Source organism: Mycolicibacterium helvum (assembly GCF_010731895.1).
GTDB classification, from domain to species: domain Bacteria; phylum Actinomycetota; class Actinomycetes; order Mycobacteriales; family Mycobacteriaceae; genus Mycobacterium; species Mycobacterium helvum.
Genome location: NZ_AP022596.1, coordinates 4,762,352 through 4,818,100 on the forward strand (window position 1 = coordinate 4,762,352; position 55,749 = coordinate 4,818,100).

Consider the following 55,749-nt stretch of genomic DNA (forward strand, 5'->3'; position numbering starts at 1 on the left):
GGTTCTTATCCGCTCTGCGGCAAACACTTTCGCGCACAGAACGGGCGTCGGTGGTTTCGTCTAGCCCCGGCGACGATATTCCCCTTTCTGTCGATGTTCTGATTATCGGAGCCGGTCCCACAGGTCTCACAGCGGCAGATTCCCTTGTCACATCCGGCGTGTCGGTTGCCGTCGTGGAGCACACCGGACGGGTGGGCGGGCTGGCGCGCTCGGCGAACGTGGCCGGCAACGACATCGACCTCGGCGGTCACCGCCTGCTGTCGGCGACGCCCAATCAGCGCCGGGCGTGGCTCGACTTCGCACGTCGGCTCGGGAGTATCCCGATGTCCGATATCGGCCGGCGCAGCGGCATCCTGCGCGACGGTTACGTCGTCGCCTATCCCTTCGACACACAGCAGTTCCGTGAGTCGGTTCCCTGGCCTGTGCGCGCTCGCGGAGCCGCGTCGCTGGCCGCCTGGAAGTTGAGGGCGCCGACCGGTCGTGAGGATCACAACCTCGACGAGTGGGTGAAGAACCGGTACGGCCCGTTTCTCGCCGAGACGTTCATGGCACCCCATGCGCGGAAAGTCTTCGGAGTTGACCCCAGGGACATCCCGGCGGGGTGGGCGGCACAGCGGATACTGTCGCCCCGCGTCGGTTCGGTACTGGCTACCGCGATCCCCAAGCCGGGTCGCTCGCCGCGGCCGGCTGACGTGGTCGATCGCTTCTTCTACCCGCGGGGCGGGGTGGGAGTGTTGTGGTCGGGTCTGGCCGAATTGCTTGGCGATCAAGTGAAGTGGCTCTTCGATTCTCGGGTGACCGCGATAGCTCGATCGGTCGGTGGCCGCTTTTCGGTCACTGTGTCGGGTGCTGGCGGGGACGTTGCCGTGTCGTGCAACCGGATCATCTCCACCGGCCGTCCTGAAAACCTCGCCGTAAGCCTGGGCCTCGATGACCTCGGCGACGCCATTGCGCAGAAATCGGGGCGGCGAGATCTCATCGTCGGCGTGGTGCACGTCCGTGACTGCCCGGCCAGCTGGCGCGGCTATCAGTGGCTGTACACCCACGACGCCGGCATCCGGGCGCACCGGTTCAACAACTACGGCGAGTGGCAGAGCCTGCACTGCCCGTTGGGTGTCATCGGGTTGGAGTACACCGTGCCGACCGGGCAATCGTTCGACGTCGCCGCGACGGCATTGAAGGACATGTCGATCCTGCTTCCGGGTGGCGCGGTCGACTTTCTCGGGTCCGACGTGGCCACCGACGCGTACGCGAATTTCGACGCTTCGGCCGACCAACTCGACCTGCTTGACACGGCGCTGCGCGGATTCGGTGAGGGAATCGTCAGCACCGGACGGCAGGGGGCCGGGATCTACATCAACCTGGATCAGGCGAGGCGGCTGGGCGTGCAGGTCGCAACGATGTCGGCCCAGCACTCCGGTGTCGTCGGACGCGACAAATACTCGCCGTATCAGGAGAAAGCGGGCTGATCACCCGGGTCGGCCGACCCGGAACCCAGCCGGGATTGGGCCAGCCAAGGGTGGTTCTTAGCTGTGGCGCGATGACGGTAGACTATCCCGTGATCCAGCGCGAGACTCCTGCTCCCGAGAGACCGCATCGCCGTACCGAAGGACCGGTGCGGACATGTGTCGGGTGCCGGAAGCGAGAGTTGGCCGTCGATCTCCTCCGAGTGGTGGCGGTGCGGCACGGGAACGGTGAATGCTCCGTAACCGTTGACCAAGCCGGTAACCTCCCGGGTCGGGGTGCGTGGCTGCATCCCACTGAGCGGTGCCTTGAGGCAGCGATTCGGCGGCGAGCTTTCGGGCGAGCGTTGCGCATCACCGGTTCACCGGACACCTCCGCGGTGGTCGAGGAGGTCAGAGCCCAACAGGCACTGACCCGCTCGACCAGCCCGGCAAGAGAACAGGCAGCGAAGAACATGAGCACACCGTGAAGTCCCGACGATGACCATGCGTCAAAGCTAAACCCGAGGCGCGGCCTACCACCGCTGTCGCCTCTCTGAGTAGGAGATGTAGTGGCAGCACCAGGTAAGGCCCGCGTACACGAGTTAGCCAAGGAACTCGGTGTCAGTAGTAAAGAAGTTCTCGCCCGGCTGAGCGATCAGGGCGAATTCGTTAAATCCGCGTCGTCGACGGTGGAAGCCCCGGTTGCGCGCCGCTTGCGCGAATCATTCGGCGGCGGCAAGCCCGACAAAGCCCCAGCTAAACCCGCACCGGCCAGTGCCGCCGGAAACGGAGCGCCCAAGCCGGCGCCCGTGTCCGACGGCGCTGTTGCGACCGCGCCCCCGGCGCCCGCGGCCCCCAAGCCGGCGGCCCCCGCTCCGGCGGCGCCTCCGCCGCCCCCGCCAGCGCCGGCGGCCCCGCCTGCTCCTGCGGCCTCCGCGGCAGCACCGGCCCCGGCACCGGCCCCGGCCCCTGCCGGTCCCTCGCCGACGCCGGGTCCCCGTCCGGGACCCGCCGCGCCCAAGCCTGGTATGCCCCGCCCGCCGCGCGTCGGCAACAATCCGTTCTCCTCGGCCCAGCCGGTCGAGCGCCCGGCGCCACGGCCCCAGGGCCCGCGGCCCGGCCCCGGCGGCCCCGGCGGTCCCGGTGGCCCACGCCCCGGCCCGGGTGGCCCGCGTCCCGGCGGTGCCACTCCCGGCAACATGCCGCCGCGTCCGCCCGGCGCGCGTCCCGGTGCGCCCGGTCGTCCAGGTGCTCCGCGTCCCGGCGGCGGGCCTCGGCCCGGTGGCGGCCCCGGTGGCGGTGGTCGTCCCGGTGGTGGTGGCGGTGGTAACTACCGCCCCGGCGGCGCCGGTGGCGCCGGTGGTGCCGGTGGAGCTGCCGCTGGAGGTTTCCGTGGTCGCCCCGGTGGTGGCGGTCCCGGTGGTGGCGGCGGTGGCCGTCCCGGTCAGCGCGGTGGCGCGGCCGGTGCGTTCGGCCGTCCTGGCGGTGCCCCGCGTCGTGGCCGCAAGTCGAAGCGCGCAAAACGCGCCGAGTACGAGAGCATGCAGGCGCCGGTCGTCGGCGGGGTTCGGTTGCCGCACGGCAACGGCGAGACCATCCGGCTGGCCCGAGGTGCGTCGCTGTCCGATTTCGCCGAGAAGATCGACGCCAACCCGGCCGCACTGGTCCAGGCGCTGTTCAACCTCGGCGAGATGGTGACCGCGACTCAATCGGTGGGTGACGAGACGCTCGAGCTGCTGGGCAGCGAGATGAACTACGTCGTGCAGGTCGTGTCGCCGGAGGACGAGGACCGCGAGCTGCTGCAGTCGTTCGACCTCACCTATGGCGAGGACGAGGGCGGCGAGGAGGATCTCGAGTTCCGTCCACCGGTGGTCACCGTCATGGGTCACGTCGACCACGGCAAGACCCGACTGCTGGACACGATCCGCAACGCCACGGTCCGCGAGGGCGAGGCCGGCGGCATCACCCAGCACATCGGTGCCTACCAGGTCACCGTCGAGCATGACGGCGTCGAGCGCCTCATCACCTTCATCGACACCCCCGGTCACGAGGCGTTCACCGCCATGCGTGCCCGTGGTGCGAAGGCCACCGATATCGCGATCCTGGTGGTCGCCGCCGACGACGGTGTGATGCCGCAGACGGTGGAGGCGATCAACCACGCACAGGCGGCCGATGTGCCGATCGTGGTGGCGGTCAACAAGATCGACAAGGAGGGCGCCGACCCGGCCAAGATCCGGGCGCAGCTCACCGAGTACAACCTGGTGGCCGAGGAATACGGCGGCGACACCATGTTCGTCGACATCTCGGCCAAGAACGGCACCAACATCCAGGCGCTCGAAGAGGCGGTGCTGTTGACCGCCGACGCCTCGCTGGATCTGCGGGCCAACCCCGATATGGAAGCCCAGGGTGTGGCCATCGAAGCGCACCTGGACCGCGGTCGCGGTCCGGTGGCGACCGTGCTCATCCAGCGCGGCACGCTGCGGGTCGGCGACTCGATCGTGGCCGGCGACGCCTATGGACGTGTGCGCCGCATGGTCGACGAGCACGGCGAGGACATCCACGAGGCACTGCCTTCGCGGCCTGTCCAGGTCATCGGCTTCACGTCGGTGCCCGGCGCTGGTGACAACCTGCTCGTCGTCGACGAGGACCGCATCGCCCGGCAGATCGCCGACCGCCGCAGTGCGCGCAAGCGCAATGCGCTGGCCGCACGCAGTCGTAAGCGCATCAGCCTCGACGATCTGGATGCTGCGCTGAAGGAGACGTCGCAGCTGAACCTGATCCTCAAGGGCGACAACTCCGGCACCGTGGAGGCGCTGGAAGAGGCCCTGCTGGGTATCGAGATCGGCGACGAGGTCGAACTGCGCGTCATCGACCGTGGCGTCGGTGGTGTCACCGAGACCAACGTCAACCTGGCGTCGGCGTCGAATGCCATCATCATCGGCTTCAACGTGCGCTCCGAGGGCAAGGCCACCGAGCTGGCCAACCGTGAGGGCGTGGACATCCGGTACTACTCGGTGATCTACCAGGCCATCGATGAGATCCAGAGCGCGCTCAAGGGCATGCTCAAGCCGGTCTACGAGGAGAAGGAACTCGGCCGTGCCGAGATCCGGGCGATCTTCCGGTCGTCGAAGGTCGGCAACATCGCCGGCTGCCTCGTCACCTCCGGTCTCATGCGCCGCAACGCGAAGGCGCGTCTGCTCCGCGACAACATCGTCGTCGCGGAGACGGTCACGATCTCGTCGCTCAAGCGGGAGAAGGACGATGCCACCGAGGTGCGCGAGGGTTACGAATGCGGTCTGACGCTGACGTACTCCGACATCAAGGAAGGCGATGTCATCGAGACGTACGAGCTTGTTGAAAAAGAACGCGTCTGATGAGCGCAGCGAAGAAGACCGACAGGCGGAGTTGATGAGCGGAGCGAAGAAGACCGATGGCGGAGCGGGGCGGCCGTAAATGGTTGATGTAGGTAGGGCTCGCAGGCTCTCCAAGCGCATCGCCACGATCGTCGCGTCGGCGATCGAGTTCGAGATCAAGGATCCGCCGTTGGCGTTCGTGACGGTCACCGACACCAAGGTGACCGGTGACCTTCACGACGCCACCGTGTACTACACGGTGCGCGGCAACACCCTCGACGACGAGCCGGACTATGCGGGTGCGGCCGCGGCGCTTGAACGCGCCAAAGGCACGCTGCGCTCCAAGGTCGGTGCTGGCACCGGTGTGCGGTTCACGCCGACGTTGGCGTTCGTTCTGGACAAGGTGCCCGACACCGCCCAGAAGATGGAGGAGCTGCTCGCCAAAGCTCGCGCCGCCGACGCCGATGTGGCGCGGATTCGGGCCGGTGCCACTCCTGCGGGAGACGCGCAGCCGTACCGTGTGGTAGGAGAAGAGGGGGCCGGTGGGCACGAGCGCAGCGACCCGGGAAATGATGGAGCCTTAGCGCAGGACGACCAGGACACCGGTGACCGCGATCGATTCGACGACTGAGATCACCCGCCTCGGCAGGCGGGTGGATGCGGTCGGCGCCGTCGAGGTCCTGAGTGGCGCCGGTTCGGTCAGCGTGATCTGCCACGTCCACCCCGACGCCGACAGCATCGGTGCCGGTCTGGCCCTGGCGCTGATCTTCGAGCGCGACGGCATCGACGTTCAGGTCAGTTTCGCCACACCGTCGAACCTGCCGGAGTCGTTGCACATGCTGCCGGGCGGCCACCTGCTGGTCGCGCCGGCGGAGATGCGCCGCGACGCCGATCTGGTGGTCACTGTCGACGCGCCGAGTATCAACCGCCTGGGTGCGCTGGCCGAACTGACCCCGCCAGGGCGTGAGGTCTTGGTCATCGACCACCACAAGTCGAACACTCTGTTCGGCAGCGTGAATCTTGTTGATGCGCGGGCGGATTCGACGACCATGGTGGTCGCCGAACTGCTGGACGCGTGGGAGAAGACGATTGACCGTGACGTCGCCACCTGCCTGTATGCCGGGTTGACGATTGACACCGGGTCGTTCCGGTGGGCGTCGTCGCGGGCACTGCGGCTGGCGGCGCGGCTGGTGGACCTGGGTGTGGACAACGCCGCGATCAGTCGGGAGCTGTTCGACACCCATCCGTTCGTCTGGCTGCCGCTGCTCGCCCGAGTGTTGTCCAGCGCTCAGCTGGTGCCCGAGGCGGCCGATGGGCGCGGGCTGGTCTATGCGGTGGTGGCTCACGAGGACTGGATGACGAACCGGTCCGAAGAGGTCGAGAGCATCGTCGACATCGTGCGCACCACCCATGAGGCCGAGGTCGCGGCGGTCTTCAAGGAGATCGAGCCGCAGCACTGGTCGGTGTCGATGCGGGCCAAGAGCTACGACCTGGCCAAGGTCGCCAGCGGATTCGGCGGCGGCGGGCACACGCTGGCCGCCGGGTATTCCGCAGCCGGACCGATCGACGACGTCGTGAAGCAGCTGTCCGCCGCCCTTGACTGATTCGGTCGACGAAGCTGTCACCGGCCGGCGCATCGCGGCGCTGGCCTTTCCTGCCCTGGGTGTGCTGGCCGCCGAGCCGATCTACCTGTTGTTCGACCTCGCGATCGTCGGGCGCCTCGGTGCGCTGAGCCTGGCGGGCCTGGCGATCGGCGGGTTGATTCTGTCGGTGGTCAGCGCGCAACTCACGTTCCTGTCCTACGGCACGACGGCGCGATCGGCGCGCTTCTACGGCGCGGGCAATCGGGTCGCGGCGATCGGCGAAGGGGTGCAGGCCACCTGGCTGGCGCTGGGAATGGGCGCGGTGATCGTGACTGCCGTGCAGGTATGCGCTGTCCCACTGGTATCGGCGATTGCGGGAAGCAAATCCGGCGGCGGGGACATCGCCGCCACCTCGATGCCGTGGGTGCGCATCGCGATCTTCGGGGTGCCGGCGATCCTGATCTCGGCGGCCGGCAACGGCTGGATGCGCGGTGTGCAGGACACCATGCGGCCGCTTCGCTATGTGCTGGTGGGGTTCGGGGTCTCGGCGGTGCTGTGTCCGCTGCTGGTGTACGGCTGGCTGGGCCTGCCCCGGTTGGAGCTGGCCGGCTCGGCGATCGCCAACCTGGTGGGCCAGTGGCTGGCCGCTGTGCTGTTTTGTCGCGCACTGCTGGTCGAGAAGGTACCGCTGCGCCCGGACACCTCGGTGCTACGGGCGCAGGTGGTGATGGGTCGCGATCTGATGGTGCGGACCCTGGCGTTTCAGGCTTGCTTCGTCTCGGCGGCCGCGGTCGCCGCGCGCTTCGGTGCGGCCGCGCTGGCCGCGCATCAGGTGGTGCTGCAGTTGTGGAATTTCCTTGCCCTGGTGCTGGATTCGCTTGCGATCGCCGCGCAGTCGCTGGTCGGTGCTGCGCTCGGCGCGGGCCGGACCGCCCATGCGAAGTCGGTGGCGTGGCGGGTGACGGTGTTCTCGACGATCGCTGCCGGGGTGCTGGCGTTCGTGTTCGCGGTCGGTGCGTCGGTGCTGCCGTCGTGGTTCACCGACGATCGTTCGGTTCTCGCCGCGATCGGGGTGCCGTGGTGGTTCATGGTGGCGCAGTTGCCGATCGCCGGCATCGTGTTCGCCCTGGACGGTGTGCTGCTGGGCGCGGGTGACGCCGCGTTCATGCGCACTGCGACGTTGGCCAGCGCGCTGATCGGCTTCCTGCCGCTGATTTGGTTATCGCTGGTGTTCGGCTGGGGCCTGCTCGGTATCTGGTCGGGCCTGAGCACGTTCATGGTGCTGCGGCTGGTCTTTGTTGGTTGGCGGGCATTCTCGGGCCGCTGGCTGGTGCCGGGTACTGCCTAGCGGCGGCCGATGGCCGCCCAGCCGAAGTCGTTGGTGCGCACGTCGACGTCGACACATCCGGCGCGGTGAGCCGGTCCGCGAGCCCGGCCGGGTCGACGGGGTTGTATGTGACGTCCTGTGCGACACAAACTGAAATTTAGCTGAGTAGCTTCCCCGCGCCCCGACCATGCGCTAATACTGAACGTTGCTGACCGAGCGTCCAGGTACGGGGGAGTCGTGATTTCAACAGCATTTGGGCTACGTGTCGGCTCGGCTGCGTTTGCGATGGGCATGGGTTTGGCGGCCATCGCCAGCCCCGGTATCGCGGTAGCTGACACCCCCGACGGCGGCTCGGCGTCGCAGCCGTCGAAGCCGTCGAAGTCGTCGGTGGGCGTCTCGCGCCGGGCGGCGCAGGACCCGTCCGGCGGCAAGGCCGACGTACCCAGGAAGTCCACCCGTACGCCATCGCCGGCTCGGCCCGCTTCGGTGAGCCGCCCCGGCACGCAGGTTTCCGCCACTGCCGACTCCCGGCCCGTCACAGCACCGGATTCGGGTAAGCCGGTCAGCTCCGACGCGAAGAGTGCGGCGGCAGAATCGGCTGCCGCGGAACAGGTGTCGGGCACATCCGAGCGGGCAGTCGGGTCGGTGCCAAAGGCGCTGGCAGCCCCGGCCCGCCTGACCGCGACTGCCGCGCTCAGCCCGGCCGACATCGTCTCGGGCTTCTTCTCGCTGTTCGGGATCAAGGGCCTGCCGCCGTCACCGGTGCAACTGCTGACCGGCATGCTGGCGCTGATCCGGCGTGAGATCGAGTCCTTCCTGCGTCCGCCGACGGCCGTTCCCAGCGTCTCGATCACCGACACCAGCCTGGTCGAGGGCAACAGTGGGGCCAACGATGCCGCGTTCACCGTGACCCTGTCCAAGTCGAGCACCAAGCCGGTGACGGTGAGCTACACGACAGCGGACGGATCGGCGACGGCCGGCCAGGATTACCGGGCCAGCGCGGGCACGGTGACATTCGCCCCCGGTTCGGTGTCGCAGGTGATCACCATCAACGTCCTCGGTGACGCCACCGTCGAGCTGGACGAAACCTTCACCGTTGTGCTGTCCAATCCCAGCGGCGCCACCATCGGCCGGGCCACCGCCACGGGCACGATCACCAACGATGACGCCACCGCCACAACGCCCGGCGGAACCGCGCAGTGGGGCAAGAGTTTCTTCGCGCCCTACATCGATATGGGCGCATACCCCGTACCGAACCTGCTGGCGCTGTCCAAGACCTACGGCACCTCGCTGGTGACGCTGGGCTTTATGCAGGCGGACGCCAACGGCAACCTGGCCTGGGCAGGATTGGCTGCGCTGGAGCCGAATTCGACCAACGAACAGGCGATAGCGATCAACTCCTCGATCGCCACCTTCAAGGCGGCCGGCGGCGACGTGATGATCTCGTTCGGCGGTGCGGCCGGCACCAGTATCGCGCAGTACTACGCCGGAAACGGCCGCAGCGCCCAGGAATTGGCCGACGCCTACGCTGCCGTCGTCGATACCTACGGCGTCACCCACCTCGATTTCGATATCGAGGGCGCCGCGGTGGCCGACCCAGCATCGGTCACCCTCAATGCCCAAGCCCTCGCGCTGCTGCAGAAGGCCAAGCCCGAGGTGCAGATCTGGTACACGCTGCCGGTGTTACCCACCGGGCTCACCGCCGACGGTCTCAACGTTGTGGATTCGGCCCTGGCGGCCGGGGTGAATCTTGCCGGCGTCAACGTGATGGCGATGGACTACGGCGAATCCGCCGCGCCTACCAGCGGACCGAACGCGAAGACGATGGGCGCCTACGCGATCGAGGCCGCCGAATCGACCTACACCCAGGTCTCGGCGCTGTACACCGCACGCTCAAAGACGTTCAGCTGGAGCCAGATCGGCGTGACCCCGATGCTCGGCGTCAACGACGTGCTCACCGAGGTGTTCACCGTCGCCGACGCGCAGGCGCTGGAGGACTTCGCCCGTACCAAGGGTATCGGCATGCTGTCGATGTGGCAGGTCCTTCGCGACACTCCGGGCACGCTGGGGCAGTCCACGACCGGCGCATCGGGGTTGAGTGATCCGGTTGGCTCCTTCAGTAATGTCTTCAACGACTACGGCACGATCAACGTCGTCGACTACACCAACGCCGGCGGAAGCGGCGGTGCTGGTGGAACTCCGGTGACCGGTGGCACGACCACCACCATCGGCTGGGCCTGGGGCGCCAACCCGGTGCTGACCTTCGATCCCGCCAAAGACACCCTGGACTTCGTCTGGATGCAGGCGGCCGAGTTCGACGTATCGGACACGTCCGGCTCGACCGTGATCAGCATCGTCGGCAACAACAGCAGCTACACCTTGGCGGGGGTGACGCTTCGTCAGCTGCAGATCGGCAACATCATCGCCAAGGACGCCGGCACACTGGCGAAGTGGAAGAGTCTCATCGACAGCGCGAAAGCTGTCTGAGGCGAGGCTAGTTCACCTGAGTGCGGCCGCGCTCGATCACCGAGGCGCGGCTGGCGGCGATATCGTCCCCAGAGGTCTGCGCCATCCAGGCGCGGGCCGACATCGCTTCGATCCACAGCCCGGAATCGGTCTGGTCGGAGTCAATGCGGTGGTAGGAGGCCAGCAGCGCGCGCACGGCCTTCTGGTTGTTCCCGACGATCGAGGCGGCCACCGCCCGGGCGGCCGGCAGCAGCTCGTCGTGCGCGACGACCTGGGTGACCAGGCCGGCCCGCAGGGCCTCGTCGGCGGACAGGTAGTCACCGGTCAGGCTCATCCGCCGGGCCATGCCGACGCCGACCTTCTGCGGCAGCCGCACGCTCAGGCCCCAGGTCGGCAGCAGCCCGACCCGGGCGTGGGTATCGGCGAAGCGGGCGTGTTCGGAGGCGATGAGGATGTCGCAGTACAGCGCCAACTCCAGCCCGCCGGTGACCGCGGCGCCGTTGATCGCCCCGATGACGGGCTTGGTCATCGGCGGCCACTTCGGTGAGATATCGGGAAGTTCGGTGGTGTCGCCGAGCTCCTTGAGGTCAAGCCCCGCGCAGAACACCGGGTCGGCACCGGTGACGATGATGACGTCAACGTTCTCGTCGGCGTCGGCCTCGCGCAGCGCACTGAAGAATCGGCTGCGCAGCGCGCTCGACAGCGCGTTGCGGGCGCCGGGCCGATTCAGCGTCACCGTGCGGACGCGGTCGGTGGTGTCGATGAGGAGAATGTCGTCGCCGGTCATAGGGACACCGTAACGGCACCGCTAACGGGTCGAGCGTGCCGTCCGGCTCGTCGAGCGGTGTGGCGCAGCCGGGGGCTGGGGCGGACCGTTGGGGCCGGCTGCCTGAGCGGATCCAGGCGGCGGCCCGAACGGATCCAGGCCGGCGGCCGGGCTGGGGACCATCCCCGGGGATCGAGCTGGCAACGGCAGGCGAACTGGGCTGACGGCGGGGGTGCTGCGTGTCGCGTTGCCCGTCGATACCGGTGTCAGGCGCTCGACAGTGGTGGCGGTACCGGTAGTCGGCACGCCGTCCGTGGCGCGGCTCTGGTCCAAAGTGGTTGTGGGAGAGGTGGAGAGCGGGAGAGGTGGAGCTGGGGTCCACTCGGTGTGCGTGGCCTCGGGCGTGGTGCAGTTATCGAGCGTGGACTGCAGGCGCGCCTGCAGTGTGGAGATGTTGTTGTGACCTGTCTGGAGTGCTGCCTGCCGAATCTGCGCTGCGGGGGCCGAACAATCACCGATCTTCACGACACCGCCGAACATGGGTACGCCACCGACCGCACTCGGGGTGTACCAGGCCAACCACATCGGGCTCGTTGCGACGGGCTTACTCGCCTCGATGACAGTGGACAATTCCTGCTCGGCCGCGGCGGGATCGGCGGGGACCAGGGCTTGCAGGGCGCTCACGCCGTCGTCAGCGATTCGCAGCCCGAACACATCGACACCGACGCTGTCGAGGAACTGCTCGACCGAGGTCTGGCTTTGGGCGCGCAGCGGGAAGGAGACGCTCATCCGTGGGGTTCGGGGCGAGGGCGACGCCGGTGACACGGACATGGTGAGCCCGGTGGCGCCGGCTGTTCGCCCTACAGCGTCGAGGAGAGCGGCTCCCGGCGTGTGGCTCTCGGTGACCGACAGTTGATTGGCGGCGCCGTCGTCACCGCGGAACCAGTCGATCCGGCCATCGGTGCCCTCGGCGATCACCCGGAGCCGTTCGGCGTCGTCGGCCATCTGCGCGGAGTCGAGGTGTGAGTTGCGCCTGATTGTCACGGGCTTGTCGGGCGTCACCCACAGCTCGACATTTTGGGTGTAGTTCGCGATCAGGCTGATCCGCACGTCGGCAATCCGGTCGGCGATCGCGATCAGCTCGGATCGCGTTGCGGTTGGCGCGTCGACCGCGACGTTGAAGGTGAAACCCTCGGCGTAGGTCTCGTCGTGGAAGACCCACGCGTCGGCGACCCCGGGCATTGACATCAGAGCGGTCTGAAGATCATTGGCCACCTGGGTCAGATTGGTAGGACCGCCGCAGCCCGGCACGACGGTGGCACCGATCAGCAGGGCCAGGGCCGAGCAGGTTCGTCCCAGTCGTTGCATTCGCAACCCGGACCTCCAACCTCTTGCCGCATGGATCCCAACACATGCGTGACCCGCCCACACGTGAGCCGCAATAAATCTACCCCCGCGACACATCCATCTGATGGCACCGTGCCGATTGGGAGGCTGGGATTGTGCTCAGAGCGGATCTAAACCCGTCTCGATGTCCAACCACGTGAGGTCGCACGCGGTCATGACCCATCGTCCGACGATCACCGCGACCAGAAGCTCGGCCCGCTGTTCGTCCTGCGCGCCTATCGCTTCCCCGCACAGGTGACGCAGATCGGCTGAGACACTGGTGATCCGGGGCGCGATTTCGGCGATCCGATGCGATTGCGCCAGTGAGGTACCCAATAACGCACACGCCAAGCGCGACTCGCCATGCGCAGGCGCGGTGAACCTCTCCAGTGGGTGCGCCGCTGTCGGGGTCATGACGGTGTCGTGGGCGCGATCCAGCGCCGCTCGAAAGAGCGGCGCCTTGCCAGGAAAGTAGTGGTGGACCGCGGGCCGGGTGATACCAACGAGATCCGCGACTTCCTGCAAGGTGGCGGCGTCGTACCCACGGTAGGCGAACACGCGCACTGCTGCGCAGATGATCATCTCGCGCCGTGCGTCGGTGTTCGAACCGCGCGGCCGGCCAGGAGTCCGTTTACTCGGTCGGGCCGGTGCGAGTCCCGCAGCCATTTCGCACCCTTCTCGTCCCGTCTTGTCACGCGAATTCGACGGCTTGGTGGCCAACGCTAGGCGGGGAACTTGTGAGTCAGATGGGTGCCGGATATCAATCCGATCAACGATCCCGCGGTGAACTCGGCCCCAACGGCGGGCATGCTGGAGCTCATGTGCCGAAACATCACCGAGTTGCGCGGCCTGGAACCGGCGGCCACCGCCGATGAGATCGCCGCAGCCGCCCGCCAGTACGTCCGCAAGGTCAGCGGGATCACCCGGCCCTCCGATGCCGTCGCCGAGGCGTTCGAGATCGCGGTCGCCGAGGTCGCGGCCACCACCGCACGCCTGTTGTCCGAGCTGCCCGCCCGGCGCCAGCCGCCGAAGACCATTCCGCCGCTGCGCCGGCCTGAGGTCATTGCCCGGCTTGGGGCGAATTGACCACCACGGCCCTCAAGGAGTGGAGCGCGGCGGTTCACGCCCTGCTCGACGGCCGGCAGACCGTACTGCTGCGCAAGGGCGGTATCCACGAGAAGCGGTTCGCCGTCGCTGCACAGGAGTTCCTGTTGTTCCCGACGGTCGCGCACAGCCACGCCGATCGGGTGCGTCCAGAGCATCGTGACCTGCTCGCCGTTTCCGCGGCCGACAGTGCAGAGGACCGCCTCGTGATCCGGGGTGCAGCGAAAGTCGTTGCCGCCGTGGCGGTATCGAACCCCGATGGGTTGTCTGGCATCGAAGATCTGCACATCTGGACCGCTGAGTCGGTGCGGGCCGACCGGCTGGACTTTCGGCCCCGCCACCTGCTCACCGTGCTGGTGGTGCAGGCCGCCCCGCTGGTCGCGCCGATCACGCTGACGCGCGATCCGCGGTACGGCGGCTGCACCAGTTGGGTGCAGTTACCGGCGACGGCCGAACTGGGGCAATCGGTGCACGACCCTGGAGCCTTGGCAGCGATCGCCGACCGGGTCAGCGCCGCCGTCGCGTGATGGCAGGCCGGTCGACGCCGGCAGGATCAGCGCGGACACCCCGCCGGCCCCGTGGTGCACGGTGTGCACCGCCGGAACCATCCGCTGCCCGGTGAGGACGGGCTCACCGGTACCGAGATTGCGGGCATACCGGGGATGCGATCCGCCGGCGATCAGCACCCGAACGTGGGTCCCGGCGCGGAAGCGGTGGGCGATGGCGTCGAGCTCGATGCGGATCGGGCCCTGCTCAGGCGCACTCAGCCGGCGGTAGCCGTCGCTGACATTGCGGGAGTGCCCGCGGGCATCTACCTCGCTGACGCGCACGAACAGGTCGACGTGGTCGATATCGGCCTCATGGGCCAGTTCGACGACCGGGTTGCCGAACACGTACAGGTCGGCGTCCAACGGGCCGCTGGTGAAGCTCAGCACGTCCGCGCGCCGGGCCAATGTGGAGTCGTCCTGGTAGCCGGCGTCTCGGGTCAACAGCCGGCCGCCCAGCGTCGGGGTCGGATCGGCGGGGTCGTAGCGAAAGGTGGACGGCGCGGCATTCGGCGGTGGCGCGGCCGCGGTCAGCCGGCCCGTCGGCTGCAGGTACAGCACGCCGTCGCCGGTGGCCGGTGGCCAATCCGGCAGATCGATCCAGCCGTGATGGGCGACGTAGACCCGCACCGGCCTGCGTCTGGCCTCGGTGGGAATGCCGGCCATGTGGGTGCCGAGCCAGTCCAGGGTCTGTGCGGCAGCGGTGCCGCCGGCCTTCTTGATCATGTCGCTGTGCGCCCACGGCCCGACTGTCAGCGCGACGTCGACACCACGGTCGCGCAGGTGGCGGTATTGCACGAGGGTTTGATCGAGGAACAGGTCTTGCCAGCCGCTGATCAGCAGCACCGGGACGTCGCAGCGGTCTAGTGCGGCCGTCATCCGCATGGTCTCCCAGAACGGGTCGTCGCCGCTCGGATGCTCGATCCACGACTCGTACCACGGTGAATGTGAGCCCAGCAGATCACGACCCGCCCGACCTAGCGGCAGCCCGAGCATGGCGCTTTCCAGTCGGCGCGCTGCGCGGTTCTGGAACGCCAGCCGCCGCGTTATCGCCTCGTCCCGGTGGGCTATCGAGTCCGACCAGCTCAGGAAGTCGTTCAGCGAGAACGAGCCGGTGCCCCACGACGAGGCGTGGAAGTCGTGCGGGCCGACGGTAACTACCGCGGCGGCCAGCTCGGGCGGCGGATCGGACAGCAAGGCCCACTGGGTGAAGCCCAGGTAGGACAGCCCGATGGTGGCGAACTTGCCGGTGAACCACGGCTGTTCGCGTAGCCACACCACCGTGTCGGCGGCATCGTCGGCCTCGTGGACCATCGGAACGAAGTCGCCGCCCGACCCGAATGTGCCGCGCACGCTCTGCAGCAGCACGTGATAGCCGCGCGCCGCGTAGAGCCGGGCGTAGATCAGTGAGAACGGGACGGAGCGGCCGTAGGGGCAGCGGACCAGGATGGTGCCGAGTGGGGCGTCGACGATGGGCGCGTAGTGGGTGGCGCGCAGGACGGCGCCGTCGCGCATCGGGATGCCCACGCCGCGGTGGACGGCGTAATCGGTGGTCGGTGCCGCTATCCGCAGGTAGCCCGAAAGAGTGCGGTCGATGAATCGCTGGGTCCGACGGTTGTGCACGCCACTCAGAACTTGTCGTACGGCGTGGTGGAGCGCAGCTGTACCGCGGCGGCCATGTCTGTCCCTCTCTGCGGTCAGCCCCGACCGCTGGCAGTCTAACCGGCCACACGCAAGTAGTCTGGCGTGTTGTGGCACCTACGCTTTGGGCGATCAGTGACCTGCACACGGGTCACGCCGGCAATAAGCCGGTCACCGAATCGCTCTACCCATCGTCGCCGGAGGACTGGCTGATCGTTGCCGGCGACGTCGCCGAGCGCACCGACGACATCCGCTGGTCGCTGGATCTGCTGCGTCGCCGTTTCGCCAAGGTGATCTGGGTGCCTGGCAACCACGAGCTGTGGACCACCGGTAAGGACCCGGCCCAGGTGTTCGGCCGCGCCCGCTACGACTACCTGGTCGACATGTGCGACGAGATGGGCATCGTCACCCCCGAGCATCCCTTCCCGCTGTGGACCGGGCAGGGCGGGCCGGCGACCATCGTGCCGATGTTCCTGCTCTACGACTACACGTTCCTGCCGGCCGGTGCGACCACCAAGGCCGAGGGTCTGGCGATCGCCAGGGAACGCAATATTGTGGCGACTGACGAGTTCCTGCTGTCCAGTGAGCCGTACGCCACCCGCGATGCGTGGTGCCGGGATCGGCTGTCGCACACCAGGGCCCGGCTCGAGGAACTCGACTGGATGACGCCGACGGTGCTGGTGAACCATTTTCCGTTGCGCCGTGAACCCTGCGATGTGCTGTTCTTCCCGGAGTTCTCGCTGTGGTGCGGGACGACTGCGACCGCCGACTGGCACACCCGCTACAACGCGCTCTGCTCGGTCTACGGGCACCTGCATATTCCCCGGACCACCTGGTATGACGGGGTGCGCTTCGAGGAGGTGTCCGTTGGCTATCCGCGAGAGTGGCGGCGCCGCAAGCCTTATCGGTGGTTGCGCCAGATCCTGCCGGACCCGCAGTACGCGCCGGGCTATCTCAACGATTTCGGCGGGCACTTTGTCATCACCCAAGAGATGAAAGAGCAGTCGGAGAAGTTGCGCGAGCGACTGCGCAGTCGACGCGAATGAGCGAGCTCATGGCCGCGGTGCTGCCGAAAATCGCCGACCTGGTCTACGCCGAGGCATTCGAGGATCCGCCGGGTCTGACTCCGCTGCCGGAGGAAGAGCCGCTGATCGCGAAATCGGTGGACAAGCGACGCAACGAGTTCATCACCGTCCGGCACTGCGCACGCCTGGCACTGCAGCAACTGGGTTTGCCGCCGGTGCCGATCCTCAAGGGCGAGACGGGCGAACCGTGCTGGCCCGACGGGGTGGTGGGCAGCCTCACCCACACGCAGGGATATCGCGGCGCGGTGGTCGGCCGCAGCGCGAGCGTCCGTTCGGTGGGCATCGACGCCGAGCCGCACGGCGTGTTGCCGGACGGGGTGCTGAACGCGATCAGCCTGCCCGCCGAGCGGTATGAGATCTCCGGCCTGCCCGGTGGGCTGCACTGGGACCGGATCCTGTTCTGCGCCAAGGAAGCAACCTACAAGGCGTGGTTCCCGCTGGCGCAGCGCTGGTTGGGTTTCGAAGACGCCCACATCACCTTCGATGTCGACGCGTCCGGGGTCGCCGGAACGTTCGTGTCGCGGATCCTGATCGACCCGGCCGCCCGTTTCGGCCCGCCGCTGAATGAGCTGGCTGGCCGCTGGTCGGTGGGCGCTGGGCTGGCGCTGACGGCGATTGTGCTGTGAGCGCGCCACCACTGCCGGGCATCGTCGTCGTGGACAAACCGGCGGGTATGACGAGCCATGATGTGGTCGGCCGCTGCCGGCGGATCTTCGGCACCCGCAAGGTCGGCCACGCGGGCACGCTGGATCCGATGGCTACCGGCGTATTGGTCGTCGGCATCGAGCGGGCTACCAAGATCCTCGGCCTGCTGACGGCCACGTCGAAGTCGTACGCGGCGACCATCCGGCTGGGTCGATCTACCTCCACCGAGGACGCTGAAGGCGAAGTGCTGCAGGATATTTCCGCTGAACAGGTGGCTGACGAGCAGATTCAGGCAGGGATCGCGAAGCTGCGCGGTGAGATCGCGCAGCGGCCGTCGTCGGTCAGCGCAGTCAAAATCGACGGCAAGCGGGCCTACCAGTTGGTGCGCGAAGGCCAGGATGTGCAGTTGGCCGCGCGCTCGGTTCGCATCGACCGATTCGATGTGTGCGCTATCCGGCGCGACGGGCCCTTCATCGATGTGGATGTCGAGGTGGACTGCTCGTCGGGCACCTATATCCGGGCGCTGGCGCGCGATCTCGGTGACGGACTCGGCGTCGGGGGGCACCTGACCGCATTGCGCCGTACCCGGGTCGGCGGCTACGGGCTCGACCATGCCCGGTCGTTGGACGAACTCGCCGAACATCCGCGACTCAGTTACTCCCTCGACGAGGCATGCCTGCTGGCGTTCTCGCGCCGCGACATCACCTGCGCTGAAGCCGAGGACGCCAGCCACGGCCGGCCCCTGACCGCGGCAGGGATCGACGGTCTCTATGCCGCGACCGATCCCGACGGACGGGTCATCGCGCTCCTGGAGGACAAGGGCGGCCGGACCAAATCCGTGGTGGTGATCCGCCCCGCGACTCTCGGCTCCTAGCCGACGACCCAGATCGCCTGGGCCGCAGGGCTGCCCAGTTCGACGGTGTTTGCTGCGCCATCGGATGACTCGACCGACACGGAGATCACACCGGCGAAGTCGCGCCGGGCGAGCACTCGAAGGCGGGAGTCCAGGCTGATGCCAACGGTGTCGAAATACCGCAGCATCTCGGGGTCGGCGTCGGAAATCCGTGCCACCGTGCCGAGTTCACCGTCGACACAGGCTGATAGCTGGCGGGCGGGGGGAGTGGGGACCAGCCCGTCGGCGGACGGGATGGGATCGCCATGGGGGTCGCGCGTCGGATGGCCAAGCTTGGCGTCGATGCGATCGAGCATCATGTCGCTGATCGCGTGCTCGAGGATCTCGGCCTCGTCGTGTACTTCGTCCCAGCTGTAGCCGAGTTCGCGCATCAGGAAGGTCTCCAGCAGGCGGTGCCGGCGGACCACCGCAAGCGCGGCGTGGCGGCCCCGTTCGGTCAGCGTCACCGCGCCGTACTTCTCGTGGTCCACTAGGCCCTGATCGGCGAGCCTGCGGATTGATTCCGAGGCGGTGCTGGCCGATACCCCGATGCGCTCGGCCAGCAGCTTGGTGCTCACCTTCTCCTGCGACCACTCCTGGGCGCTCCAGATGGTTTTGAGGTAGTCCTGGGCGACCGTCGTCAGGTCGTGGACCCCTTGGTTGGGGCTGCCGTCAGGACTCACATCCAAAAGTTTAGGCATTCATCACCTGATCTGGAGATCTAGCGTGTCTCGCCGCGCCAGCGCGCCGTAGGCTTGCCGACGTGGAGCGGTGGCGCGGACAGGACGAGATCCCCTCGGACTGGGGCCGATGTGTGGTGACCATCGGCGTATTCGACGGTGTGCATCGAGGGCACGCCGAACTGATCGCTCGCGCCGTGAAGGCGGGCCGGACGCGTGGTGTGCCGGTGGTGCTGATGACGTTCGACCCACATCCGATGGAAGTGGTGTTCCCGGGGAGCCACCCGGCGCAGCTGACGACGCTGGCTCGGCGTGCTGAACTGGCCGAGGAGCTGGGTATCGACGTCTTTCTGGTCGTGCCCTTCACCACCGATTTCATGAAGCTCACGCCGGACCGCTACATCCACGAACTGCTGGTGGAGCGGCTGCACGTGGTTGAGGTGATCGTCGGCGACAACTTCACCTTCGGCAAAAAGGCGGCCGGCAACGTCGGCACGCTGCGGAAGGCCGGTGACCGGTTCGGCTTCGCCGTCGAGAGCATGTCGCTGGTCGCCGAACACCATCAGAGCGAGACGGTCACCTTCTCGTCGACTTACATCCGCTCCTGTGTCGATGCCGGGGACGTGGTGACCGCGGCCGAGGCGCTGGGTCGGCCGCACCGTGTCGAAGGCGTCGTGGTGCGGGGCGACGGACGTGGACGAGGGCTGGGCTTCCCGACCGCCAACGTCGCTCCGCCGATGTACTCCGCGATCCCGGCCGACGGCGTCTACGCCGCGTGGTTCACCGTGCTGGGCCACGGGCCGGTTACCGGCTCGGTGGTCCCGGGGGAGCGGTATCAGGCTGCGGTCTCGGTCGGCACCAATCCGACGTTCTCCGGGCGCACTCGCACGGTGGAGGCTTTCGTCCTGGACACCGCCGCCGACCTCTATGGCCAACACGTCGCGGTGGACTTCGTCGCCCGGCTGCGCGGCCAGCTCAGATTCGATTCGGTGCACGACCTGGTCGAGGCGATGGGCAAGGACACCGAGAAGGCCCGCGCGATCCTGTCCGCGCAGGACTGAGGCGAGAGTCAGGACGCGATCAGGTCGTCGATCTGGTTGATCGCCGACGTGGAGCCCTCCACCACACCCATGTCCAGCACCTGCTGAAGGCCTTCGGCGGTGGCGAACTTGGCGACGTAAACCGCGCGGGTGCCGCCGCCCAGCTCGGTGAAGGTGTAGGTGTTCTCCGAGACCGGCATGTCGGGGTTCGGGTTCAAATCGGCGTCGGCGAAGCCGTCGAGGAAGGCAAAGCTCGTCGGCTCGTCGACGGCCGTGATGTCCCAATATCCGGCGTGCTTGTCGCCCTCGGGGCCGGTCATGAAATACGTGGTGCGACTCCCGGGCGTGAGGCTGTGATCGACCACGGTGGCCGGGTACGTCGGCGGTCCCCACACCTTCTCCAGTTGCCGCGGGTCGGCGTAGATCTGCCAGATGCGCTGCACCGGAGCGGCGAACTCGGCGGTGATGGTCAGGGTCAGGTTCTCGATGTCGTGCGCGACGTCGGTCACGGGCATTGTTCAGTACTCCTTAGATTTCCGACTTCTTCTCGGTTGCGATGAGTGCGTCGATACGGGCGATGCGACTCCGCCAAAGGAGTTCCAGCTCGCTGAGCATGGCGGCCACCGACCGCACGGCCGTCACCTCGCCGCAGGCCAACTGCTCGCGACCATTGCGTCGCTTGGTGATCAGGCCGGCTTTTTCCAGCACGGCCACATGCTTCTGCACGGCGGCGAAGCTCATGTCGTAGTTGGTCGCCAGGGCGGAAACCGAGTGCTCGCCGGTCAGTGCCCGGCGCATGATGTCGCGCCTGGTCCGGTCGGCGAGCGCATGGAACAGGGCGTCCGTTCGATCCTCCTGGTCTACGGTCACCGATTCAACATACAACCATTCGGTTGTATGTTGTCAAGGGGTTGACCTGTCGCGATTTCGATTCACGGCCTACCCGCTGCTAAAGTGGCCACCCTGGCGTGCGCTGCAGTCCGCGGTGGCCACGTGCGTGATTTTGTACGCGGTACCGATGTGATGGAGATGTTTTCGTGGCGCTGACCGCCGAGCAGAAAAAAGAAATCCTGGGCCAGTACGGTCTGCACGAGACCGACACCGGTTCTCCCGAGGCGCAGGTGGCGATGCTGACCAAGCGCATCTCCGACCTCACCGAGCACCTCAAGCAGCATAAGCACGATCACCACTCGCGGCGTGGGTTGCTGTTGCTGGTCGGCCGTCGCCGCCGGCTGCTCAAGTACGTCGCTGACCTCGATGTCGCGCGCTACCGCTCGCTGATCGAGCGGCTGGGTCTGCGCCGCTGAGCGGCCCAACCCGCCGTGTAACATAGGGGCCGTTGTGAGCCGTTTTCCGGCTCGAACATCGGGTGCGGTTCATGCATATCCGCGTGTCCCGTTCCTGCGTGTCATAGCGAAGCTTCCCTGCGCGGGCGGTCTTCGGTAGTGGCTGCCGGGCCCCAAAGAACTGGGGAGAGCCCGGCCGCTTCGATCGACGGCCGTAGCCGCATCCAGGCCCAAGCCTCGTAGTGCTCAGGGCTACCTGAGTTCACCTGTGACGACGCGAAACAGTTGAACAGTGAACTCAGAAAGGCTGAACGGGCATCTATGTCTGTAGCTGAAATCGACGAAGGCGTCTTCGAATCGACCGCCGTCATTGACAACGGGAGCTTCGGCACCCGCACCATCCGTTTCGAGACCGGCCGGCTCGCCCAGCAAGCCGCTGGAGCCGTCGTCGCCTACCTCGACGACGAGACCATGCTGCTGAGCGCGACGACCGCCAGCAAGTCCCCCAAAGATCATTTCGACTTCTTCCCGTTGACCATCGACGTCGAGGAGCGGATGTACGCCGCCGGGCGCATCCCCGGATCGTTCTTCCGCAGGGAAGGCCGTCCCTCCACGGATGCGATCCTGACCTGTCGTCTGATCGACCGTCCGCTGCGCCCGACCTTCATCTCGGGTCTGCGCAACGAGATCCAGGTCGTTGTGACGATCCTGAGCCTGGATCCCAAGGATCTGTACGACGTGCTGGCGATCAACGCCGCGTCGGCCTCCACCCAGATTTCCGGTCTGCCGTTCTCCGGCCCGGTCGGCGGCGTGCGCGTCGCCCTGATCGATGGCCAGTGGGTTGCCTTCCCGACCGTCGAGCAGCTTGAGCGCGCGGTGTTCGACATGGTCGTCGCGGGTCGTAAGGCCGGTGACGACGTTGCGATCATGATGGTCGAGGCCGAGGCCACCGACAATGTCATCGAGCTCATCGCCGGCGGTGCCGGTGCACCGACCGAGGCCGTGGTGGCCGAGGGACTCGAGGCGGCCAAGCCGTTCATCGCCGCGCTGTGCGATGCGCAGAAGGCATTGGCGGACAAGGCGGCCAAGCCGGTCGCCGACTACCCGCTGTTCCCCGATTACCAGGACGACGTGTATGCGGCCGTCGCTCACACGGCCGGCGATTCGCTGGCGCAGGCGCTCACCATCGCCGGTAAGCACGAGCGCGACGAGCGCACCGATGAGATCAAGAACGAGGTCCTCGGAGAGCTCGGCGAGACGTTCGCCGGGCGCGAGAAGGAGATCGGCGCAGCCTACCGCTCGCTGACCAAGAAGCTTGTGCGCCAGCGCATCCTGACCGATCACTTCCGCATCGACGGCCGCGGCGTCACCGACATCCGTGCCCTCTCGGCCGAGGTCGCGATCATCCCGCGGGCACACGGCAGCGCACTGTTCGAGCGGGGCGAAACCCAGATCATGGGTGTCACCACGTTGGACATGGTCAAGATGGCCCAGCAGATCGACTCGCTGGGACCGGAAACCTCCAAGCGCTACATGCACCACTACAACTTCCCGCCGTATTCGACCGGTGAAACCGGTCGCGTCGGCTCGCCCAAGCGCCGCGAGATCGGCCACGGTGCACTCGCCGAGCGTGCGCTGATGCCGGTGCTGCCGAGTGTCGAGGAATTCCCGTACGCGATCCGTCAGGTGTCGGAAGCGTTGAGCTCCAACGGTTCCACCTCGATGGGCTCGGTGTGCGCGTCCACCCTGTCGCTGCTGAACGCCGGTGTGCCGCTGAAGGCCCCGGTCGCCGGTATCGCGATGGGCCTGGTGTCCGACGATGTCGATGGCGAGCGTCGCTTCGTCACGCTGACCGATATCCTCGGCGCCGAGGATGCCTTCGGCGACATGGACTTCAAGTGCGCCGGCACCAAGGAATTCGTCACCGCACTCCAGCTGGACACCAAGCTGGACGGGATTCCCTCCCAGGTCCTGGCAGGCGCTCTTGCTCAAGCCAAGGATGCGCGCCTGACCATCCTCGAGGTGATGGCCGAAGCCATCGACGCTCCGGACGAGATGAGCCCGTACGCCCCGCGCGTCACCGCCATCAAGATCCCGATCGACAAGATCGGCGAGGTCATCGGGCCCAAGGGCAAGATGATCAATGCGATCACGGAGGAGACCGGCGCATCGATCTCGATCGAGGACGACGGCACGGTGTTCGTCGGTGCCACCGACGGCCCGTCGGCTCAGGCGGCGATCGACCGGATCAACGCGATCGCCAACCCGCAGCTGCCCAAGGTCGGCGAGCGGTTCCTCGGAACAGTGGTGAAAACCACTGACTTTGGAGCTTTCGTTTCCCTATTGCCCGGTCGTGACGGCCTGGTGCACATCTCGAAGCTGGGCCGCGGCAAGCGGATCAACAAGGTCGAGGATGTCGTGAAGGTCGGCGACAAGCTCCGGGTGGAGATCGCAGACATCGACAACCGCGGCAAGATCTCGCTGGTGCTGGTGGACGAAGATGGGGCAGGCGCGTCCGAAGAAGCACCGGCTCCTGTTGATGCCGATGCCGCGACCGCCGACGCCTAAGTCCGGCGGCCAGGAGCGCAGCGACTCGGGGTTGGGTTCTGCACTTCGCCGCGGCCGGCGCCTCGACACTGAGGCGCCGGTTGCGGTGCGGCGCACCGTACTTCCCGGCGGCCTGCGCGTCGTTACCGAGTTCGTGCCGTCGGTACGCTCGGCCTCGGTCGGTGTCTGGGTCGATGTCGGTTCGCGCGACGAAGGTCCGACAGTCGCCGGCGCCGCGCACTTCCTGGAACACCTGCTGTTCAAGGCGACTCCGACCCGTACGGCTGTGGAGATCGCGCAGTCGGTCGATGCCGTCGGTGGTGAGCTGAACGCGTTCACCGCCAAGGAACACACCTGCTACTACGCCCACGTTTTGGACGACGACCTGGAGTTGGCCGTCGATCTGGTCGCCGACGTGGTGCTGAACGGTGTGTGCGCGTCGCGCGATGTTGAGCTCGAGCGTGACGTCGTCCTCGAAGAGATCGCGATGCGCGACGACGACCCCGAAGATGCGCTCGGAGACGTCTTTCTGACAGCCATGTTCGGCGACCACCCCGTCGGACGGCCGGTGATCGGCAGCGTCGACTCGGTGTCCGGGATGACCCGCTCGCAGCTGCATTCCTTCCACGTCCGCCGCTATACCCCGGAGCGGATGGTGGTGGCGGTGGCCGGCAACATCGACCACAACGAAGTGCTTCGGCTGGTGCGCAAGCACTTCGCCGGCCGCCTGGTGAAGGGCCGCACGCCGCAGCCGCCGCGCAAAGGTACCGGCCGGCTGGCCGGCCAGCCCAGTCTGGCGCTGATCAACCGGGACGCCGAGCAAACCCACCTATCGCTGGGCGTGCGGGTGCCTGGTCGGCACTGGCCGCATCGTTGGGCCCTGTCAGTGCTCAACACCGCATTGGGCGGTGGCCTGAGTTCGCGCCTTTTCCAACAGATTCGGGAAAGCCGAGGCCTGGCCTACTCGGTGTTCTCGTCGGTTGACACGTTCTCCGACACCGGGGCATTGTCGGTGTATGCGGCCTGCCTGCCGGAGCGCTTCGACGAGGTGGTGCGGTTGACCACCCAAGTTCTCGACGATGTCGCGCGCGACGGCATCACCGAATCGGAATGCCGGATCGCCAAGGGATCGATCCGCGGCGGTTTGGTGCTCGGACTGGAGGATTCCGCGTCGCGGATGCATCGGCTGGGCCGCAGCGAGCTCAACTACGGCGAATACCGCAGCATCTCCACCACACTGCAGCGCATCGACGATGTGACCCTGGACGAGGTCAACGCCATCGCCCGTCAGGTGCTGACCAAGCCCTTCGGTGCCGCCATCCTCGGTCCGTACAAGTCAAAACGCGCACTGCCACAGCCACTTCGGACAATCAGGAGCTAGCCGTGAGGATCAGCCTGCAGGATTTGGCCGTACCTATTCTGGGTGCACCAATGGCAGGCGGTCCGAGTACGCCCGCCCTCGCGGCGGCGGTGTCGAACGCCGGCGGTCTGGGATTTGTGGCGGCCGGCTATCTGAGTGCGGATCAATTCGCCGATGCGATCGTCGGTGCCCGGTCGTTGACCTCGGCGCCGATCGGTGTGAATATCTTTGTGCCACAGCCGTCTGCGGCAACCCCCGGCGAGCTCGACCGCTACCGCGACCTGCTGGCCCCGCTGGCCGAACACTATGGCGCCGAGGTCGGGCACCCCAAGCCCGACGACGACGCGTGGCAGGCCAAACTCGATGTGGTCGCCGATATTGCGCCCGAGGTGGCATCGTTCACCTTCGGGTGCCCGGCCGCGGAAGTTCTTGGCCGCCTGCGTGACCGCGGCGTGCTGACTGCAGTGACCGTGACGAACCTGGACGAAGCGGCGGTTGCGGTGGCCTCCGGTGTGGACGCTCTGGTGGTGCAGGGGCCCGAAGCCGGCGGGCACCGCGGCACATTCGATCCCGTCGCTCGGCCCGGTGACGAACCTCTTGACGGGTTGCTGGCCGCTATTCTCGCGGCCTATGACCTGCCGGTGATTGCGGCGGGTGGGCTGGCCGGCGGGGCGGATGTGCGACGGGTGCTGGACGGGGGAGCCGTCGCGGCGCAGGCCGGCACCGCGTTCCTGCTGTGCGACGAGGCAGGCACCAACGGCACCCACCGGGCAGCGCTGACCGACGAGAATTTCACCGAAACCGTGGTGACGCGGGCATTTTCGGGTCGCTACGCGCGGGGCCTGGCCAACGGGTTCACCGCGCGCTATGACGATGTGGCGCCGCTGGGGTATCCGGAGGTCAATCAGATGACCGGTCCGCTGCGCCGGGCCGCGGTCGCCGCCGGTGACCCGAACGGAACCAATCTGTGGGCGGGCACATCGTGGCGTCGCACAAGCCGGGGCAGCGCAGCCGACATCGTGGCGGCATTGGCTGCGGACGCTGGATGAGCCTGTCCCGCCGACGCGTTCTGTTCACCGGCACCGCGCTGACCGTCCTCGCGGCCTGCGGCACCAAGCCCTCACCAACCCATCCGACACTCAGCGACCCGGCCGAACCGTTGCCGCCCGTCGAGCAGCGCATCGCCGATCTGGAGAAGCGGCACAACGCATTCGTGGGGCTGTACGGCCAGAACCTGGCCTCGACGGTCTCGTTGGCGCACCGCGACGGCGACCCCTTCGCGATGTGCTCTACGTTCAAGGCCTACCTGTCGGCCCGAGTACTGCAGAAGGCTCAGGTGGGGGAGCTGCGGCTCACCGACACCGTCGCGGTCGATCCCGACCTGTTGCGGCCCAATTCCCCGCGCACTGAGCCGAATGTCGGCAAGCCGATGGCACTTTCGGATCTGTGTGCCGCCGCCCTGCAGGTCAGCGACAACACCGCGGCCAACCTCCTGCTGCGGGTCATCGGCGGACCGCCGGCCATCACCGCGTTCGCCCGGTCCATCGGAGACGAGCGCACCCGGCTGGATCGCTGGGAAACCGAACTGAATTCGGCCCTCCCGGGCGATCCGCGTGACACCAGTACGCCACGGGCACTGGGCGGCGGCACCCTGACCGTGCTCACCGGCTCGGTGCTTGACGAGCCGCATCGCAAGCAGCTCGAGGACTGGATGCGCGCCAACACCACGTCGAGCATGAGGGCGGGCCTGCCGACGGGCTGGACCACCGCGGACAAGACCGGATCCGGCGGCTTCGCCAGCACCAACGATGTCGGCATCGCGTTCGGACCCAACGGCGAACGCGTGCTTCTGGCGATCATGACCCGCACCCGATCCACGGACGCGAACGCGCCGGCCCTGCGTGACCTGATCGCGGAAGTGACCACGGTGGCATTGCCGGCGCTGCTCGGCCAGGGTTAGACGGTACGAGGATGCAACCGACCGATGCGTGCCCCTGCGGGTCTGGCGAGCTGCTTGGCCGGTGCTGTCTGGTGCTACACCGGGGCGAGCGCCAGGCCGGCACTGCCGAACAGCTGATGCGAGCCCGGTACAGCGCCTTTGCGCTCGGCGATCTCGACTACATCTGGCGGACTTGGCATCCGCGTACCCGGCCTGCCGAATTGACGCCGGATGGCGGGCTGACCTGGACCGGTCTGCAGATCGTCGACACCGTCGACGGCCGCTGCGAGGACCAGACCGGCGAGGTCGAGTTCCGTGCGCACTATCGGGAAGGGCCGCGACGTGGGACGCTGCATGAGCGGTCCCGGTTCGCTGTGCGAGCCCGACGCTGGTTTTACGTTGACGGCGAGCTATTCGACTGACCACCGCGATGAGTTTCCGTTCCCGCGAGAGTCAGTCTCGGGGACGACATCAGCCGAAAGGATTCATCGTGAGTGAGTACGCTGCCCCGATTGGGGCGCCCATCTGGTTCGACGTGATGAGCAGTGATCCCGCGCGCGCCGCGGAGTTCTATAACGAGATCTTCGGCTGGGAGGTCGAGGCACCGCCGCAGGCGGAGTTCGGGGGTTACCAGAACTTCACCCGCAACGGTAAGCGGGTCGCCGGGCTGGTTCCGCACATGGCCGAAGCCGGTCCGGCGAATATCTGGTCGGTGTACCTGCACTCCGGCGACGGCGAGGCCACCGTCGCGGCGGCGCAGGCCGCGGGCGCGACGGTGATGGTGCCACCGATGGCGGTGGGTGATCTGGGCTCGATGATGGTGGTCGTCGACCCGGCCGGCGCCGTTATTGGATTCTGGCAACCCGGCACCCACGCCGGATTCACCGAGTGGGGTGAGCACGGCACGCCGTACTGGTTCGAATGTCAGAGCAAGGACTACGACGCGTCACTGGCGTTTTACCGGGCCGTTCTCGGCGCCCGTATCGACGAGATCGGAACGGGCGGCGCCCCTGGTGCCGTCGGGCCCGAGCGGTACGGGCAGGTTTTCGTCGGGGAGAGCGCCTATTCGGGAATCATGGATGCCGCCAAGCTTTTCCCCGCCGAGGTGCCGTCGTTCTGGCAGGTGTACGTCACCGTCGACGATGTGGCCGCGACGGTGAAGCAGAGCGAGGCCCTGGGCGCTGAGATCCTGATGCCCGGCGAGGAGACCCCTTACGGCACCCTGGCGGCGATCAGGGATCCGCTGGGCGCGCTGATCTGCCTCGGGCACCCGCCGGCCGGTATGACGAGGCCCTGACACCAACGAACCGGGACGCTCATTGAGCTATCCCGGTCCGCTGTGTGCGGGTGAGCCGGTGGCTCACCTAGGTTTTCAGGACAGCAGGCCGGCCGGATCGGTGTAGGGCAGACCGAGGTCGTGGGCGACCTCTTGGTTGAGCAGCTGGCCCTGATGGGTCGACAGCCCCTTAGCCAGCGCCGGATCGGACAGGCAGGCGTCCTGCCAGCCCTTGTCGGCGAGCCTGACCACGTAGGGCATGGTGGCGTTGGTCAGTGCGTACGTCGAGGTCCGCGGGACCGCGCCCGGCATGTTGGCCACGCAGTAGAACACCGCGTCATGCACGTTGAACGTCGGGTCGTCGTGGGTGGTGGGCTTGGAATCCTCGAAGCAACCGCCCTGGTCGATGGCGATGTCCACCAGGACCGCACCCGGCTTCATCTGTGCCACAGTCGCATTGGTGACCAACTTGGGGGCCTTGGCGCCGGGCACCAGGACGGCGCCGATGACCAGGTCCGCCTGCTTGACGGCGTCCTCCAGATCGAGCTGTGAGGAGTAGCGGGTCTCGATCGCGCCGCCGTACTCGGCGTCGATCTTGCGCAGGATATTGATGTTGAGGTCGAACACGGTGACGTGTGCGCCCATACCCCAGGCGACGGCGGCCGCGTTGTCGCCGGCCATGCCGCCGCCGATCACCACGACCTTGGCCGGGGCGACGCCGGGAACACCGCCCATGAGAACGCCGCGACCACCCTGGGTGCGCATCAGGTGGTAGGCGCCGACCTGGGCGGAGAGCCGACCGGCGACCTCACTCATCGGGGCCAGGAGGGGAAGCGCGACAGATCCGTCCGGGCTGGAGGTCTGGACGGTCTCGTAGGCGATCGAGGTGGTGCCCGACGCCAGCAGGGCATCGGTGCAGGGGCGTGATGCGGCCAGGTGCAGATAGGTGAAAAGGGTCTGGCCCTTACGCATGCGCGAGTATTCGGGTTCGATGGGCTCCTTGACCTTCAGCAGCAGGTCGGCCTCGGCCCACACCTGGTCGGCGCCGTTGACCAGCTGCGCTCCGGCGGCCTTGAAGTCGGCGTCCTGGATGGCCGATCCTTCGCCGGCGCCGGCCTGAACCAGCACCTCGTGGCCGCGGCGGACGAGCTCGGAGACGCCGGCCGGGGTGATGGCGACGCGGTATTCGTTGTTCTTGATCTCGGTCGGGATGCCGACGCGCATGATCGCTCCTTGTTCTGGGATTGGCTAAGGAGAATTGTGAAGAAGTTTCGACGTGAAGGCAATCAAGACGACGAAGATTCGCTAAGATCCCACAATGTCTGAAGAATCGACGAAAATCTCTGTTCGTGCGGGCGGTGCGCCGAATGATGTTCGGACCGCCGAGTTCGACGAGGTCGACCGGCGGATTCTGGCGGCTTTGCACGCCGACGCGCGCATCTCCAACAGTGCGCTGGCGGACATCGTCGGCATCGCACCGTCCACCTGCCACGGACGGGTGCGCCGCCTGCAGGACGTTGGTGTGATCCGGGGTTTCTACACCGACATCGACCCCGCCGCGATCGGGTTGTCGCTGCAGGCGATGATCTCGGTGAGTCTGCAAGCCAACGCTCGCGGCCGGATCCGCAACTTCATCCAGCAGATCCGGTGCAAGCCACAGGTGATGGACGTCTACTTCCTGGCCGGCGCCGACGACTTCATCATCCACGTGGCTGCCCGCGACACCGACGATCTGCGATCGTTCGTAGTGGAGAACCTCAACGCGGACGGCGACGTGGCCGGCACGCAGACGTCGCTGATCTTCGAGCACCTGCGGGGTGCAGCGCCGCTCTAGGTGGTATCGCGAACTGCGGCCCGAAAAGGCGGCCCGTCGATGTGGTGGTCGAAGACTCGGGTTAGGCCGCGCCTGCGTCGTCGGATGGTGGGTCGCTGTCGTTGGCTAACAGTCTTTCGGGGTGGTGGTAGTCGTTGATGCCGCCTTTGAGCATGGGTAGTCCGGGTGGTGGGATCCACTCGGTTTGACCGTTGGGCAGTATTCGGGTGTCCCAGCCGCCGGTTTCGACGAGCTCGTTGTCGGGGTTGCAGGCCAGGGTGAGGTCGTTGATGTCGGTGGTGCCGCCGTTCTTCCAGTCTTGGGCGGCGTGATGGACCACGCTGTGATAGCCGGGGGCATCACAGCCCGGTCGAGTACACCCACGATCCCTGGCGTGCAGGATGATTCGTTGATCGGCGGTGGCGATGCGTTTGGTGCGGCCCAGCCACAACGCGCGCCCGTTGACCCCGTCGAAGAGGGCGAGGTAGTGGTAGGCGTGGGTGGCCATCCGAATCAGGTCAGGGATCGGGAGCAGGGTGCCGCCGGCGGTGACGGCGTGGCCGGTCTTGGCGTGCAGGTCTTGCAGGGTGGCGGTCGCGATCACGGTGACCGGTAACCCGTTGTGCTGACCGAGTTTCGGATCTCCCAACCGGGCGCGGACGAGTGCTGTGAGGGCATCGTGTTGGCGCTGGGCGTGACTGCGCGAATCCCGCACGGCAGCCCCGTCGGTGGGTGCACCGAACACGGTGGGGTTCTCGTCGTCGGGGTTGCACATCCCTGGGGCGGCGAATTTCGCGAACCAGGGTTCCATCTCGGCCTGCAACTCCGGGTCAGCGACCAGCTTGCCCTCCCGCATGCCGTCAGCGCGGCGCCGACCCCAGGTGAAGCCGCGCTGTCGTGCACGGTCTCTGTCGGAGAATATTCCGTCGGGGTTGAGCACCAGACTCAACTGGGTGGCCACCTTGGCCAACTGATCGGGGCGCAGGTTCACCGCATGCTCGGCCAACGACTTCTCGGCCAGTTCCACCTCAACCGGCGGCACATGGCTGGGCAACGCATGGACGAACTTCTGAATTACCTCGAGGTGTTCGCCATCGAGTTGCCCGGCCTGCCAGGCCTTCGCCGTCTCGGGCAGCACCGGCGGCAACAACTCACCGGTCAACGCCGTCCGCGGCGCCAACTGCTCGGCATCGCGGATCCGGCGTCGCGCCTCGGTCGGGCTGATCGGCAACACATCAGCCAACGCGATCCGCAGCGGCGGGCAGCCCTCGAACCGCTCCAACCGAGCCACCCCGGCATGAGACACCGCCCTCAGACGACGCTGGACCGTTTCCACCCGCTCCAAGACCGCAAACCGCTCCGGCGCAGGCACAATCTGGAAATCGACCGCGGCCAGCTCCCCGACAACCTCGTCGAGCGCATCCAGCAGACCAACGATCGAACCCATGCTCGAGACGCTACGCCGCGGCACCGACAAAAAATGATCTGAGTTGTCGGGCCAGCATGGTCACCTGCTGTTGCGGGCTGGAACGAAGACTGTCGAGCTTGGCGGAGGGAATGCAGATGAGCCACCCTAGTCCCAACATTGGGAAGAAATGCTGCACAACTACTTTGGCTCGGAGTCGATTCGATCGTACGACAGCCGCCCGGGGAGTGAATTGGGGACCGACCGCTGATTCTCCTGGCGCCCAACGTAACACCGTGGCGGTAAATCGTCGCGTGGCGTTACGGTCGCGAGCCGAGGAACCGGCCGACGATTTCGCCCGGCGCCGATCGACACCCACGTCAGCCGCGATGGATCTGGCGGATTGGCGGAATCGGTGGCAAACCGGCACACGTCGGAGCCCGGAAGCGCGACATAGTCGACCGTGCGCTGTGTTTGCCGCGCTGAGTTGGGGTGACTAGTGCGGCGCCGCCCGATCGCCTAGCTTTTTCTCCACGCGGCAAAGGGAGGTGGGCGAGTGGGTTTGTCGCTCGCGGATATCGAGAGGTGGGAACCGTCGTCGATCAATGCGGTCGCGAGTGCGGCTGACGGGCAGGGCAGGGCCACCCGGATGACCGCCGACCAGCTGGGGGCGATCGTCGACGGCATTCGATGGGACGGCAACGCCGCCGATGCGGCGCGTGCCGCGATGTGGGAGACCCGGCAAGAGCTGTATCGCCACGCCGACAGCTACCAGACGGTCGCCCAAGCGGCAACGCGAGCAGCCCCGCACGTGGCCGCCATCAAGCAGGAGTTGCACGAGATCCAGGACGAGGCGGCGGCCTGGGGCATTACGATCGACACCGTCTCCGGCTCCGTCACGTGGCACATCTTCGCCGCGCAGTCACTCGCCGAGCAGGTGATGGTGGAAGCGGCGGCCAAGGACATCGCGGCCCGGCTGGTACGCCTGAAACAGCGCGCCGACGACATCGATACCGAACTTGCCGACGCCATCAACGACGCCGACCTTCAGGCTCTGGGTATTGGACCGGATTTCCCGCAGTCGCCGGGCTTTGGGGCGCGCGCTCACCGCCGTGACAACGAAATCGCCGCCTTCCGTGAGGTTTTCGGCCGTGATCCGGCTACCGCGGCTGACTGGGACACGGCTGCGGCGCTTGACCCGCACAGTTATGACACCAAGAATGCAGGGGTGCCGCCGCATGTCGTGATTGGACGAATACGGCCCGTGCCCGGCCAGGGCGTCGTGCGCGGCAATCTGTTCATCCCGGGCGATACGGCCTGGACGCCGTCGGGCGACAACCTCGGCGACGGAAGAGGTTTCGACCCGGCGGCCCGACCCGAAGAATCTCGCGTGTCCTTATCTGTGGACTACGAGAACGGACTCGTCGTGGCCCGGCAGAACCCTTCGGTGATGAACGGTCAGGCGAAGACTGGAACACCGGATGTGCGTGTGAGTCAGAACCCCAATGGCTCGGTGCTGATCGACTACCGCGCTGCCGATCCGTTCTCGCCAGGCGGCGAAGAACTCGCGAAATCCAGTCCATGGAATGTCAACGGCCGACTCGTGATCAAACCGACGGATGCCGGACCGATCGTGGGTGGCCTCGTTTCCGACTTCCCGGCGATCGAGCTCTACAACGACCGTGCAGGCGTGACAACTCCCGTCGCCGGGATCATCCCACGCAACATCGGACCGGAAGGACCGCTCGTCGGGCTGCCGTTCACTCAGAAAATCGGGTCTGGGCTGATGGGTGAATTCCCAGACGACCCATTAGCCCGTTTCGTGCCCGCGCCCGGCGCCCCGCCGATCGCCACGATGTACCCGTCGGTCGAACTGGGGCCGATCGACGAACACGTCCGAGTACCCGTCGGAAAGTGAACCCGAGGATGGTGGCGATGCACGACGAAGAATATGGAATCCGAAACAGGCTGGCCGTTTTCTGGGGCGCTGCATCCGGCGGCTTCTTTTCCGGGATGCTGTTCGTGGTGTCGATGGCGTACGGAAGTGGCAGCCCCGACCATTCGCTCGTCCCGCCAGTCGGCCTGTTCATCGTCATCTTTATGACGGGCCTGATGGTTCTCGGCGGGGCGTGGCTGCTGGTCGTGTCGCGGACGCCAGGACGTACGTTTGGCGTCACGGTGATCATCTGCGCGCTGTCCCCATGGATTGTGTTCGGGACGATCGCAATTCAATCCTGGCTGTGGCGGCTGTGATGTCCTGGGAACCCGAACACTGCCGAGATCCCGGAGTGCCGCGGGCGTCGTCGGCGCCGCTTGCGCCACTGCTCATCGGATTTGTCCTCGGGTTGGTGGCGATGACGGCCACGCCGTACGTCTACTACTGGATGGTCATGCCGCTGTTACCGCTTGTTCTCGCCGGCGCGTTCGCCCTGCTCTCGGTTGCCCTCACCCCACTCCGGTATGTTGCCGAGGGCTTGTTTGCGGCCGTGCTGTTCGGTGGTGTGTTCGTGATTATCGCCTTTGCCGGTCTATCCGCATCGGGATGAGCGCGTCTCGCTAGGCTGCACCTATGCGAGTTGCGGTCCTGGGTGCCAGAGGCAAAGTCGGAACCACCATGTGCGAGGCGGTGCGCGCCGCTGGCGACCTCACACTGAGCGCCGAAATCGACGCCGGTGACGCATTGTCGTTGTTGACCGACAGCAACACCGACGTGGTCATCGACTTCACCCACCCCGATGTGGTGATGGACAACCTGAAGTTCCTCATCGACAACGGAATCCACGCCGTCGTCGGCACCACCGGATTCACCGACGAGCGCATCGACATGGTTCGTTCCTGGCTGGCCGACAAACCCGGATCCGCTGTACTCATCGCCCCCAACTTCGCGATCGGCGCGGTGCTGTCAATGCACTTCGCGCAGAAGGCGGCGCCCTACTTCGAATCGGTGGAAGTCATCGAACTACACCACCCGCACAAGGCTGACGCCCCGTCGGGCACCGCAACGCGCACCGCCCGGCTGATCGCCGAGGCGCGAAAAGACCTGCCGCCCAACCCCGATGCCACCAGCACCGGACTGGACGGGGCGCGTGGCGCCGACGTCGACGGCGTTCCGGTCCACTCCATTCGGCTGACCGGCCTGGTCGCCCACCAGGAGGTGCTCTTCGGCACCCTGGGCGAGACACTGACCATCCGGCACGACAGCCTGGACCGCACGTCATTCGTTCCCGGCGTCCTGCTCGCCGTCCGCCAGGTCGGGACCCGGCCCGGGCTCACCATCGGAATCGAACCGCTGCTCGACCTGTGAATCCCGCGCTGCGCATCCAGCTGCTGATCGGCCTCATGTGTGCGGCCCTGGTGGTGTACTTCGTGCTGCTGGGTCGCACCGGAGTCACCCTGATCGCGACGGGAACACCGGTTGCGATCGCGCTGGGCATCGGGGTGCTGATCCTGCCGGTCGTCGGGGCATGGGCGATGGTCGCCACGCTGCGGGCTGGGTTCGCCCATCAGCGGCTGGCCCGGCTGGCCGTTGAGGATGGCATGGAACTCGACGTCAGTGAGCTGCCGCGGACTCGGTCGGGCCGGATCGACCGCGACGCCGCCGACGCCCTGTTCGCCACCGTGCGGGCTGAATTGGAAGGCGATCCGGACAACTGGCAGCGCTGGTATCGGCTGGCCCGGGCCTACGACTATGCCGGCGATCGCGGTCGCGCTCGCGAGACGATGCGCAAAGCTGTTGCCATGCAAGCGGAGCGGACGAAATGAAGCGCCTCCTGATCGTCCATCACACACCGTCTCCGCACTGCCAGGAGATGTTCGAGGCAGTGCTCTCCGGAGCCACCGACCCCGACATCGACGGTGTCGAGGTGGTCCGCCGGCCGGCGCTGACCTGCTCACCGGCCGACATGCTCAAAGCCGACGGCTACCTGCTGGGCACACCGGTCAACCTCGGCTATATCAGCGGCGCGCTCAAGCACGCCTTCGACCAGGCGTACTACCCGCTGCTGGACTCCACCCGCGGGCGGCCGTTCGGCGTCTACCTGCACGGCAACGAAGGCACCGAGGGGGCGGAGCGTGCCATCGACGGCATTACTGCCGGGCTGGGCTGGGTGCGGGCTGCGGACAACGTGGTGGTGATGGGTAAGCCGACGAAGCTCGACGTCGAGGCATGCTGGAACCTTGGCGCCACCATCGCGGCGACGCTGATGGCGCAGTGATCGTCAACAGGTCTTGGCGGCGGGGAAAGTCCAGTCTTCGTTGAGGATTGCCAAGCGGCAGCCGGTCGCGGCGGGCCACCCCCTCATATCGCACCGCCTGAGCTTCGACACGATCTGGCGGCATCCCTGGACCCACAGACCGGTCGGCCCTACCGTCGGGGGGATACGACGGCAGGTTGGGGAAGGATGTGAGGCGCCATGGGCATCGCTGATATCGCGTTGGGAGCTGCGCCGATCGCCGGCGGTGCGCTACTAGGTGTCGCTGCGGGCGGCCTGAGGGGTCCCGACGTCCGGGGCGCGATCAAGGCCGACATCGAACTGCTCGACAAGATCCCCGAGGAGAACGTCGAACTGCGCGCCGCGCTACGCAAGAGCATCAACGAGCGAATCGCCGACCTCATTGCCGCCACTGAGAAGACCCGCGAACTGCGCGAGATCGCCGCTTCCTACAAGGGCAACTGGCGCGACATCGTGGTCTTCGTCTGCGCGGTTCTGTTCACCATCGTGTGGTGGAACGTGCCGCACAGCCGCAGCAACTGGCTGGTGATGTTCATCTTGTTGATCGCGCTGTCCGGTGTCGTTGCGCTGTACGCGTCGCGCGGGATCATTCGCGCGCTGGGCAGCCTCCGTAAAGCCCATCACCACGAGGACGACGCTCACGCAGGCAGGTGAGCCCCGAAGAAATCCTTCATCGCGGCCCAGTGCCGCTGTGCGGCGGCTTTGTCGTAGGCGGCGCTGTGGTCGGCCACCGCGAAACCGTGCCGCGCGGAATACCACTCGATGGTGTGCTCGACGCCGGCTGCGGTCAGCGCCTTGTCGAGTGTCTCGGCGGCTTCGGCGGTGAACGACGCATCATCCTCGGCGCCGCCGACGTAGACCGCTGCGCGCATCTGGTCGGCGAGCAGGTGCGGGCTGCCGGGGTCATCGGTCGCCAGGCCGCCGCCGTGGAACGACATGGCCGCCGCAACCCGCTCGGTCCGCCGGCCCGCGACGGTCAGCGAGGTGCGGCCACCCATGCAGTAGCCCGTGGTGCCGAACGTCGCTCCGCTGACCTCGGGCCGCGATTCCAGGTAGTCGAAGAACGCCGTGGCGTCCGACGCCATCTTGTCCGGCGTGATACCACCCATCATCGTCATCAGTCGCTTGCGTTCCTCGGGGTCGGTGAACGCCGTGTTCAGGTCGAACGGCGCCCAATCGCCGCTGCGGTAGTAGATATCGGGCACCAGGACCGCGTAGCCGTAGCCGGCCAGCTGGGTGGCCATATCTGCGAACACCGGACGGGGGCCGCCGGCGTCGGGGTACATCAGGACCGCGGGCCACGGGCCGGTGCCGTCGGGGGTTGTGAACGTGACGGGACAAGTGCCATCGGGCGTGGTCACGGTGTCGGTGATGGTCGGCATGGCATCCGTTCTACTCCTTGGCGATGGCCGTAAGCTGACAGGCGTGCCGATCGCCACACCGTACGAGGATCTGCTGCGACGTGTGCTTGAGCAGGGCACACCGAAATCCGACCGGACCGGTACCGGCACCCGCAGCCTGTTCGGCCATCAGCTGCGCTACGACCTGTCGGCCGGCTTCCCGCTGATCACCACCAAGAAGGTGCACCTGAAGTCGATCGTCTACGAGCTGCTGTGGTTTTTGCGCGGCGACTCGAACGTCGCGTGGCTGCAGCAGCACGGAGTCACGATCTGGGACGAATGGGCTTCTCCCACCGGCGATCTCGGTCCGGTCTACGGCGTCCAGTGGCGATCCTGGCCGACACCGTCGGGCGAGCACATCGACCAGATCAGCGCGTCGCTGGAATTGCTGAAGCGCGATCCCGACTCTCGTCGCAACATCGTGTCGGCCTGGAATGTCGGCGAGATACCGCAGATGGCTCTGCCGCCGTGTCATGCGTTCTTTCAGTTCTATGTGGCCGACGGCAAGCTGAGCTGCCAGCTCTACCAGCGCAGCGCCGACCTGTTCTTGGGGGTGCCGTTCAACATCGCCAGCTACGCGCTGCTGACCCACATGATGGCCGCCCAGGCCGGGCTGGACGTGGGGGAGTTCGTCTGGACCGGTGGCGACTGTCACATCTACGACAACCACGTCGAGCAGGTCACCGAGCAGCTCAGCCGCGACCCGCGCCCATACCCGGAACTTGTTCTGGCGCAGCGTGATTCGATCTTCGACTACACCTACGAAGACGTCGAGATCCGCAACTACGATCCGCATCCGGCGATCAAGGCGCCGGTAGCTGTATGAGCGTTGGGCTGATCTGGGCGCAGTCGACCTCAGGTGTCATCGGCCGCGACGGCGGCATCCCGTGGCGGCTGCCGGAGGACCTGGCGCGATTCAAGGACCTCACCATGGGGCAGACCGTCGTGATGGGCCGGCGCACCTGGGAGTCGCTACCGGCGTCGGTGCGGCCACTGCCGGGACGAAAAAATGTCGTACTCACCCGGCAAGCTGACTATGTGGCTGACGAGGCGATCGTGGTGAGCGGACTGGACGAGGTACACACGGACAATGCGTGGGTGATCGGTGGGGCGGAGATCTACCACCTCGCCCTTCCGATGGCGACCCGCTGCGAGGTGACCGAGGTCGAGATCGACCTGCGGCTACAGGACGACGACGCTCTGGCCCCGGTTCTCGATGAATCCTGGATCGGGACATCGGGGGACTGGCAGACCAGCAAATCTGGGCTGCGCTACCGGTTCCACCGTTACCTGCGGGCATGACCCGGCTGTCTGCCGATCAGGCCCGCCGCGTTGCCATTTCGGCGCAGGGCCTGGCCGAGCCCAAGCCGCGCGGGTCCGTCACCCGCGCGCACCTGCGCCGGCTGATCAGCCGCATCCAGGTGCTGCAACTCGACTCGGTGTCGGTCGCGGTGCGCGCCCATTACGCCCCGGTCTTCAGCCGGCTGGGCCCCTACGACCGGGGCGCGCTCGACGGTGCGGCATGGAGTCACAGCGCCCGCTCACCGCGGCTGCTGGTCGAGTACTGGGCGCACGAGGCCGCACTGATGGCCGTCGAGGATTGGCCGCTGTTGCGTTGGCGGATGCGGGAATACACCCACGGCCGCTGGGGTACCGAGATCGTCAAGAAGAACCCGCGGCTGGCCGAGAACATCCTGGCCACCGTCGCCGAACTCGGACCCAGCACCGCCGGGCAGATCGAGGCGCACCTCAACGGCGAGCAGCGAGGCCGCAAGGGTCCGTGGTGGGACCGCAGTGACACCAAGTGGGTGGCCGAGGCGCTGTTCGCGTCGGGGGCGCTGACCACCGCCACCCGGGTCGGCTTCGCCCGGCACTACGACCTCGCCGAGAACGTGCTGCCGCCGCACGTGCTGGCCCGCCAGGTCGACGACGACGAGGCCCTTCGTGAGCTGACGCTGCGCGCCGCTGGTGCGCTCGGGGTGGCTACCGAACCCGACCTGCGCGACTACTTCCGGCTGAGTCCAAAGCAGAGCAAGCCCGCGGTCGCCGCATTGGTCGCCGAGGGGGAACTCGAGGAGGTCGAGGTCGACGGCTGGTCGGCGCCGGCATACCTGCGTGCGGGGCAGACGGTGCCCCGGGTGGATCGCGGCACGGCGCTGTTATGTCCGTTCGATCCACTGATCTTCTTCCGCCCCCGGGTGGAGCGTCTGTTCGAATTCCATTACCGCATCGAGATTTACACGCCCGAACCCAAGCGCCAGTTCGGCTACTACGTGTGGCCGTTCCTGCTCGACGGACGCCTCGTCGGGCGCGTCGACCTCAAGGCCGAGCGGCCCAACGATGCCCTGAACGTGGTCGGAGCGTTCGTCGAGCCCGGCCAGGATCCGGCTGTGGTCGCACCACGGTTGGCCGCCGAGCTTCAGACCATGGCGTCCTGGCTAGCACTCGGCAATGTCACGGTCGGTCGGCGGGGTGAGCTGGCTCCGCAGCTGCGCAAGATGCTCTGAGTCGTCACGCGAAGCGGTCGGCGAGGCTCTTCTTGTCGATCTTCTCGCCGGGGAGCGTCGGCAGGGCAGCGGTGCTGATATGCCACCGGGTCGGAACGGCGAAGTAGGCCAGCGCGTCGGTGACGTGGGCGCGCAGGTCAGCCTCCGTCGGTGCGGTATCGCCGAGGCGATGGACGATCACCGCAGCGAGTTCCTCACCCAGGTCGGGGTGGGGTGGTCCGATGGCGGCCACTTCGACGACGGCCGGGTGAGTCGACAGAGCGGCTTCCACGTGGCCACAGCTGATGTTCTCGCCGCCCCGAATCACGATGTCTTTCGCGCGTCCGTCGATGAACAGATAGCCCTCGGCGTTGCGGTGGCCGAGATCACCGGTGTGCAGCCAGCCGTCGTCGTCGAGGGTGCCGTCAGCTATCCCGACGTAGCCGTTCATCACTGTTGGCGAACGCGCCAGGATTTCACCGACACCGTCGGCATCGGGACGATCGATGACCAACTCCACGACCGGATAGGGCCGGCCCACGGTGCCGGGATACTGCGCCAAGTCTGGACTTGTTGCTGCCGTGAGGAATCCGCCGGATTCGGTCATGCCCCAGGTGTTTCCGAGTCCTCGACTACCCAGTTGAGGAAGCCGGGTGCGAAGCCGGTCGAGCAGCGCGATGGGTACGGCTGATCCGCCGAGCGGAAAGGAGCGCAGCGTCGACAGGTCGAACGTGTCGAAATCGGGATGCTCGAGCACCCTGATCGCCATCGTGGGGACGCCGCCCCAATTGTGCACACCTTCGCGTTCGATCAATTCGAGTGCTTGGCGGGCGTCGAACCGTCCTTCCGGGAGGACGATCCTGCCGCCGGTGAGGTAGTTGCTCAACAGGTTCGACAGCCCACCGACGTGGAACATCGGAGTGCTTGCCAGCGACACCGATTGCGGGGCATCAGGCTTCTGCTGGTGCGGCAGCCGCCTCGTCCGAGCCAACACATTGTGCTGGTTGGCGATGATGGCCCGCCGGGAGAGCGCGACCGCTTTCGGCAGGCCCGAACTTCCCGAGGTGAAGAGGATCGCCGACGTCGCGTCGGGATCCTCGACTTCTTTCGAGCTGACGGCGCCGGTCACCGCCCGGTTGCCGGCGAATCGGGCGATGTCGCGCACCGTCTCCGGCGCCATGCCGTCCAGGGGAGTGTCAGCCAGGATGAGGCGCGGCTCGAGCAGGCCGATCGCGTGCTCGAGCTCAGTTCGCCGCCACCAGCGATTGGCGAGCACCGGGACGGCGCCGCTGCGCCACACCGACCACAAGGCGACGACCCAGTCCGGGGTGTTGTACGCGTACAGCATGATCCGGTCGCCGGACTGGACGCCGTCGTCTTGTAAGGCGACGACTCCGGTGTCCACCGCATCGGCGAATGCCGAGAACGTCATTCGCCGCGCGCCGTGAACCAGAAAGGTGCGCTCGGCCCAGCGCTGCGACTCGGCGAAGATGCTCGCGAATGTCGTTGGCCGGGGCGAGTACTGCAGCCCGCGGTGACCGGCATAGTCCGACGCCTCGACGTCGGTTCCCCACAGCGCGTCGGGCATGTGACTCCTTGTTGGTCGCGATCGCCTGGTTCAGGATCCCATCGTGCCCGGACGCTAAGGTGAGCCCGTGGCCGAGACCGCGCCGCTGCGCGTGCAGCTGATCGCCAAGACCGAGTTCCTGGCGCCTGCCGACGTGCCATGGAGCACCGACGCCGACGGTGGCCAGGCACTCGTCGAATTCGCCGGCCGTGCCTGCTATCAGAGCTGGTCCAAGCCAAATCCCCGGACGGCCACCAACGCGGCCTACCTCAAACACGTCATCGACGTGGGGCACTTTTCGGTGCTCGAGCATGCCTCGGTGTCGTTCTACATCACCGGCATCTCCCGGTCTTGCACGCACGAGCTGATCCGGCACCGGCACTTTTCCTACTCCCAGCTGTCCCAGCGGTACGTGCCCGAGAACGACGCCCAGGTGGTCGTGCCGCCCGGTCTGGAAGACGACCCGGAGCTGCGCCAGATCCTGCTCGAGGCCGCCGACGCCAGCCGCGCCGCCTACCTGGAGCTACTGACCCGGCTGGAGGCCAAGTTCGCCGATCAGCCCAACGCCGTGCTGCGGCGCAAGCAGGCCCGTCAAGCGGCACGCGCTGTGCTGCCCAACGACACCGAGACCCGCATCGTCGTCAGCGGCAATTACCGAGCTTGGCGGCACTTCATCGCCATGCGGGCCAGCGAACACGCCGACGTGGAGATCCGCCGGCTGGCGATCGCCTGCCTGCGTCAGCTCGCTGACGTTGCCCCCGCCGTCTTCGCCGACTTCCAGATCAGCGAACTTGCCGACGGCACGGAAGTGGCGACGTCCCCGCTGGCTACGGAGGCCTAACCGAAGCGGGTAATCTAGGTGTCCGTGAGCACCAGCGGATTCGACGTCAGCGCCCGGTTGGGCACCGTTCTGACCGCGATGGTTACTCCGTTCAAGCCCGACGGAACCCTGGACACCATCGCCGCGGCGCGGGTTGCTACCCACCTGGTCGACTCGGGCTGCGATGGGCTGGTGCTGTCCGGCACCACCGGTGAGTCCCCGACCACCACCGACGACGAGAAGCTAGCGCTGCTGAGCGCGGTCCTCGAAGCCGTCGGTGACCGTGCCCGCATCATCGCCGGCGTCGGCACCTACGACACCGCACATAGCGTGCACCTGGCCAAGACGGCCGCGGCCGAGGGCGCCCACGGCCTACTGGTCGTCACGCCGTACTACTCGCGGCCGCCGCAGTCGGGTCTGGTCGCCCACTTCACGGCGGTGGCCGACGCCACCGACCTGCCGGTGATGCTCTATGACATCCCGCCGCGTTCGGTCGTCCCGATCGAGTGGGACACCATGCGCACGCTGTCGGCACACCCCAACATCGTCGCGGTCAAAGACGCGAAGGCCGATCTGCACGGCGGTCTGCAGATCATGGCCGAGACGGGCCTGGCCTACTACTCCGGTGACGACGCCCTGAACCTGCCCTGGCTGGCCATGGGCGCGATCGGTTTTGTCAGTGTGTGGGGGCACGTGGCGGCCAGCCAGCTTCGAGACATGTTGACCGCCTTCAACTCCGGTGACATCGCCACTGCACGCAAGATCGGTGTGACGCTGGCGCCGCTGAACGCCGCGCAGACCCGCCTGGGCGGGGTGACCCTTGCGAAGGAAGGTTTGCGCCTGCAGGGCATCGACGTCGGTCAGCCGCGGCTGCCGCAGGTGCCGGCCACCCCTGAGCAGATCGACGAGTTGGCCGCCGACCTGCGTGCGGCAGCAGTCCTGCGATGACGATGTCGTCGGCCGGGCGACTCCGGTGAACGAGGAGCTGTCACCTCCCGGGCCACTGGCCCCGGGAGGTCTACGCGTGACCGCGCTGGGCGGCATCAACGAAATCGGCCGCAACATGACCGTTTTCGAGCATCTCGGCCGATTGCTGATCATCGACTGTGGTGTGCTGTTCCCCAACCACGACGAACCCGGCGTCGACCTGATCCTGCCGGACCTGCGACTGATCTCCGACCGGCTCGACGACATCGAAGCTCTGGTCCTCACGCACGCCCACGAGGATCACATCGGCGCCATCCCATACCTGCTGAAGATGCGCGCCGACATCCCGGTGGTGGGCTCGAAGTTCACCCTCGCGCTGGTCGCCGCCAAATGCCGTGAACACCGGGTCAATCCGGTGTTCGTCGAAGTCGGCGAGGGACAGCGCAGCACGCACGGGGTATTCGAGTGCCAGTACTTCGCGGTCAACCACTCGATTCCGGACGCACTGGCGATTGCCATCCACACCGGTGCCGGGACCGTCCTGCATACCGGTGACATCAAGCTCGACCAGCTGCCGCTCGACGGCCGCCCGACCGACCTGCCGGGCATGTCGCGGCTGGGCGATGCTGGGGTGGACTTGTTGCTATGCGACTCGACCAACTCCGAGATCCCCGGGGTCGGCCCCTCCGAAAGTGAAGTCGGCCCCAATCTGCACCGGCTGATGCGCGGCGCCGAGGGGCAGCGGGTCATCGTGGCGTGTTTCGCCTCCAACGTCGACCGGGTGCAGCAGATCGTCGACGCCGCAATCGCATTGGGCCGCCGGGTCTCGTTCGTTGGCCGGTCCATGCTGCGCAATATGGCCATCGCCCGTGAGCTGGGCTTCCTGCAGGTCGAGGATCGCGACGTCGTCGACATCGCGATGGCCGAGGAGATGACGCCCGGGCAGGTGGTGCTGATCACCACCGGCACGCAGGGCGAGCCGATGGCAGCGCTGTCGCGGATGTCGCGCGGTGAGCACCGCAGCATCACGGTTACCTCCGACGACCTGATCATCCTGTCGTCGTCGCTGATCCCCGGCAACGAAGAAGCGGTCTACGGCGTAATCGACGACCTGGCCAAGATCGGTGCCAGAGTCGTCACCAATCAGCAAGTACGGGTGCATGTTTCAGGCCATGCCTACGCCGGTGAGTTGCTGTTCCTCTACAACGGGGTACGGCCACGCAACGTGATGCCGGTACACGGCACCTGGCGGATGCTGCGCGCCAACGCCAAGCTGGCCGCCCGTAGCGGTGTGCCGGAGGAGAACATCGTGGTGGCCGAGAGCGGCGTCAGTGTCGACCTGGTGGGTGGCCGGGTCGCCGTCGCCGGCGCGGTGCCGGTCGGCAAGATGTTCGTCGACGGGCTGGTCACCGGCGACGTGGGCGAGCCGACGCTGGGGGAACGGCTGATCCTGAGTTCGGGGTTCATTGCGGCGACGATCGTGGTGAAGCGGGAGACGGGGCGGCTGGCCGCACCGCCGCACCTGTACTCGCGCGGCTTCTCCGAGGACCCCAAGGCGCTGGAGCCCGCGATGCGCAAGGTCGAGGCGGAGCTGGAATCGCTTGCCTCCGGCAATGTCACCGATCCGATCCGCATCGCCCAAGTGGTGCGACGCACGGTCGGTAAATGGGTGGGGGAGACCTACCGGCGCCAGCCGATGATCGTGCCGACGGTCATCGAGGTTTAGTCGGCGTCTGCGAACGCAGCCAGGACACGGCGCGCTCCCGGTAGGCGCTCAGTCCTTTGTATTCGACCATGTCGTCCGGCAATTCGGCCAGCACCGCTGCGGTGCGGGCACGCCAGTCATCGACCGTGGCGATATCGGCCAGCGGCAGCATGTAGCTTCGGATCAGAAAGCAGATCGCCCCGGACTCCGGCAGCCGGATCAGATGCTGGACCTCAACCCGCAGATGGATCAACCTGCCGAACGTTTCGTCGTCGAGCGCGTCGAGGTGGTCGCGATCGGGCAGCCACTCGGGAAAGGCTTCGGTGGACACATCGAGGCGGCGCCCCACCGTCATCGACCAGTTGGTACGCCGGTAGATGGCGCCGGCCGCCAAGCGCATCAGGAATTCCCGTGCCCGCGTGATCACGCCGGTTTCACGCAGTCGGGGGACCGGGCCGTGGATCTCCAGGAACGTCATCCCCACGTCGAACCCGAATGACCAGCCCGCGGCGAAGGTGACCACACCCGCGTCGGCGAACAGGTCACCGTCGCGCTGGTCGAGTAGGACGATGTCCTCCTGCACCTGACCGGCGATGTAGGCCAGCGGGTCGCACGGCAGGCTGGACTCGTGGCCGATGATGAAACTTTGGGCGATACCCAGTAATTCGTTGCGCCAATGCCAGGTGTCGCCGTCGCGGGTCAACGACATGGTCGCCGGGTAGGCGGTGGCCATTTCGGTCATCAACGCCAGCATGGTGTCCCAGCAGGCGACGCGCATATGTGGCAGCACCGCGTGGCGGGAGGGGTCGGCAGCCAGGATGCGGCGACGCTCGGCGAGCTCGTCGGCGTACTCGCTGTCGATGTCCACCACCCGCCGGCCCCACTGCCCGGTCGCCGTGGCGACGACTCCGCCGGCCGGCGCGATGTTCGTGCTGTAACGATAGGAATCTCCGGTGTACGGAAAGGGGAACGACGCCACCAGATCCGGAGCCGACACCCGCCCGGTCATAGGTCCAGCTCCACCCGGCCGGACCCGCGCGACACGCAAGCCATCATCGAATCGCGCCGTTCGTCGTCGCTCAGATAGAGGTCGCGATGCAGCACCTGCCCCGATCGCACCGGCACCCGGCACTCACCGCACACGCCTTGGTGGCACAGGCTGGGGACGGAATGTCCGCGAGCCGTCAATGACTCCAGCAGCGACACGCCCGACTCCACGGTGAAAATGTCACCGCTGCACGATAACTCGACCTCGAACGGATCTCCGGGGGCCAGGTCGCCGCCGAAGTGTTCGACGTGGATGCGGCTTCCTGGCCAGCCCAAGTCGGTGGCGATCGCGACGACATCGTCGATGAATTGGCTTGGGCCGCAGATGTAGACATGCGTGCCGAACGGTTGGCTGGCCAGTGCGGGGGACAGCGCGGCCAGGAAGGACGCGCGGTCGATGAAAAGCGATGCGTGGTCGGTGAGCGACGCGACCTCCTCGACGTAGGCACCGCGGCCCTCGCGATGGACGTAGAGCAACCGCGCATCACGGCCCCACCGCCGGGCGCTGCGCAGGTGGGACACCATCGGGGTGATCCCGATGCCCGCGGCGATCAGCAGGTGCCGGGTGGCACGCAGCACCGGGGCGAAGGCGCTGCGCGGGTGGTGGGCCACGACGGTGGCGCCGACCGCCAAACATCGGTGAATCCAGCGCGATCCGCCTCGCCCCTGCGGACATTCCAGCACCGACACCACATATTCGTGGGGTGCGGTGCTCTCACCGGTCAGCGAGTAGGCATTCGCGCCGTCGGCGCACTGGATCACGATATGGCTACCGGGGGTGAACGACGGCAGCTCACCGCGGTCGGCGCGGGCCAAGGTCAGTGTTCGGATCCCGGGCACGCGGTCGTCGATGGCGACGACCACGAGGGTCAATGTGCTCATACTCTGCCCGATCTGGCTGGTGCCGGATCGGCTGCGGTGGCGAACCCCAGGTGGGCGCCGAGCCGCCGGGAGACGTGGTAGTAGACGAACAGCCGGCGTGCGCAGCCGGGACAGGAGATCTCCTCGGTCAAGTCAACGGGCGCGGTGGTGGTGGTCCGACAGTGTGCGCAATAGATCTCGCGGGTGGCCACTTCGGTACTGGCGACGGTGATCTCGTCGTCGGCCGCGCCGAGTTCGAGCGCTCGGGCCCGGACCCGGAGGCAGGCGTGGGCGGGTCCGGCCAGTAGCAGCCGCCAGCCGACCAGAGCATCGGCGAGATCGGCGTCCAACGCTCGGCATGCCTCGGCAGCGTCGGCGATGAGATGCACACGTGGTTGGGTCCCGGGACGCTCAGCGCTGATCTGGGCGGTCCACCGCGCGGCGATGTCGGCGGCCTCTGCGCCGATGGCCAGCACCGTGTATTGACGACCGGTCAGATCGGCAGTCGGGCAGGTGGGTTCGACGGCCCACGCCGGGACGCTGGTGAGGTCCAGATCGGGTGTCATCGTCACCCGATCGTATGTCAGCGCTTGTTGGTGTACCCGGCGTCGACGGGCAGCGCCACTCCGGTGACATATCGGCCGGCGTCGGACACCAGGTAGTACACCGCGTTGGCGATGTCCTCGGGCTCCAGCGTCTGAACCGGCAGCGCGTTGCTCATGTCCGGGCCGCCCTGCATCTGCTGGGCGAAGCCTTCCAGCCAGGACCGGGTGAACTCGTTGTCGATCATCGGGGTGTTGACCCCGGCCGGATGTACCGAGTTGACCCGAATGCTGAATGCGGCAAGGAAATTCGCGTACGCCCGCATGAGGCCGACCACCCCGTGCTTGGCGACGGTATAGCCCAGCGACCCAGCGACCGGGGCGCCGATGCCCACCAGCCCAGCCACCGAGCTGGTCAGCACGATCGCGCCGCCGTCGCCCTGCTTGATCATCGGCTTCATCGCCACGTCGACGGTGTGATAGACCCCGGTCAGGTTGACGTCGATGACGTCCTGCCAGGCGCCCTCGTCGGCCATCGGGGCGATACCGGCGTTGGCGATCACGATGTCGAGCCGGCCCAGCTCCTCGATGCCCTGATACACGGCGGCCTTGAGCGCCGGCCGGTCGCGGACGTCGGCTTCCCGGGCGACGATCCGGGCGCCGGTGTCCTCGACGAGCTTGACGGTGGCGGCCATGTCCTCGGGGGTGGCCAGCGGGTAAGGCACGCTGGCGATCTGGTCGCACAGGTCGATTGCGATGATGCTGGCGCCCTCGGAGGCCAGTTTCAGCGCGTGCGCGCGGCCCTGGCCGCGCGCGGCGCCGGTGATCAGCGCGACCTTGCCGTCGAGTTCACCCATGGCGATTAGGGGCGAACCTGGCCCTTGGCCGGGTCACCGGCCGGGATGGGCTTCAGCATCTTGATGTCGGGCGCGCCGTCCAGATGCTCGCCGATCGCACCGAACAGCGCGGTCACGCCCGGCGCGGCGCTGTGGGTCTTGAGCGCGTCTTCGTCGGCCCACTGCTCGACGAATACGAACGTCTTATCGCCCTCGTGGACCGCGTACAGGTCACAACCAGGCTCTTCATGGACCGCGGCGACGGCCGTCTTGCAAGCCTCGCGCACGGCATCGACGGATTCGGGCTTGACGGTGAAGCTGGCGACGACGACGACAGGCATGAGCGAGCTCCTCGGAAGTAGGTGACGGCGCTTACGTTAGCCCTGCTTCATATCGCCGCACGATGGGGTCCCGGTGAGCGGGGGAGGGCCCGTAATCGGCCTTTGCCGGCCTTTGTCGCAGTCTGGCAACGACGCGCCGTGTTACAGGTGTTGTGGGTGGTGCAGATGGGGCAATTGCGACTACGCTTGCCCGCATGGCGAACAAGACGGCCGCTCGCTCAAGCGCGCGAACGACCAGGTCAAAGGGTGCGTCGCGGTCGGCCAAACCGGCCCCGCGGCGCAAGCCCGCCAAGAAGCGCAACTCCTCGCCGGTCGCCACCGCCGCAGCAGCCACTGGACGGGCTGCGCGGGCGACCTGGCTGATGTTGGCCAAGGGGGCCGGCTCGACCGCCCGTTCGGTCGGTCGAGCCGGTGACATCGAACCCGGTCATCGTCGCGACGGGCTCGCGCTGGGGCTGTTGGCCGTCGGGGTCGTGATCGCCGCCAGTTCCTGGTTCGACGCCGCCCGCCCGGTGGGCGCCTGGATCGACTCGGTGCTGCGCACCCTGGTCGGCGGTGCGGTGGTTCTGCTGCCCGTCATCATCTGCGCGATCGCCGTCCTGCTGATGCGCACCGAACCCAACCCCGACGCCCGCCCACGTCTGATCCTGGGCTGCGCCATGATCGCCTTGCCGGTGCTGGGCCTGTGGCACCTGTGGTCGGGTGCGCCGCAGGATCCGGCCGCCCGGCAGCGCGCTGCGGGCTTCATCGGCTTCGCTATCGGCGGCCCGCTCTCCGACGGGCTGACTTCGTGGATCGCCGCCCCCCTGCTCATCATCGCCGCACTGTTCGGGGTGCTGCTGCTGACCGGCACCACGATCCGCGAGGTGCCCGAGACGCTCTACGCGATGTTCAGCACCCGCGGCCGCTACGACGAGGACGACGAGTACGACGACGAGTACGACGGCGAGTACGAGGACGAGTACGACGAGCCCGCCGTTGCCGAACAGGCTGAGCCTGAGGACTTCTCCGACGGCTACTACGACGATCCCCGGTCCTACACCGACGAGGCCCCGGCCTGGCCGGCGGCGCAGGGGCCGGTGGGCACGCCGCTGGACAACTATCCGCTCGAGGAAGATGCGCCCACCGCTCCCGAGCCGGCCAAGTCGCGGCGCAAGAAGCCGACACTCAACCAGGACACACCCGACCAGGACGCTGCCAAGCCGGACGCTCCCAAGCAGGACATCGTCAAGCAGGACACCAAGGTTCTCGATCGGGTGGTCGAAGGTCCCTACACCCTGCCGTCGCTGGATCTGCTGGTGGCCGGCGATCCGCCGAAGCGGCGTAGCGCGGCCAATGACCAAATGGTGGAGCGGATTTCGTCGGTTCTGCAACAGTTCAAGGTCGACGCCAGAGTGACCGGCTGTACCAGGGGGCCGACCGTCACCCGCTACGAGGTCGAGCTCGGTCCTGGCGTCAAGGTCGAAAAAATTACTGCGCTGCAACGCAATATCGCCTACGCCGTGGCCACCGAGAGCGTCCGGATCCTGGCGCCGATCCCCGGTAAGTCAGCCGTCGGCATCGAGGTGCCCAACACCGACCGCGAAACGGTCCGTCTCGCAGACGTTCTCACCGCGCCGTCCACCCGCGGCGACCACCGCCCATTGGTGATCGGGCTAGGCAAGGACATCGAGGGCCATTTCGTCTCGGCGAATCTCGCCGATATGCCGCACCTGCTGGTGGCCGGCTCGACCGGCTCGGGCAAGTCCAGCTTCGTCAACTCGATGCTGGTCTCGCTGCTGGCCCGCGCCACCCCCGAAGAAGTGCGGATGATCCTCATCGACCCGAAGATGGTGGAACTCACGCCGTATGAGGGCATTCCACACCTGATCACGCCGATCATCACCCAACCCAAGAAGGCGGCCGCGGCGCTGGCCTGGCTGGTCGAGGAGATGGAGCAGCGCTACCAGGACATGCAGGCATCGCGGGTGCGCCACATCAAGGACTTCAACGCCAAGGTGCGCTCCGGGGAGATCACCGCGCCGCTGGGCAGCCAGCGCGTGTACAAGCCGTACCCGCTCATTCTGGCGGTCGTCGACGAGCTGGCCGACCTGATGATGACCGCGCCGCGTGACGTCGAGGAAGCCATCGTGCGGATCACCCAGAAGGCCCGTGCGGCCGGTATCCACCTGGTGCTGGCCACCCAGCGGCCGTCGGTCGACGTGGTCACCGGTCTGATCAAGACCAACGTGCCCTCGCGGTTGTCGTTCGCGACGTCATCGCTGACCGACAGCCGGGTCATCCTCGACCAGCCGGGCGCCGAGAAGCTGATCGGCATGGGCGATGGCCTGTTCTTGCCGATGGGCGCAGGCAAGCCGGAACGGCTGCAGGGTGCCTACGTCAGCGACGAGGAGATCCAGGCCGTCGTCCAGGCCTGCAAGGACCAGGCCGAGCCGGAGTACACCGAAGGCGTCACCGCCGCCAAGCCGGCCGGGGAACGCACCGACGTCGACCCCGACATCGGCGACGACATGGACGTCTTCCTGCAGGCCGTCGAGCTGGTGGTGTCCAGCCAGTTCGGCTCCACCTCGATGCTGCAGCGCAAGCTGAGGGTCGGCTTCGCCAAGGCCGGCCGGTTGATGGACCTGATGGAGACCCGCAACATCGTCGGGCCCTCGGAGGGATCCAAGGCTCGCGAGGTGCTGGTCAAGCCCGACGAACTGGCCGGGACGCTGATGTTGATCCGCGGCGGCAGCGCCAACGACGACACCGACGACGAGGAGTTCTAGCGTTGGTTGAGCCCCCACGTCGCATATTCCACGCAGGAATGACACGTGAGCGCTCACTCAACTTGCGGCCCGCTGTGATCGGGCGTCCCACGCCCGCTTAACGCGGCTGATGACATCTGGACGACGGTGGTCAGCCAGCACGCGCACCACGATCCAGCCGACCGATCCCAGGTAGTCGTGCCGCTCAACATCGATGGTGTAGGCGGCCCGGCTGGTGCGGTGATGTTCACCGTCGTACTCCACGGCCACCAGGATGTCGGGCCACCCCATGTCCAGGTAGTACCAGCGACCATGAGGCCGGGTGACGGGGATCTGCGTCGTCGGCCGCGGGAAGCCGGCGTCGATGAGATCAAGCCGCAGGTACGTCTCCCGCGGTGACTGCGCACCGGCGTCGACGGCATCCAGCCTGGAAGGCAGGCCGCGGACGCCTCGCAGACGTGGATGAGCGTCGGCAACGGCAAGGACGTCGCTGGCGGAGAAGTGGGTCGCGTTGGCCAGCGCATCCAGGTCTGCGATCCCGCGGCGGATGGAGGGACCGCGGCGCGCCAGATCGAATGCGGTTCGGGCGACTGTTGTGACGGGTAAGCCGCCGCGACAGGTGAGTTCTTCCGCGAGCAGGGTTTCACGGCGTGTGACGACGCCACGCGGACTGCGATTGTTGGCGAAGTTGAGCTCGATCGGGATGTCAGGGTCGACCCATCGGGCACCGTGTAGCGCCGCCGCCGCACGGCCGGTGACTGTCGCCTGCCGCCCCGACCACAGCCAGGCCGCAGTGATGCGGTCCAGCAGCGTCAGGTCCCCGCGCGGAGCGTAGACATCGGGGAAGACGCGCTGATGGGTGTTTGCGAGCTGGTAGCGGTTCACCCGCCCAGCCGCCAATGCTGCACTGCCAACGAACACCCGCGTCATGCCGCTCAACGCTGCCAGTCGACCTGCCGGCCCGCTTTCAGCTATCCACAACGCTCACTCAATGCGCTAGAGGATCAGCAGCATGCGGGTATTGCCCAGAATGTTCGGCTTCACATATGACAGGTCGAGGAATTCCGCGACACCGATGTCATAGGAGCGGCACATCTCCTCGTACACCTCGGAGGTGACGGGCGTTCCCTCGATCTCGGCGAAGCCGTGCCGGGTGAAGAACTCCGTCTCGAACGTCAGCACGAACAGCCGCTCTAGCTGTAGCTCGCGGGCCACCGTGAGCAGCTGGTCGACGATCGCGTGCCCGATGCCGCGGCCCTTGATCTTCGGATTGACCGCGACGGTGCGCACCTCACCCAGATCCGCCCACAAGACGTGGAGCGCCCCGCACCCCACGACCTCGCCGTCGAGCTCGGCCACCCAGAACTCCTGGACCGCCTCGTATAGCGTGACCAGGTTCTTCTCCAGCAGAATCCGGCCGGCATAGGTGTCGACCAGACGCTTGATGTCGGGGACATCCGAGGTGCGGGCGCGGCGGATGACGACATCGTCGCTCACGCGACCCCCTCGCAGGCTCGGTCGCCGCGCGCCATCCGTTGGTTCGCTCCGCAAGCGTCGTTCACGGGTGCAGAGTATCGGGCGTGAGGGCCCGGCCTGCCAACCGATATTCTGATGCCGTGTCGGGACAACCCCAAACTCCTCCAGTGGTCCCGCGCGTGCGGGTGGCCAATGTCGCCAACTTGCTGACGGGGATGCGGCTGGTCCTGGTGCCGATCTTCCTCCTTGCCCTGTTCGCCGATAGTGGCCACGAATCCTCCTACCGGATAACTGCATTCGTGATCTTCACCGTTGCCGTCATCACCGATCACTTCGATGGTTTGCTGGCTCGCACCTACGGCATGGTCACCGAATTCGGCAAGCTCGCCGACCCCATCGCCGACAAGATGCTCATCGGCGCCGCGTTGATCGGGCTGTCGATGCTGGGCGATCTTCCGTGGTGGGTGACGGTGGTGATCCTGATCCGCGAGCTCGGCATCACAGTGCTGCGGCTGGTCGTGCTGCGCCACGGAGTGATTCCGGCCGGCCGCGGGGGCAAGCTCAAGACCCTGGTGCAGGCCGTCGCGATCGGCCTGTTCGTGCTGCCGCTGCACAACTGGCCGTCGCCCTGGCTCACGGTGGCCTGGGTGATCATGTGGGCCGCGATCGTGCTCACGGTGCTCACCGGCGTCGACTACGTGGTGTCGGCGGTCAAGGACTCCCGTGATCGATCCGCTGGTCGATGACGCAGCGCGCGCGCTGGTCGCGCTGCTGACGGCGCGCGGTCAGACCGTCGCGACCGCGGAATCACTGACCGCCGGGCTGCTGGCGGCCACGCTGGCCGGGGTACCCGGTGCCAGCGCTGTGCTGGCCGGCGGCCTGATCACTTACACCGTCGAGACCAAGATCGCGCTGGGCGGTGTGCCGGGTGCGCTGCTCGATGACGTGGGCCCGGTGGCGGCGCCGACGGCGGCAGCGCTGGCGGAAGGGGCGCGAGACCGCTGTGCGGCGACCTGGGGTGTCGGCTTGACCGGGGTGGCAGGCCCGGAACCGCACGGCGGGCATCCGGTCGGCACGGTCTACCTGGGATTGGCCGGTCCGGGGCCGACGGAGGTTGCTGAGCTGCGGCTCGATGGATCACGCTGGGACATCCGGCTGGCCGCGGTGCACCAGGCCATCGGCAGGCTGTCCGGCCTGGTCGAGCGGACTTGAGGTTTCCTGGGAACCAAATCGGTTCGTCGCGGCGTTGCAGTAGTTGTTGCAACTCTTGGAGAGGACAGCTCGATGGCCGTACTGCTGCGTGAGGTGATCGGTGACGTACTTCGCGGCGCCCGTACTTCGCAGGGACGCACCCTTCGCGAGGTGTCCGATACGGCCCGTGTCAGCCTCGGTTACCTGTCCGAGGTGGAGCGCGGTCGCAAAGAAGCCTCCAGCGAATTGCTCAGCGCGATCTGCAGCGCACTCGACGTCCCGCTGTCACGGGTGCTGACCGATGCCGGAGAGAAAATGGCCGACCGAGAGCGCATCGCCCGGTTGACGGCCGTGCCTGCCGCGGACAACGTCATCGATGTCGCCACCAAGGTGGTTATCCCGCACCCTGTCGCGATGGCGGTCGCCTGACCCCTGAACAGGGTCAGGTCCGGGCCACATGTGCACAGGGGTGTGGCCGGGCATCGGGAACCGATAAATTGGGCACTGCGAACTAACTGCGACCTAACTGCGGCACTCGATATGAAGGCGGGCAACTGATGGCGAATCCGTTCACCAAGGCGTGGAAGTACCTGATGGCGCTTTTCAACTCCAAGGTCGACGAATATGCCGACCCGAAGATCCAGATCCAGCAGGCAATCGAAGAGGCCCAGCGGCAGCATCAGGCGCTGACCCAGCAGGCCGCCCAGGTGATCGGAAACCAGCGCCAGCTCGAGATGCGGCTGAACCGCCAGCTCGCCGACATCGAGAAGTTGCAGGTCAATGTCCGGCAGGCGCTCACACTGGCCGATCAGGCCACCGCAACCGGTGACGGCGCCAAGGCCACCGAGTACAACAACGCCGCCGAAGCGTTCGCCGCGCAGTTGGTCACCGCCGAGCAAAGCGTGGAGGACCTCAAGGGCCTGCACGACCAGGCGCTGCAGGCCGCGGGTCAGGCCAAGAAGGCCGTCGAACAGAACGCCATGATGCTCCAGCAGAAGATTGCCGAGCGCACCAAGCTGCTCAGCCAGCTCGAGCAAGCCAAGATGCAGGAGCAGGTCAGCGCGTCGCTGCGGTCGATGAGTGAGCTTGCCGCGCCTGGTAACACTCCGAGCCTCGACGAGGTTCGCGACAAGATCGAGGCCCGCTACGCCAATGCGATCGGTTCAGCCGAGCTGGCCCAGAACTCGGTACAGGGCCGCATGCTCGAGGTCCAGCAGGCCAGCGTCCAGATGGCCGGCCACTCCCGGCTCGAGCAGATCCGCGCGTCGATGCGCGGCGACGCTCTGCCTGCCGGTGGCGCCACCGCACCGGCCAGCCCTGCCAGCACACCCGAGCCCGAGCAGCCGCTCGGACAGTAGGAGGCGAATAGTTCGATGGCGGTGACACCGGACAAACCGGGATTCGTAGCGCGCCAATGGCGTTCGGTCATGCAGCGCGGAATCGACACCGTCAGCGAGTACGCCGACGTGGCGGCCCAAAAGCTCAGTGCTGCTGCCGATCCACGTGCCAGGCTGCTGCGCAAGCGGCGCTGGGCGTTGCGGCTGGCTCTGTTCTTCGGCTTTGCATCGGTGTTCTGGGTGCTGGTCACCGGGCTGCTGGCGACATGGAGCACACCGGTGTGGGCGCTGCTGATCACAGGTGTCATCGCCGCGGGTGCCGCAGTACCCGCGACCCTGCTGTTGTTGCGCTACCGCTGGCTTCGGGCCGAGCCGCTGCCGCCGCAGCGTCAGGCCAGCGGCCGACGGCTGCCGCCGCACGGGTCGGTTGCCCGGCCGTCGATGTCAGCGCTGGGCGCCTCCGAGCGGGGGTTTCATTCCCTACTGGGTGTGATGACGCGCGGGAACATGCTGCCGCCAGAGGAGATTCGCGAGCTGACCGAGGCCGCCGACCGCACCGCGGCGACCATGGCGGCGACTGCCGCCGAAGTGGTCTCGATGGAACGCGCCGCGAACGAGACCCCGCATTCGCGGTCGTATCTGGCGCCGAC

General features: G+C 67.0%; 58 protein-coding genes (1 of these 58 running past the window's edge). 40 read left to right on the plus strand and 18 right to left on the minus strand.

Features of this window, described 5'->3' with window-relative positions:
* Positions 1-50 precede the first annotated feature (50 nt).
* From G6N38_RS22350 to G6N38_RS22380, 7 genes are all read left to right on the plus strand, one after another.
* Positions 51-1,469: an FAD-dependent oxidoreductase gene (locus G6N38_RS22350; RefSeq protein ID WP_246227374.1), complete on the plus strand. Its 1,419-nt coding sequence runs from the start codon at positions 51-53 to the stop codon at positions 1,467-1,469.
* A 71-nt stretch (positions 1,470-1,540) separates the two neighbouring features.
* Positions 1,541-1,933 carry a YlxR family protein gene (locus G6N38_RS22355; protein WP_163750184.1) on the plus strand — a complete coding sequence of 131 codons (393 nt, stop codon included), beginning with the start codon at positions 1,541-1,543 and terminating at the stop codon, positions 1,931-1,933.
* Positions 1,934-2,014: 81 nt separating this feature from the next.
* On the plus strand, positions 2,015-4,819 hold the full coding sequence (infB, locus tag G6N38_RS22360) for a translation initiation factor IF-2 (RefSeq protein ID WP_163750185.1): 2,805 nt from the start codon (positions 2,015-2,017) through the stop codon (positions 4,817-4,819).
* 79 nt (positions 4,820-4,898) lie between these two features.
* Complete coding sequence (gene rbfA / locus G6N38_RS22365; protein ID WP_163750186.1) at positions 4,899-5,429, plus strand: 30S ribosome-binding factor RbfA; 531 nt, start codon at positions 4,899-4,901, stop codon at positions 5,427-5,429.
* Positions 5,404-6,402, plus strand: coding sequence for a DHH family phosphoesterase (locus G6N38_RS22370; RefSeq protein WP_163750187.1), 999 nt, complete (start codon positions 5,404-5,406; stop codon positions 6,400-6,402). The genes rbfA and G6N38_RS22370 overlap by 26 nt, the downstream gene beginning before the upstream one ends.
* Complete coding sequence (locus G6N38_RS22375) at positions 6,395-7,729, plus strand: MATE family efflux transporter (RefSeq protein WP_163750188.1); 1,335 nt, start codon at positions 6,395-6,397, stop codon at positions 7,727-7,729. The genes G6N38_RS22370 and G6N38_RS22375 overlap by 8 nt, the downstream gene beginning before the upstream one ends.
* A 216-nt stretch (positions 7,730-7,945) precedes the next feature.
* Positions 7,946-10,195, plus strand: coding sequence for a Calx-beta domain-containing protein (locus tag G6N38_RS22380; RefSeq protein WP_246227376.1), 2,250 nt, complete (start codon positions 7,946-7,948; stop codon positions 10,193-10,195).
* A gap of 7 nt (positions 10,196-10,202) precedes the next feature.
* Here the strand turns inward: G6N38_RS22380 and G6N38_RS22385 are convergent, their stop codons facing one another.
* The 3 genes from G6N38_RS22385 to G6N38_RS22395 all read right to left on the minus strand — a co-directional run bounded on the left by G6N38_RS22385 (position 10,203) and on the right by G6N38_RS22395 (position 12,992).
* Complete coding sequence (locus G6N38_RS22385) at positions 10,203-10,961, minus strand: enoyl-CoA hydratase (protein WP_163750189.1); 759 nt, start codon at positions 10,959-10,961, stop codon at positions 10,203-10,205.
* Between the two features lie 21 nt (positions 10,962-10,982).
* Positions 10,983-12,308: a hypothetical protein gene (locus G6N38_RS22390; protein ID WP_163750190.1), complete on the minus strand. Its 1,326-nt coding sequence runs from the start codon at positions 12,306-12,308 to the stop codon at positions 10,983-10,985.
* Positions 12,309-12,446: 138 nt separating this feature from the next.
* On the minus strand, positions 12,447-12,992 hold the full coding sequence (locus tag G6N38_RS22395; protein WP_163750191.1) for a TetR/AcrR family transcriptional regulator: 546 nt from the start codon (positions 12,990-12,992) through the stop codon (positions 12,447-12,449).
* 153 nt (positions 12,993-13,145) lie between these two features.
* Here G6N38_RS22395 and G6N38_RS22400 point away from each other — a divergent pair, with 153 nt between their 5' ends.
* Entirely contained in the window at positions 13,146-13,412 is a 267-nt protein-coding gene (locus tag G6N38_RS22400; protein ID WP_163752267.1) for a DUF2277 family protein, read from the plus strand.
* Positions 13,409-13,957, plus strand: coding sequence for a DUF1802 family protein (locus tag G6N38_RS22405; RefSeq protein WP_163750192.1), 549 nt, complete (start codon positions 13,409-13,411; stop codon positions 13,955-13,957). Before G6N38_RS22400 ends, G6N38_RS22405 begins: the two co-directional genes overlap by 4 nt.
* Here the strand turns inward: G6N38_RS22405 and G6N38_RS22410 are convergent.
* Entirely contained in the window at positions 13,868-15,598 is a 1,731-nt protein-coding gene (locus G6N38_RS22410; RefSeq protein WP_246227377.1) for a CocE/NonD family hydrolase, read from the minus strand. The two genes, G6N38_RS22405 and G6N38_RS22410, sit on opposite strands and share 90 nt — an antisense overlap.
* Before the next feature lie 128 nt (positions 15,599-15,726).
* Here G6N38_RS22410 and G6N38_RS22415 point away from each other — a divergent pair, with 128 nt between their 5' ends.
* Genes G6N38_RS22415 through truB form a run of 3 tightly spaced genes read left to right on the plus strand, consistent with a single transcriptional unit; the run spans position 15,727 to position 18,220 of the window.
* A complete protein-coding gene (locus G6N38_RS22415) occupies positions 15,727-16,662 on the plus strand; it encodes an ACP phosphodiesterase PptH (RefSeq protein WP_163750193.1) in 936 nt (311 codons plus the stop codon).
* Positions 16,659-17,327 (plus strand): 4'-phosphopantetheinyl transferase PptT, encoded by a 669-nt coding sequence (pptT, locus tag G6N38_RS22420; RefSeq protein ID WP_163750194.1) that lies wholly within the window; start codon positions 16,659-16,661, stop codon positions 17,325-17,327. The genes G6N38_RS22415 and pptT overlap by 4 nt, the downstream gene beginning before the upstream one ends.
* A 47-nt stretch (positions 17,328-17,374) precedes the next feature.
* Positions 17,375-18,220 carry a tRNA pseudouridine(55) synthase TruB gene (gene truB, locus G6N38_RS22425; protein ID WP_246228086.1) on the plus strand — a complete coding sequence of 282 codons (846 nt, stop codon included), beginning with the start codon at positions 17,375-17,377 and terminating at the stop codon, positions 18,218-18,220.
* Here truB and mntR read toward each other — a convergent pair.
* Positions 18,217-18,939, minus strand: a complete 723-nt coding sequence (mntR, locus tag G6N38_RS22430; RefSeq protein WP_163750196.1) for a manganese-binding transcriptional regulator MntR — start codon at positions 18,937-18,939, stop codon at positions 18,217-18,219. The two genes, truB and mntR, sit on opposite strands and share 4 nt — an antisense overlap.
* 62 nt (positions 18,940-19,001) lie before the next feature.
* Between mntR and G6N38_RS22435 the strand changes: the two genes are divergently transcribed.
* Entirely contained in the window at positions 19,002-19,979 is a 978-nt protein-coding gene (locus tag G6N38_RS22435) for a bifunctional riboflavin kinase/FAD synthetase (RefSeq protein ID WP_163750197.1), read from the plus strand.
* A gap of 8 nt (positions 19,980-19,987) precedes the next feature.
* Here the strand turns inward: G6N38_RS22435 and G6N38_RS22440 are convergent, their stop codons facing one another.
* Entirely contained in the window at positions 19,988-20,473 is a 486-nt protein-coding gene (locus G6N38_RS22440) for an SRPBCC family protein (protein ID WP_163750198.1), read from the minus strand.
* A gap of 13 nt (positions 20,474-20,486) precedes the next feature.
* On the minus strand, positions 20,487-20,828 hold the full coding sequence (locus G6N38_RS22445) for an ArsR/SmtB family transcription factor (protein WP_163750199.1): 342 nt from the start codon (positions 20,826-20,828) through the stop codon (positions 20,487-20,489).
* Positions 20,829-20,995: 167 nt separating this feature from the next.
* Between G6N38_RS22445 and rpsO the strand changes: the two genes are divergently transcribed.
* The 7 genes from rpsO (at position 20,996) to G6N38_RS22480 (ending at position 28,387) form a co-directional block, all read left to right on the plus strand.
* On the plus strand, positions 20,996-21,265 hold the full coding sequence (gene rpsO, locus G6N38_RS22450; RefSeq protein ID WP_149437669.1) for a 30S ribosomal protein S15: 270 nt from the start codon (positions 20,996-20,998) through the stop codon (positions 21,263-21,265).
* A gap of 300 nt (positions 21,266-21,565) precedes the next feature.
* Entirely contained in the window at positions 21,566-23,812 is a 2,247-nt protein-coding gene (locus G6N38_RS22455; protein ID WP_163750200.1) for a polyribonucleotide nucleotidyltransferase, read from the plus strand.
* Complete coding sequence (locus tag G6N38_RS22460) at positions 23,790-25,172, plus strand: M16 family metallopeptidase (RefSeq protein ID WP_407662797.1); 1,383 nt, start codon at positions 23,790-23,792, stop codon at positions 25,170-25,172. Before G6N38_RS22455 ends, G6N38_RS22460 begins: the two co-directional genes overlap by 23 nt.
* Before the next feature lie 2 nt (positions 25,173-25,174).
* Positions 25,175-26,200, plus strand: coding sequence for a nitronate monooxygenase (locus G6N38_RS22465; RefSeq protein ID WP_163750201.1), 1,026 nt, complete (start codon positions 25,175-25,177; stop codon positions 26,198-26,200).
* Positions 26,197-27,111, plus strand: coding sequence for a class A beta-lactamase (gene bla / locus G6N38_RS22470; protein WP_163750202.1), 915 nt, complete (start codon positions 26,197-26,199; stop codon positions 27,109-27,111). Before G6N38_RS22465 ends, bla begins: the two co-directional genes overlap by 4 nt.
* Positions 27,112-27,122: 11 nt before the next feature.
* Positions 27,123-27,512: a YchJ family protein gene (locus G6N38_RS22475; RefSeq protein WP_163750203.1), complete on the plus strand. Its 390-nt coding sequence runs from the start codon at positions 27,123-27,125 to the stop codon at positions 27,510-27,512.
* A gap of 68 nt (positions 27,513-27,580) precedes the next feature.
* Positions 27,581-28,387 carry a VOC family protein gene (locus tag G6N38_RS22480; RefSeq protein WP_163750204.1) on the plus strand — a complete coding sequence of 269 codons (807 nt, stop codon included), beginning with the start codon at positions 27,581-27,583 and terminating at the stop codon, positions 28,385-28,387.
* 75 nt (positions 28,388-28,462) lie between these two features.
* Here the strand turns inward: G6N38_RS22480 and ald are convergent, their stop codons facing one another.
* On the minus strand, positions 28,463-29,590 hold the full coding sequence (gene ald / locus G6N38_RS22485; protein WP_163750205.1) for an alanine dehydrogenase: 1,128 nt from the start codon (positions 29,588-29,590) through the stop codon (positions 28,463-28,465).
* 94 nt (positions 29,591-29,684) lie between these two features.
* Between ald and aldR the strand changes: the two genes are divergently transcribed.
* Entirely contained in the window at positions 29,685-30,200 is a 516-nt protein-coding gene (gene aldR, locus G6N38_RS22490) for an HTH-type transcriptional regulator AldR (protein ID WP_163750206.1), read from the plus strand.
* 61 nt (positions 30,201-30,261) lie between these two features.
* On the opposite strand, the gene G6N38_RS22495 is transcribed toward aldR, so the two are convergent.
* Complete coding sequence (locus G6N38_RS22495; protein WP_163750207.1) at positions 30,262-31,626, minus strand: HNH endonuclease signature motif containing protein; 1,365 nt, start codon at positions 31,624-31,626, stop codon at positions 30,262-30,264.
* A 514-nt stretch (positions 31,627-32,140) separates the two neighbouring features.
* Between G6N38_RS22495 and G6N38_RS22500 the strand changes: the two genes are divergently transcribed.
* From G6N38_RS22500 to G6N38_RS22530, 7 genes are all read left to right on the plus strand, one after another.
* Positions 32,141-33,502 (plus strand): Rv0964c family protein, encoded by a 1,362-nt coding sequence (locus G6N38_RS22500; protein ID WP_163750208.1) that lies wholly within the window; start codon positions 32,141-32,143, stop codon positions 33,500-33,502.
* Between the two features lie 8 nt (positions 33,503-33,510).
* Positions 33,511-33,837 carry a hypothetical protein gene (locus tag G6N38_RS22505; protein WP_163750209.1) on the plus strand — a complete coding sequence of 109 codons (327 nt, stop codon included), beginning with the start codon at positions 33,511-33,513 and terminating at the stop codon, positions 33,835-33,837.
* Positions 33,825-34,130 (plus strand): hypothetical protein, encoded by a 306-nt coding sequence (locus tag G6N38_RS22510; RefSeq protein WP_163750210.1) that lies wholly within the window; start codon positions 33,825-33,827, stop codon positions 34,128-34,130. The genes G6N38_RS22505 and G6N38_RS22510 overlap by 13 nt, the downstream gene beginning before the upstream one ends.
* A 23-nt stretch (positions 34,131-34,153) precedes the next feature.
* Complete coding sequence (gene dapB / locus G6N38_RS22515; protein WP_163750211.1) at positions 34,154-34,888, plus strand: 4-hydroxy-tetrahydrodipicolinate reductase; 735 nt, start codon at positions 34,154-34,156, stop codon at positions 34,886-34,888.
* Between the two features lie 35 nt (positions 34,889-34,923).
* Positions 34,924-35,346 carry a tetratricopeptide repeat protein gene (locus G6N38_RS22520; RefSeq protein ID WP_163752272.1) on the plus strand — a complete coding sequence of 141 codons (423 nt, stop codon included), beginning with the start codon at positions 34,924-34,926 and terminating at the stop codon, positions 35,344-35,346.
* The gene (locus G6N38_RS22525) at positions 35,343-35,798 is read left to right on the plus strand and encodes a flavodoxin family protein (protein WP_163750212.1); all 456 of its coding nucleotides are present in this window, start codon (positions 35,343-35,345) and stop codon (positions 35,796-35,798) included. Before G6N38_RS22520 ends, G6N38_RS22525 begins: the two co-directional genes overlap by 4 nt.
* 198 nt (positions 35,799-35,996) lie before the next feature.
* Entirely contained in the window at positions 35,997-36,470 is a 474-nt protein-coding gene (locus tag G6N38_RS22530) for a V-type ATPase 116kDa subunit family protein (RefSeq protein WP_163750213.1), read from the plus strand.
* Here G6N38_RS22530 and G6N38_RS22535 read toward each other — a convergent pair.
* A complete protein-coding gene (locus G6N38_RS22535) occupies positions 36,455-37,198 on the minus strand; it encodes a dienelactone hydrolase family protein (protein ID WP_163750214.1) in 744 nt (247 codons plus the stop codon). The genes G6N38_RS22530 and G6N38_RS22535 overlap by 16 nt on opposite strands.
* A gap of 43 nt (positions 37,199-37,241) precedes the next feature.
* Between G6N38_RS22535 and G6N38_RS22540 the strand changes: the two genes are divergently transcribed.
* From G6N38_RS22540 to G6N38_RS22550, 3 genes are read left to right on the plus strand one after another with little or no spacing between them, the layout of a single operon-like run.
* Positions 37,242-38,042, plus strand: a complete 801-nt coding sequence (locus G6N38_RS22540; protein WP_163750215.1) for a thymidylate synthase — start codon at positions 37,242-37,244, stop codon at positions 38,040-38,042.
* The gene (locus G6N38_RS22545; RefSeq protein ID WP_163750216.1) at positions 38,039-38,518 is read left to right on the plus strand and encodes a dihydrofolate reductase; all 480 of its coding nucleotides are present in this window, start codon (positions 38,039-38,041) and stop codon (positions 38,516-38,518) included. Before G6N38_RS22540 ends, G6N38_RS22545 begins: the two co-directional genes overlap by 4 nt.
* A complete protein-coding gene (locus G6N38_RS22550) occupies positions 38,515-39,723 on the plus strand; it encodes a winged helix-turn-helix domain-containing protein (protein ID WP_163750217.1) in 1,209 nt (402 codons plus the stop codon). The genes G6N38_RS22545 and G6N38_RS22550 overlap by 4 nt, the downstream gene beginning before the upstream one ends.
* Before the next feature lie 4 nt (positions 39,724-39,727).
* Here G6N38_RS22550 and G6N38_RS22555 read toward each other — a convergent pair whose 3' ends face one another.
* A complete protein-coding gene (locus G6N38_RS22555) occupies positions 39,728-41,290 on the minus strand; it encodes a class I adenylate-forming enzyme family protein (RefSeq protein WP_163750218.1) in 1,563 nt (520 codons plus the stop codon).
* A gap of 67 nt (positions 41,291-41,357) precedes the next feature.
* Between G6N38_RS22555 and thyX the strand changes: the two genes are divergently transcribed.
* From thyX to G6N38_RS22570, 3 genes are read left to right on the plus strand one after another with little or no spacing between them, the layout of a single operon-like run.
* On the plus strand, positions 41,358-42,110 hold the full coding sequence (thyX, locus tag G6N38_RS22560) for an FAD-dependent thymidylate synthase (protein ID WP_163750219.1): 753 nt from the start codon (positions 41,358-41,360) through the stop codon (positions 42,108-42,110).
* A gap of 18 nt (positions 42,111-42,128) precedes the next feature.
* Positions 42,129-43,037, plus strand: coding sequence for a 4-hydroxy-tetrahydrodipicolinate synthase (gene dapA / locus G6N38_RS22565; RefSeq protein ID WP_179968439.1), 909 nt, complete (start codon positions 42,129-42,131; stop codon positions 43,035-43,037).
* 25 nt (positions 43,038-43,062) lie between these two features.
* Complete coding sequence (locus G6N38_RS22570) at positions 43,063-44,742, plus strand: ribonuclease J (protein WP_163752274.1); 1,680 nt, start codon at positions 43,063-43,065, stop codon at positions 44,740-44,742.
* Here G6N38_RS22570 and G6N38_RS22575 read toward each other — a convergent pair.
* The 5 genes from G6N38_RS22575 to G6N38_RS22595 are packed head-to-tail and all read right to left on the minus strand — an operon-like array spanning position 44,729 to position 48,348.
* Positions 44,729-45,730, minus strand: coding sequence for a heme-dependent oxidative N-demethylase family protein (locus G6N38_RS22575; protein ID WP_163750221.1), 1,002 nt, complete (start codon positions 45,728-45,730; stop codon positions 44,729-44,731). The two genes, G6N38_RS22570 and G6N38_RS22575, sit on opposite strands and share 14 nt — an antisense overlap.
* A complete protein-coding gene (locus tag G6N38_RS22580; RefSeq protein ID WP_163750222.1) occupies positions 45,727-46,650 on the minus strand; it encodes a PDR/VanB family oxidoreductase in 924 nt (307 codons plus the stop codon). Before G6N38_RS22580 ends, G6N38_RS22575 begins: the two co-directional genes overlap by 4 nt.
* On the minus strand, positions 46,647-47,195 hold the full coding sequence (locus G6N38_RS22585) for a dimethylamine monooxygenase subunit DmmA family protein (RefSeq protein WP_163750223.1): 549 nt from the start codon (positions 47,193-47,195) through the stop codon (positions 46,647-46,649). Before G6N38_RS22585 ends, G6N38_RS22580 begins: the two co-directional genes overlap by 4 nt.
* Before the next feature lie 17 nt (positions 47,196-47,212).
* Positions 47,213-48,028 carry a mycofactocin-coupled SDR family oxidoreductase gene (locus G6N38_RS22590; protein ID WP_163750224.1) on the minus strand — a complete coding sequence of 272 codons (816 nt, stop codon included), beginning with the start codon at positions 48,026-48,028 and terminating at the stop codon, positions 47,213-47,215.
* Between the two features lie 5 nt (positions 48,029-48,033).
* Positions 48,034-48,348: a putative quinol monooxygenase gene (locus tag G6N38_RS22595; RefSeq protein WP_163750225.1), complete on the minus strand. Its 315-nt coding sequence runs from the start codon at positions 48,346-48,348 to the stop codon at positions 48,034-48,036.
* A gap of 194 nt (positions 48,349-48,542) precedes the next feature.
* Here G6N38_RS22595 and G6N38_RS22600 point away from each other — a divergent pair, with 194 nt between their 5' ends.
* Entirely contained in the window at positions 48,543-51,116 is a 2,574-nt protein-coding gene (locus G6N38_RS22600; protein WP_163750226.1) for an FtsK/SpoIIIE family DNA translocase, read from the plus strand.
* Between the two features lie 57 nt (positions 51,117-51,173).
* Here the strand turns inward: G6N38_RS22600 and G6N38_RS22605 are convergent, their stop codons facing one another.
* A complete protein-coding gene (locus G6N38_RS22605) occupies positions 51,174-52,025 on the minus strand; it encodes a type IV toxin-antitoxin system AbiEi family antitoxin (RefSeq protein WP_163750227.1) in 852 nt (283 codons plus the stop codon).
* Between the two features lie 66 nt (positions 52,026-52,091).
* On the minus strand, positions 52,092-52,592 hold the full coding sequence (locus G6N38_RS22610; protein WP_246227385.1) for an amino-acid N-acetyltransferase: 501 nt from the start codon (positions 52,590-52,592) through the stop codon (positions 52,092-52,094).
* Positions 52,593-52,711: 119 nt separating this feature from the next.
* Here G6N38_RS22610 and pgsA point away from each other — a divergent pair, with 119 nt between their 5' ends.
* From pgsA to pspM, 5 genes are all read left to right on the plus strand, one after another.
* On the plus strand, positions 52,712-53,317 hold the full coding sequence (gene pgsA / locus G6N38_RS22615) for a CDP-diacylglycerol--glycerol-3-phosphate 3-phosphatidyltransferase (RefSeq protein WP_163750228.1): 606 nt from the start codon (positions 52,712-52,714) through the stop codon (positions 53,315-53,317).
* The gene (locus G6N38_RS22620) at positions 53,295-53,783 is read left to right on the plus strand and encodes a CinA family protein (protein WP_163750229.1); all 489 of its coding nucleotides are present in this window, start codon (positions 53,295-53,297) and stop codon (positions 53,781-53,783) included. The genes pgsA and G6N38_RS22620 overlap by 23 nt, the downstream gene beginning before the upstream one ends.
* A gap of 72 nt (positions 53,784-53,855) precedes the next feature.
* On the plus strand, positions 53,856-54,191 hold the full coding sequence (gene clgR / locus G6N38_RS22625) for a transcriptional regulator ClgR (protein WP_163750230.1): 336 nt from the start codon (positions 53,856-53,858) through the stop codon (positions 54,189-54,191).
* Positions 54,192-54,319: 128 nt separating this feature from the next.
* Positions 54,320-55,120 (plus strand): phage shock protein PspA, encoded by an 801-nt coding sequence (gene pspA, locus G6N38_RS22630; protein WP_163750231.1) that lies wholly within the window; start codon positions 54,320-54,322, stop codon positions 55,118-55,120.
* Positions 55,121-55,135: 15 nt separating this feature from the next.
* On the plus strand, positions 55,136-55,749 hold the 5' portion of the coding sequence (gene pspM, locus G6N38_RS22635) for a phage shock envelope stress response protein PspM (protein WP_163750232.1). The gene runs 217 nt beyond the window's last position; 614 of the gene's 831 nt are visible here — the first part of the coding sequence; it begins with the start codon at positions 55,136-55,138; the stop codon falls past the right edge of the window.

Excerpts from the sequence above, each read along its gene's own strand:
- mntR (WP_163750196.1), bottom strand. The coding sequence starts at position 18,939 with ATGCCTAAACTTTTGGATGTGAGTCCTGACGGCAGCCCCAACCAAGGG.
- G6N38_RS22390 (WP_163750190.1), bottom strand. The coding sequence starts at position 12,308 with ATGCAACGACTGGGACGAACCTGCTCGGCCCTGGCCCTGCTGATCGGT.
- G6N38_RS22530 (WP_163750213.1), top strand. The coding sequence starts at position 35,997 with ATGGGCATCGCTGATATCGCGTTGGGAGCTGCGCCGATCGCCGGCGGT.
- G6N38_RS22555 (WP_163750218.1), bottom strand. The coding sequence starts at position 41,290 with ATGCCCGACGCGCTGTGGGGAACCGACGTCGAGGCGTCGGACTATGCC.
- rbfA (WP_163750186.1), top strand. The coding sequence starts at position 4,899 with ATGGTTGATGTAGGTAGGGCTCGCAGGCTCTCCAAGCGCATCGCCACG.
- G6N38_RS22385 (WP_163750189.1), bottom strand. The coding sequence starts at position 10,961 with ATGACCGGCGACGACATTCTCCTCATCGACACCACCGACCGCGTCCGC.
- clgR (WP_163750230.1), top strand. The coding sequence starts at position 53,856 with ATGGCCGTACTGCTGCGTGAGGTGATCGGTGACGTACTTCGCGGCGCC.
- G6N38_RS22395 (WP_163750191.1), bottom strand. The coding sequence starts at position 12,992 with ATGGCTGCGGGACTCGCACCGGCCCGACCGAGTAAACGGACTCCTGGC.
- G6N38_RS22525 (WP_163750212.1), top strand. The coding sequence starts at position 35,343 with ATGAAGCGCCTCCTGATCGTCCATCACACACCGTCTCCGCACTGCCAG.
- G6N38_RS22400 (WP_163752267.1), top strand. The coding sequence starts at position 13,146 with ATGTGCCGAAACATCACCGAGTTGCGCGGCCTGGAACCGGCGGCCACC.
- dapB (WP_163750211.1), top strand. The coding sequence starts at position 34,154 with ATGCGAGTTGCGGTCCTGGGTGCCAGAGGCAAAGTCGGAACCACCATG.
- G6N38_RS22600 (WP_163750226.1), top strand. The coding sequence starts at position 48,543 with ATGGCGAACAAGACGGCCGCTCGCTCAAGCGCGCGAACGACCAGGTCA.
- G6N38_RS22520 (WP_163752272.1), top strand. The coding sequence starts at position 34,924 with ATGTGTGCGGCCCTGGTGGTGTACTTCGTGCTGCTGGGTCGCACCGGA.
- G6N38_RS22545 (WP_163750216.1), top strand. The coding sequence starts at position 38,039 with ATGAGCGTTGGGCTGATCTGGGCGCAGTCGACCTCAGGTGTCATCGGC.
- pspA (WP_163750231.1), top strand. The coding sequence starts at position 54,320 with ATGGCGAATCCGTTCACCAAGGCGTGGAAGTACCTGATGGCGCTTTTC.
- G6N38_RS22575 (WP_163750221.1), bottom strand. The coding sequence starts at position 45,730 with ATGACCGGGCGGGTGTCGGCTCCGGATCTGGTGGCGTCGTTCCCCTTT.
- G6N38_RS22550 (WP_163750217.1), top strand. The coding sequence starts at position 38,515 with ATGACCCGGCTGTCTGCCGATCAGGCCCGCCGCGTTGCCATTTCGGCG.
- truB (WP_246228086.1), top strand. The coding sequence starts at position 17,375 with ATGACGAGCCATGATGTGGTCGGCCGCTGCCGGCGGATCTTCGGCACC.
- G6N38_RS22590 (WP_163750224.1), bottom strand. The coding sequence starts at position 48,028 with ATGGGTGAACTCGACGGCAAGGTCGCGCTGATCACCGGCGCCGCGCGC.
- G6N38_RS22440 (WP_163750198.1), bottom strand. The coding sequence starts at position 20,473 with ATGCCCGTGACCGACGTCGCGCACGACATCGAGAACCTGACCCTGACC.
- G6N38_RS22535 (WP_163750214.1), bottom strand. The coding sequence starts at position 37,198 with ATGCCGACCATCACCGACACCGTGACCACGCCCGATGGCACTTGTCCC.
- pptT (WP_163750194.1), top strand. The coding sequence starts at position 16,659 with ATGAGCGAGCTCATGGCCGCGGTGCTGCCGAAAATCGCCGACCTGGTC.
- G6N38_RS22495 (WP_163750207.1), bottom strand. The coding sequence starts at position 31,626 with ATGGGTTCGATCGTTGGTCTGCTGGATGCGCTCGACGAGGTTGTCGGG.
- G6N38_RS22605 (WP_163750227.1), bottom strand. The coding sequence starts at position 52,025 with ATGACGCGGGTGTTCGTTGGCAGTGCAGCATTGGCGGCTGGGCGGGTG.
- aldR (WP_163750206.1), top strand. The coding sequence starts at position 29,685 with ATGTCTGAAGAATCGACGAAAATCTCTGTTCGTGCGGGCGGTGCGCCG.
- ald (WP_163750205.1), bottom strand. The coding sequence starts at position 29,590 with ATGCGCGTCGGCATCCCGACCGAGATCAAGAACAACGAATACCGCGTC.
- G6N38_RS22455 (WP_163750200.1), top strand. The coding sequence starts at position 21,566 with ATGTCTGTAGCTGAAATCGACGAAGGCGTCTTCGAATCGACCGCCGTC.
- G6N38_RS22585 (WP_163750223.1), bottom strand. The coding sequence starts at position 47,195 with ATGACACCCGATCTGGACCTCACCAGCGTCCCGGCGTGGGCCGTCGAA.
- G6N38_RS22505 (WP_163750209.1), top strand. The coding sequence starts at position 33,511 with ATGGTGGCGATGCACGACGAAGAATATGGAATCCGAAACAGGCTGGCC.
- G6N38_RS22580 (WP_163750222.1), bottom strand. The coding sequence starts at position 46,650 with ATGAGCACATTGACCCTCGTGGTCGTCGCCATCGACGACCGCGTGCCC.
- G6N38_RS22595 (WP_163750225.1), bottom strand. The coding sequence starts at position 48,348 with ATGCCTGTCGTCGTCGTCGCCAGCTTCACCGTCAAGCCCGAATCCGTC.
- bla (WP_163750202.1), top strand. The coding sequence starts at position 26,197 with ATGAGCCTGTCCCGCCGACGCGTTCTGTTCACCGGCACCGCGCTGACC.
- G6N38_RS22475 (WP_163750203.1), top strand. The coding sequence starts at position 27,123 with ATGCAACCGACCGATGCGTGCCCCTGCGGGTCTGGCGAGCTGCTTGGC.
- G6N38_RS22355 (WP_163750184.1), top strand. The coding sequence starts at position 1,541 with ATGACGGTAGACTATCCCGTGATCCAGCGCGAGACTCCTGCTCCCGAG.
- G6N38_RS22460 (WP_407662797.1), top strand. The coding sequence starts at position 23,790 with ATGCCGCGACCGCCGACGCCTAAGTCCGGCGGCCAGGAGCGCAGCGAC.